The 55455-nt window shown below is 73.3% G+C and carries 54 protein-coding genes and 1 tRNA gene (1 of these 55 only partly in view); 19 read left to right on the top strand and 36 right to left on the bottom strand.

Annotation, left to right across the window (positions count from 1 at the left end):
* Positions 1-124: 124 nt before the first annotated feature.
* Positions 125-787 (bottom strand): response regulator, encoded by a 663-nt coding sequence (locus tag ABZW10_RS08000; protein ID WP_355361559.1) that lies wholly within the window; start codon positions 785-787, stop codon positions 125-127.
* A 100-nt stretch (positions 788-887) separates the two neighbouring features.
* Between ABZW10_RS08000 and ABZW10_RS08005 the strand changes: the two genes are divergently transcribed.
* Together ABZW10_RS08005 and ABZW10_RS08010 are read left to right on the top strand one after the other, a co-directional pair.
* Positions 888-961 (top strand) — tRNA-Leu (locus ABZW10_RS08005).
* A gap of 120 nt (positions 962-1081) precedes the next feature.
* A complete protein-coding gene (locus ABZW10_RS08010) occupies positions 1082-1870 on the top strand; it encodes a helix-turn-helix domain-containing protein (RefSeq protein WP_355361561.1) in 789 nt (262 codons plus the stop codon).
* 46 nt (positions 1871-1916) lie between these two features.
* Here ABZW10_RS08010 and pyk read toward each other — a convergent pair whose 3' ends face one another.
* The gene (gene pyk / locus ABZW10_RS08015) at positions 1917-3344 is read right to left on the bottom strand and encodes a pyruvate kinase (protein WP_355361563.1); all 1428 of its coding nucleotides are present in this window, start codon (positions 3342-3344) and stop codon (positions 1917-1919) included.
* Positions 3345-3627: 283 nt separating this feature from the next.
* Between pyk and ABZW10_RS08020 the strand changes: the two genes are divergently transcribed.
* The 3 genes from ABZW10_RS08020 (at position 3628) to ABZW10_RS08030 (ending at position 7296) form a co-directional block, all read left to right on the top strand.
* Positions 3628-4752, top strand: coding sequence for a substrate-binding domain-containing protein (locus ABZW10_RS08020; RefSeq protein ID WP_355361565.1), 1125 nt, complete (start codon positions 3628-3630; stop codon positions 4750-4752).
* A gap of 32 nt (positions 4753-4784) precedes the next feature.
* Positions 4785-6428, top strand: coding sequence for a substrate-binding domain-containing protein (locus tag ABZW10_RS08025; protein ID WP_355361567.1), 1644 nt, complete (start codon positions 4785-4787; stop codon positions 6426-6428).
* A 622-nt stretch (positions 6429-7050) separates the two neighbouring features.
* Positions 7051-7296, top strand: coding sequence for a hypothetical protein (locus tag ABZW10_RS08030; protein WP_355361569.1), 246 nt, complete (start codon positions 7051-7053; stop codon positions 7294-7296).
* 150 nt (positions 7297-7446) lie between these two features.
* On the opposite strand, the gene ABZW10_RS08035 is transcribed toward ABZW10_RS08030, so the two are convergent.
* Positions 7447-10566, bottom strand: a complete 3120-nt coding sequence (locus ABZW10_RS08035; RefSeq protein ID WP_355361571.1) for an AAA family ATPase — start codon at positions 10564-10566, stop codon at positions 7447-7449.
* Positions 10567-11250: 684 nt separating this feature from the next.
* Between ABZW10_RS08035 and ABZW10_RS08040 the strand changes: the two genes are divergently transcribed.
* The 3 genes from ABZW10_RS08040 (at position 11251) to ABZW10_RS08050 (ending at position 14505) form a co-directional block, all read left to right on the top strand.
* Positions 11251-11898 (top strand): response regulator transcription factor, encoded by a 648-nt coding sequence (locus ABZW10_RS08040; protein ID WP_355362087.1) that lies wholly within the window; start codon positions 11251-11253, stop codon positions 11896-11898.
* A gap of 209 nt (positions 11899-12107) precedes the next feature.
* Positions 12108-13934 carry a 5'-nucleotidase C-terminal domain-containing protein gene (locus ABZW10_RS08045; RefSeq protein WP_355361573.1) on the top strand — a complete coding sequence of 609 codons (1827 nt, stop codon included), beginning with the start codon at positions 12108-12110 and terminating at the stop codon, positions 13932-13934.
* Between the two features lie 112 nt (positions 13935-14046).
* A complete protein-coding gene (locus ABZW10_RS08050) occupies positions 14047-14505 on the top strand; it encodes a hypothetical protein (protein WP_355361575.1) in 459 nt (152 codons plus the stop codon).
* On the opposite strand, the gene ABZW10_RS08055 is transcribed toward ABZW10_RS08050, so the two are convergent.
* Both ABZW10_RS08055 and ABZW10_RS08060 read right to left on the bottom strand, forming a co-directional pair.
* Positions 14502-15473 carry a BtrH N-terminal domain-containing protein gene (locus ABZW10_RS08055; RefSeq protein WP_355361577.1) on the bottom strand — a complete coding sequence of 324 codons (972 nt, stop codon included), beginning with the start codon at positions 15471-15473 and terminating at the stop codon, positions 14502-14504. The two genes, ABZW10_RS08050 and ABZW10_RS08055, sit on opposite strands and share 4 nt — an antisense overlap.
* The gene (locus tag ABZW10_RS08060; RefSeq protein ID WP_355361579.1) at positions 15470-16309 is read right to left on the bottom strand and encodes a MerR family transcriptional regulator; all 840 of its coding nucleotides are present in this window, start codon (positions 16307-16309) and stop codon (positions 15470-15472) included. The genes ABZW10_RS08055 and ABZW10_RS08060 overlap by 4 nt, the downstream gene beginning before the upstream one ends.
* Positions 16310-16513: 204 nt before the next feature.
* Between ABZW10_RS08060 and ABZW10_RS08065 the strand changes: the two genes are divergently transcribed.
* A complete protein-coding gene (locus ABZW10_RS08065; protein ID WP_355361581.1) occupies positions 16514-17440 on the top strand; it encodes an NADP-dependent oxidoreductase in 927 nt (308 codons plus the stop codon).
* Positions 17441-17481: 41 nt separating this feature from the next.
* Positions 17482-18411 (top strand): AraC family transcriptional regulator, encoded by a 930-nt coding sequence (locus ABZW10_RS08070; protein WP_355361583.1) that lies wholly within the window; start codon positions 17482-17484, stop codon positions 18409-18411.
* 39 nt (positions 18412-18450) lie between these two features.
* On the opposite strand, the gene ABZW10_RS08075 is transcribed toward ABZW10_RS08070, so the two are convergent.
* Entirely contained in the window at positions 18451-19362 is a 912-nt protein-coding gene (locus ABZW10_RS08075; RefSeq protein ID WP_355361585.1) for an LLM class flavin-dependent oxidoreductase, read from the bottom strand.
* 90 nt (positions 19363-19452) lie between these two features.
* Positions 19453-19884 carry a MarR family transcriptional regulator gene (locus tag ABZW10_RS08080; protein WP_355362089.1) on the bottom strand — a complete coding sequence of 144 codons (432 nt, stop codon included), beginning with the start codon at positions 19882-19884 and terminating at the stop codon, positions 19453-19455.
* Positions 19885-19983: 99 nt separating this feature from the next.
* Here ABZW10_RS08080 and ABZW10_RS08085 point away from each other — a divergent pair, with 99 nt between their 5' ends.
* Entirely contained in the window at positions 19984-20553 is a 570-nt protein-coding gene (locus ABZW10_RS08085; RefSeq protein ID WP_355361587.1) for a Uma2 family endonuclease, read from the top strand.
* Here the strand turns inward: ABZW10_RS08085 and ABZW10_RS08090 are convergent.
* From ABZW10_RS08090 to ABZW10_RS08100, 3 genes are all read right to left on the bottom strand, one after another.
* Positions 20550-21404, bottom strand: a complete 855-nt coding sequence (locus tag ABZW10_RS08090; RefSeq protein ID WP_355361589.1) for an SAM-dependent methyltransferase — start codon at positions 21402-21404, stop codon at positions 20550-20552. The two genes, ABZW10_RS08085 and ABZW10_RS08090, sit on opposite strands and share 4 nt — an antisense overlap.
* 154 nt (positions 21405-21558) lie before the next feature.
* The gene (locus ABZW10_RS08095) at positions 21559-23016 is read right to left on the bottom strand and encodes an aldehyde dehydrogenase family protein (RefSeq protein WP_355361591.1); all 1458 of its coding nucleotides are present in this window, start codon (positions 23014-23016) and stop codon (positions 21559-21561) included.
* A gap of 88 nt (positions 23017-23104) precedes the next feature.
* On the bottom strand, positions 23105-23971 hold the full coding sequence (locus tag ABZW10_RS08100; RefSeq protein ID WP_355361593.1) for a helix-turn-helix transcriptional regulator: 867 nt from the start codon (positions 23969-23971) through the stop codon (positions 23105-23107).
* Positions 23972-24273: 302 nt separating this feature from the next.
* Between ABZW10_RS08100 and ABZW10_RS08105 the strand changes: the two genes are divergently transcribed.
* Positions 24274-25176, top strand: coding sequence for a hypothetical protein (locus ABZW10_RS08105; RefSeq protein ID WP_355361595.1), 903 nt, complete (start codon positions 24274-24276; stop codon positions 25174-25176).
* 144 nt (positions 25177-25320) lie between these two features.
* On the opposite strand, the gene ABZW10_RS08110 is transcribed toward ABZW10_RS08105, so the two are convergent.
* The 17 genes from ABZW10_RS08110 to hisI form a co-directional block, all read right to left on the bottom strand.
* A complete protein-coding gene (locus ABZW10_RS08110; protein WP_355361597.1) occupies positions 25321-26781 on the bottom strand; it encodes a glutamate synthase subunit beta in 1461 nt (486 codons plus the stop codon).
* On the bottom strand, positions 26774-31375 hold the full coding sequence (gene gltB, locus ABZW10_RS08115) for a glutamate synthase large subunit (RefSeq protein ID WP_355362091.1): 4602 nt from the start codon (positions 31373-31375) through the stop codon (positions 26774-26776). The genes ABZW10_RS08110 and gltB overlap by 8 nt, the downstream gene beginning before the upstream one ends.
* Positions 31376-31860: 485 nt before the next feature.
* On the bottom strand, positions 31861-32583 hold the full coding sequence (locus ABZW10_RS08120) for a VIT1/CCC1 transporter family protein (RefSeq protein WP_355362093.1): 723 nt from the start codon (positions 32581-32583) through the stop codon (positions 31861-31863).
* A gap of 170 nt (positions 32584-32753) precedes the next feature.
* Positions 32754-33734 carry a prolipoprotein diacylglyceryl transferase gene (gene lgt / locus ABZW10_RS08125; protein WP_355361599.1) on the bottom strand — a complete coding sequence of 327 codons (981 nt, stop codon included), beginning with the start codon at positions 33732-33734 and terminating at the stop codon, positions 32754-32756.
* A gap of 153 nt (positions 33735-33887) precedes the next feature.
* Complete coding sequence (locus ABZW10_RS08130) at positions 33888-34751, bottom strand: thioredoxin domain-containing protein (protein ID WP_355361601.1); 864 nt, start codon at positions 34749-34751, stop codon at positions 33888-33890.
* Positions 34752-34819: 68 nt separating this feature from the next.
* Positions 34820-35281 carry a MauE/DoxX family redox-associated membrane protein gene (locus tag ABZW10_RS08135; protein WP_355361603.1) on the bottom strand — a complete coding sequence of 154 codons (462 nt, stop codon included), beginning with the start codon at positions 35279-35281 and terminating at the stop codon, positions 34820-34822.
* Positions 35282-35401: 120 nt separating this feature from the next.
* Positions 35402-35695 (bottom strand): hypothetical protein, encoded by a 294-nt coding sequence (locus tag ABZW10_RS08140; RefSeq protein ID WP_355361605.1) that lies wholly within the window; start codon positions 35693-35695, stop codon positions 35402-35404.
* A gap of 226 nt (positions 35696-35921) precedes the next feature.
* Positions 35922-36731, bottom strand: coding sequence for a tryptophan synthase subunit alpha (gene trpA, locus ABZW10_RS08145; protein ID WP_355361607.1), 810 nt, complete (start codon positions 36729-36731; stop codon positions 35922-35924).
* Between the two features lie 2 nt (positions 36732-36733).
* Positions 36734-37993 (bottom strand): tryptophan synthase subunit beta, encoded by a 1260-nt coding sequence (trpB, locus tag ABZW10_RS08150; RefSeq protein ID WP_355361609.1) that lies wholly within the window; start codon positions 37991-37993, stop codon positions 36734-36736.
* A gap of 55 nt (positions 37994-38048) precedes the next feature.
* Positions 38049-38198: a hypothetical protein gene (locus ABZW10_RS08155; protein WP_350543990.1), complete on the bottom strand. Its 150-nt coding sequence runs from the start codon at positions 38196-38198 to the stop codon at positions 38049-38051.
* Between the two features lie 10 nt (positions 38199-38208).
* Positions 38209-39015 (bottom strand): indole-3-glycerol phosphate synthase TrpC, encoded by an 807-nt coding sequence (gene trpC, locus ABZW10_RS08160; RefSeq protein ID WP_355361611.1) that lies wholly within the window; start codon positions 39013-39015, stop codon positions 38209-38211.
* A 193-nt stretch (positions 39016-39208) separates the two neighbouring features.
* Positions 39209-39652 (bottom strand): DUF2752 domain-containing protein, encoded by a 444-nt coding sequence (locus ABZW10_RS08165; RefSeq protein WP_355361613.1) that lies wholly within the window; start codon positions 39650-39652, stop codon positions 39209-39211.
* Positions 39653-39738: 86 nt separating this feature from the next.
* A complete protein-coding gene (locus ABZW10_RS08170) occupies positions 39739-39987 on the bottom strand; it encodes an HGxxPAAW family protein (protein WP_355361615.1) in 249 nt (82 codons plus the stop codon).
* Between the two features lie 193 nt (positions 39988-40180).
* Positions 40181-40822, bottom strand: coding sequence for a TIGR02234 family membrane protein (locus tag ABZW10_RS08175; protein WP_355361617.1), 642 nt, complete (start codon positions 40820-40822; stop codon positions 40181-40183).
* A gap of 20 nt (positions 40823-40842) precedes the next feature.
* On the bottom strand, positions 40843-41289 hold the full coding sequence (locus ABZW10_RS08180) for a hypothetical protein (RefSeq protein WP_355361619.1): 447 nt from the start codon (positions 41287-41289) through the stop codon (positions 40843-40845).
* 55 nt (positions 41290-41344) lie between these two features.
* The gene (locus ABZW10_RS08185; protein ID WP_355361621.1) at positions 41345-42859 is read right to left on the bottom strand and encodes an anthranilate synthase component I; all 1515 of its coding nucleotides are present in this window, start codon (positions 42857-42859) and stop codon (positions 41345-41347) included.
* Between the two features lie 56 nt (positions 42860-42915).
* Entirely contained in the window at positions 42916-43287 is a 372-nt protein-coding gene (gene hisI / locus ABZW10_RS08190; protein ID WP_355361623.1) for a phosphoribosyl-AMP cyclohydrolase, read from the bottom strand.
* A gap of 168 nt (positions 43288-43455) precedes the next feature.
* Between hisI and ABZW10_RS08195 the strand changes: the two genes are divergently transcribed.
* From ABZW10_RS08195 to ABZW10_RS08210, 4 genes are all read left to right on the top strand, one after another.
* Positions 43456-44094 carry a hypothetical protein gene (locus ABZW10_RS08195; RefSeq protein WP_355361625.1) on the top strand — a complete coding sequence of 213 codons (639 nt, stop codon included), beginning with the start codon at positions 43456-43458 and terminating at the stop codon, positions 44092-44094.
* Positions 44095-44126: 32 nt separating this feature from the next.
* On the top strand, positions 44127-44765 hold the full coding sequence (locus ABZW10_RS08200) for a TIGR03085 family metal-binding protein (protein ID WP_355361627.1): 639 nt from the start codon (positions 44127-44129) through the stop codon (positions 44763-44765).
* 136 nt (positions 44766-44901) lie between these two features.
* A complete protein-coding gene (locus ABZW10_RS08205) occupies positions 44902-45687 on the top strand; it encodes a VOC family protein (RefSeq protein ID WP_355361629.1) in 786 nt (261 codons plus the stop codon).
* 76 nt (positions 45688-45763) lie between these two features.
* A complete protein-coding gene (locus ABZW10_RS08210; protein WP_355361631.1) occupies positions 45764-46567 on the top strand; it encodes a Crp/Fnr family transcriptional regulator in 804 nt (267 codons plus the stop codon).
* On the opposite strand, the gene hisF is transcribed toward ABZW10_RS08210, so the two are convergent.
* From hisF to hisD, 8 genes are read right to left on the bottom strand one after another with little or no spacing between them, the layout of a single operon-like run.
* Positions 46527-47297, bottom strand: coding sequence for an imidazole glycerol phosphate synthase subunit HisF (gene hisF / locus ABZW10_RS08215; protein WP_355361633.1), 771 nt, complete (start codon positions 47295-47297; stop codon positions 46527-46529). The two genes, ABZW10_RS08210 and hisF, sit on opposite strands and share 41 nt — an antisense overlap.
* Positions 47294-47734, bottom strand: coding sequence for a Rid family hydrolase (locus tag ABZW10_RS08220; protein ID WP_355361635.1), 441 nt, complete (start codon positions 47732-47734; stop codon positions 47294-47296). The genes hisF and ABZW10_RS08220 overlap by 4 nt, the downstream gene beginning before the upstream one ends.
* Positions 47731-48456, bottom strand: coding sequence for a bifunctional 1-(5-phosphoribosyl)-5-((5-phosphoribosylamino)methylideneamino)imidazole-4-carboxamide isomerase/phosphoribosylanthranilate isomerase PriA (gene priA / locus ABZW10_RS08225; protein ID WP_355361637.1), 726 nt, complete (start codon positions 48454-48456; stop codon positions 47731-47733). The genes ABZW10_RS08220 and priA overlap by 4 nt, the downstream gene beginning before the upstream one ends.
* 30 nt (positions 48457-48486) lie before the next feature.
* Positions 48487-49122: an imidazole glycerol phosphate synthase subunit HisH gene (gene hisH, locus ABZW10_RS08230; protein ID WP_355361639.1), complete on the bottom strand. Its 636-nt coding sequence runs from the start codon at positions 49120-49122 to the stop codon at positions 48487-48489.
* A gap of 33 nt (positions 49123-49155) precedes the next feature.
* Positions 49156-49308, bottom strand: coding sequence for a hypothetical protein (locus ABZW10_RS08235; RefSeq protein WP_344325680.1), 153 nt, complete (start codon positions 49306-49308; stop codon positions 49156-49158).
* Positions 49305-49898 carry an imidazoleglycerol-phosphate dehydratase HisB gene (hisB, locus tag ABZW10_RS08240; RefSeq protein WP_355361642.1) on the bottom strand — a complete coding sequence of 198 codons (594 nt, stop codon included), beginning with the start codon at positions 49896-49898 and terminating at the stop codon, positions 49305-49307. Before hisB ends, ABZW10_RS08235 begins: the two co-directional genes overlap by 4 nt.
* A 6-nt stretch (positions 49899-49904) precedes the next feature.
* Positions 49905-51005, bottom strand: coding sequence for a histidinol-phosphate transaminase (locus ABZW10_RS08245; protein ID WP_355361644.1), 1101 nt, complete (start codon positions 51003-51005; stop codon positions 49905-49907).
* On the bottom strand, positions 51002-52309 hold the full coding sequence (gene hisD / locus ABZW10_RS08250) for a histidinol dehydrogenase (protein ID WP_355361646.1): 1308 nt from the start codon (positions 52307-52309) through the stop codon (positions 51002-51004). The genes ABZW10_RS08245 and hisD overlap by 4 nt, the downstream gene beginning before the upstream one ends.
* A 102-nt stretch (positions 52310-52411) precedes the next feature.
* Between hisD and ABZW10_RS08255 the strand changes: the two genes are divergently transcribed.
* The 3 genes from ABZW10_RS08255 to ybaK all read left to right on the top strand — a co-directional run bounded on the left by ABZW10_RS08255 (position 52412) and on the right by ybaK (position 55321).
* Positions 52412-53992 carry an oxidoreductase gene (locus tag ABZW10_RS08255; RefSeq protein WP_355361648.1) on the top strand — a complete coding sequence of 527 codons (1581 nt, stop codon included), beginning with the start codon at positions 52412-52414 and terminating at the stop codon, positions 53990-53992.
* Positions 53993-54057: 65 nt separating this feature from the next.
* Positions 54058-54786: an LON peptidase substrate-binding domain-containing protein gene (locus ABZW10_RS08260; protein ID WP_355361650.1), complete on the top strand. Its 729-nt coding sequence runs from the start codon at positions 54058-54060 to the stop codon at positions 54784-54786.
* Between the two features lie 40 nt (positions 54787-54826).
* Complete coding sequence (ybaK, locus tag ABZW10_RS08265) at positions 54827-55321, top strand: Cys-tRNA(Pro) deacylase (RefSeq protein WP_355361652.1); 495 nt, start codon at positions 54827-54829, stop codon at positions 55319-55321.
* 23 nt (positions 55322-55344) lie between these two features.
* On the opposite strand, the gene ABZW10_RS08270 is transcribed toward ybaK, so the two are convergent.
* On the bottom strand, positions 55345-55455 hold the end of the coding sequence (locus ABZW10_RS08270; RefSeq protein WP_355361654.1) for a hypothetical protein. It continues 657 nt past the right edge of the window; 111 of the gene's 768 nt are visible here — the last part of the coding sequence; its start codon lies off the right edge, out of view; its stop codon occupies positions 55345-55347.

Consider the following 55455-nt stretch of genomic DNA (forward strand, 5'->3'; position numbering starts at 1 on the left):
ACACACCCCCACAACGACGAAACGCCGGTCTCCGAGACAAGTCTCGGAGACCGGCATCACTCACCGCAGGCGATCAATCACAATTCACCAACAGCATCCGCGTGTGCCGGGCCCCTCCCCATCGCTACTCCGCCGAACCCTCGGCCTCCTCGGCCTTCTTCCGGTCCTGCGCGGCGCCCTCCTCGATGACCGCCTCGGCCACCGCCGCCATCGTCATCCGGCGGTCCATCGACGTCTTCTGGATCCACCGGAACGCGGCCGGCTCGTTCAGCCCGAACTTGGTCTGCAGCACGCTCTTCGCGCGGTCCACCAGCTTCCGGGTCTCCAGCCGCTGGGTGAGATCCGCGATCTCCTCCTCCAGCGTCCGCATCTCCGTGTACCGGGACACCGCCATCTCGATCGCGGGCACCAGGTCGCTCTTGGAGAACGGCTTGACGATGTACGCCATCGCCCCCGCGTCCCGCGCCCGGTCCACCAGCTCCCGCTGCGAGAACGCGGTCAGCATCAGCACCGGCGCCAGGTGCTGCTCATGGATCTGCTCGGCCGCGGACAACCCGTCCAGCACCGGCATCTTCACGTCCAGGATCGCCAGATCCGGCTTCAGCTCCTGCACCAACCGGACCGCCGTGGCTCCGTCCCCGGCCTCCCCGACGACGGTGTACCCCTCCTCCTCCAGCATCTCCTTCAGATCGAGACGGATCAGCGCCTCGTCCTCGGCGATCACAATCCGGGTGATCTGGGGCGAATCGGTCTCAAGCGGCTCGGCCTGCTCGTCGGCGGTGCTCACGGGGCTCCTCGTTCCGGCGGGGTACTGCATGCACGAGGGTACCCAGACACGGTATGTTTGAGTTCAAGCAGGGTCGGGGGCAACCTTCGAATCTGTGGATGCCCCGGTAGCCCAGAGGTTAGAGGCAATGGTCTCAAACACCATCCAGCGTGGGTTCGAATCCCACCCGGGGTACTTTTCCTTCGATTCGAAAGCCACTTAGGGCAACCTAATAGTTGGCGATCTTCATTCGTTCGAGTGGAAACCATTCCGTTCGCCCGCACGTTCGGCTCAGGGGATTCGAAGATCACCCGTATGGCCGTTCGATCCACTCGCGAAGAAGCCGTCCACCTTCTGCGCCAGGGCATCCGCAACTGCGAAGTCGCCCGCCGCCTCGGAGTCCCCTCGGGCACCGTCGGAGCCTGGAAGCACCATGATCTCGCCAGGCGCGGCAAGCTCCCCGGCCGCAAGCGCTCCGCCTGCGTGCACTGCCACGGCGACCGGCTGGACCGCCCCGCCTACGCCTATCTCCTGGGCCTCTACCTCGGGGACGGCTACATCCTCCTGCCCAGCGAATGCCGCAGCACCCAGAGTCTTCAGATCACGTGCGACGAGAAGTGGCCGGGCATCATCGACTCCGTCGAGCAGGCCATGCGCCAGGTGCTCCCGAACAACACGCCCTGCCGGGTCCGACGCACCGGCTGCCGCGACGTCAAGGTCTACTCGAATCACCTGACCTGCTACTTCCCCCAGCACGGCCCCGGCAGGAAGCACGAGCGCACCATAGCCCTGGAGCCCTGGCAGCAGGAGATCGTCGACGCCCACCCCTGGGAGTTCCTGCGCGGCCTGATCCACTCCGACGGCTGCCGGATCACCAACTGGACGACCCGCACCGTCGGCGGCGTCCAGAAGCGCTACGAGTACCCGCGCTACTTCTTCACCAACACCTCGACCGACATCATCCGCCTCTTCACCGACACGCTCGACGCCGTCGGCGTGCAGTGGAAGGCCTCGGTCCCCCGGCCGACCGGCCAGGTCAACATCTCCGTCGCCCGCAAGGAGTCCGTGGCGTTGATGGACGCCCACATCGGCCCCAAGTACTGACGCCGCCGCGACCCCCGTGCACGAGGGCCGCGGCGGGTGGGGTGGATCAGTCCAGGGTGCCGACGTGGTGGACGCGGACGAGGTTGGTGGAGCCGGCGAGGCCGGGCGGGGAGCCGGCGGTGATGACGACGATGTCGCCCTTGCGGCAGCGGCCGAGGGAGAGCAGGGCGGCGTCGACCTGCTCGACCATCTCGTCGGTGGTGGGGGCGAAGGGGCCGAGGAAGGTCTCCACGCCCCAGGTGAGGGCGAGTTGGCTGCGGACGGCCGGTTCGTAGGTGAAGGCGAGGACGGGGATCGGCGAGCGGTAGCGGGCCAGCCGGCGGGCGGTGTCGCCGGACTGGGTGAAGGCGACCAGGTACTTGGCGTGCAGGAAGTCACCGATCTCCGCGGCCGCCCGGGCGACGGCGCCGCCCTGGGTGCGGGGCTTGTTGCTCGGGGTGAGCGGGGACAGCCCGTCGGCGAGGATGTCCTGCTCGGCGGCCTCGATGATCCGCCCCATCGTGCGGACCGTCTCGGACGGGTACTTCCCGACCGAGGTCTCGCCGGAGAGCATCACCGCGTCGGTGCCGTCGAGGACGGCGTTGGCGACGTCGGAGGCCTCGGCGCGGGTGGGGCGGGAGGAGTTGATCATCGAGTCGAGCATCTGGGTCGCCACGATGACCGGCTTGGCGTTCCGCCGGGCGAGCGCGACGGCCCGCTTCTGGACCATCGGCACCTCCTCCAGCGGCATCTCGACGCCCAGGTCGCCGCGGGCCACCATGATGCCGTCGAAGCGGTCGACGATGGAGTCGAGGTTCTGCACCGCCTGCGGCTTCTCGATCTTGGCGATGACCGGGACCCGGCGCCCCTCCTCGTCCATCACCCGGTGGACGTCCTCGACGTCCCGCCCGGTGCGGACGAAGGAGAGCGCGACCAGGTCGACCCCGGCCCGCAGGGCCCAGCGCAGGTCGGCGACGTCCTTCTCGCTGAGCGCGGGCACCGAGACGGCGACCCCGGGGAGGTTGAGGCCCTTGTGGTCGGAGACCAGGCCGCCCTCGACGACGACGCAGCGGACCCGCGGTCCGGCCACCTCGACGACCTCCAGGGTGACCCGCCCGTCGTCGACGAGGATCAGCTCGCCGACGGTGACGTCCCCGGCGAGGCCGGGGTAGGTGGTGCCGCAGCCGTTCTGGTCTCCGTCGACGCCGTTGTCGGTGGAGATGGTGAACTCGTCGCCGCGTTCGAGAAGTACCGGACCCTCGGCGAAGGTGCCGAGGCGGATCTTCGGGCCTTGAAGGTCGGCCAGCACGCCGACGCTGCGGCCGGTCTCGTCCGCGACCTTGCGGACCCGGCGGTAGCGCTCCTCGTGCTCGGTGTGGGAGCCGTGGCTCAGATTCAATCGGGCGATGTCCATCCCGGCATCGACCAGGGACTTGATCTGGTCGTAGGTGTCGGTGGCGGGCCCGAGGGTACAGACGATTTTTGCTCGGCGCATACTGCTGAGAGTAGGCATTACCGGCGCGTAACGACGATGCGGGTCCGGACAACGGGATGGCCGTTGCCGTAAGGAGAGTTGAACAATCTGACACAACGTCGGACCGACGTGCGAGAGGTTCCCCGGAGTCGTCCGCGCCCGTTCCCTGATGCCAACCCGTGAAGGTGTGTTCACCTCTGGTTCATCGTCACTTCCGCCGCCGCACGTGGCGCGGCGGGACGCTCTTCACCCCGGTACGATGCCGGGCTCCGGAAGTGGTTCCAACGAGGGGGAAGCGTCCGGTATGAGGCGTGGTGCGTGGTTCGGGGCCGCGATGGCGCTGCTGGTGGTCGGCGGCCTGGTGTTCACGGTCCTGCAAATGCTCAAGCCCGACAACGACGATCCGCCGCCCATCGCCAAGATCACCGGCGTGGTCGGGTCGGAGAAGACCGCGTTCTTCCAGGACCCCGAGGTCAAGGCCGCGCTGGCCAAGCAGGGGCTGGACGTCAGCGTGGCCAGCGCGGGCTCCTGGCAGATGACCGACGTCAAGAAGGGGTCGGCGGACTTCGTCTTCCCCGCCAGCCAGCTGCCGGCCGACGAGATCGCGCAGAAGAACGGGGTGTCCGGGACCCTGGCCCGGCCGTTCTACTCGCCGCTGGTGATCGTCACGCACGCGGACGTCGCCAACGTCCTCAAGGAGAACAAGCTGGCGCAGCAGGATCCGAAGTCCAACGTCTGGACGTTCTCGATGGCGGAGTTCCTCAAGGCGGTCGGCGCCGGGCAGAGGTGGGACCAGCTCAACGCGGCCAACCGGCCCGGTTCCCTCAGTGGGGACATCTTCCTGGCCACCACGAATCCCGAGACCTCCTCGTCCGGCACGCTCTACATCGCGATGGTCGCCTACCTGCTGAACAACGAGCACGTGGTGACGGACGACGCGACCGTGGCCGCCATCGGGCCGGCGCTGAGGAACGCGATCAACAAGCAGGGGAGCATGAAGAACTCCACGGAGGAGCCGTTCAACGACTTCGTCTCCAACACCGGCCATCCGCTGGTGCTCGCGTACGAGTCCCAGGCGCTCGACCTGACCCTGAACCACGGCGCGCCGCCGGACATGGTGATGCTCTACCCCGACACCACCATCTTCTCGGACCACACGCTCGTCTGGTTCACCGACAACGGGCAGCGGCTCGGCAAGGTCCTGACCGATGACCCGAAGCTGCGGGAGCTGGAGGTCAAGTACGGGTTCCGGCCCTCGGGCGGCGTGGCCGGCACGGAGGAGTTCGCGGCGAAGGTGCGCGGTCTCGGCACCACGCAGGGCAACCCCCGGTTCGCGTTCGCGCCGGATCTGGGGGCGGCGCAGATCCATCCGGCCCGCGTGCCGACGCCGGAGGTCATGAAGAGCCTGGTCCAGGCCGCGAAGAAGTGATGACGGGGGACATGGGGACGGGAGCAGGGACGATGCGCAAGAGCGGTGTTCGGGGCCTGGCCGTCGGGCTGGCCCTGCTGGTGGCGACGGTGACGGCGTGCACGTCCGGGCCCGGGTCGACGACGACCCCGACGGGGCCGAGCAACCCGCCGGCGCCGAGCGCGCAGCCGGGGGTGCTGCGGGTGCTCGCCGGCAGTGAGCTGCAGGACATGGCGCCGGTGCTGGAGGAGGCCCAGAAGGCCACCGGGGTGAATGTGCAGTTCGCCTGGACGGGTTCGCTGGACGGCGCGGACGCGGTGTCCTCGGGCAAGGCGGACGGCAAGTACGACGCGATCTGGTTCCCGTCGAACCAGTATCTGCACCTGGACGAGGGGAGCAGGTCGAAGCTGCTCTCCGAGACTCCGGTCATGGTCTCCCCGGTCGCCTTCGGCATCCGTTCCTCGGTGCTCAACGACCTGTCGTGGGGCGACGGTTCGAAGGTGACCTGGGGCAACCTGGCGGAGGCCGCGGCGTCGGGGAAGCTGTCGTACGGGATGGCGGACCCGTCGCGGTCCAACTCGGGCTTCTCCGCGCTGGTCTCGGTCGCCTCGGCGTTCTCGGGGGCGACGTCCGCGCTGACCGAGGCGGATGTGCAGAAGGCGGCGCCGCAGCTGAAGCAGTTCTTCGCCGGGCAGAAGCTCACCTCGGGTTCGTCCGGCTGGCTGGCCCAGGCGTACAGCCGGGTGGAGCAGGGGTCGGTCGGGGCGCTGGTGAACTACGAGTCGGTGCTGCTGTCGCTGAACAAGCAGTTGCCCGCCCCGCAGCAGCTCACCGTGGTCCGCCCGACGGACGGCGTGATCTCGGCGAACTATCCGTTGACCCTGCTGAGTTCGGCGCAGCAGCGGGAGCGGGAGTCGTTCCAGCGGCTCACCGCCTACCTGCTGAAGGAGGACGTGCAGAAGCGGATCTCGGAGCTGACGCTGCGCCGGCCGGTCGCGCCCGGGACGACCCCGGCGGCGGGCCTGCCGACGGAGCGGTTGCACGAGCTGCCGTTCCCGGGCACCCGGGCGGTGGCGGACGGGTTGCTGTCCTCGTACCAGAACGAGCTGCGGCGGCCGTCGCGGACGGTGTACGTGCTGGACACCTCGGGGTCGATGGACGGGGCCCGGCTGGCGTCGCTGAAGTCGGCGATGGGCCGGCTGACGGGTGCCGACGACACCCGGGGGGTGCGGCGGTTCCGGGACCGCGAGGAGGTCACGCTGATCTCGTTCGCGGGGAAGGTGAAGTCGACGAAGACGCACTCGGTGCCGCCCGGATCGGACTCCCAGAAGGAGTTGAAGGCGATCGACGGGGACGTCCAGGCGCTGTCGGCGAGCGGTGGTACGGCGGTGTACTCGTCGTTGGAGGCGGCGTACCAGGTGATCGAGCGCCAGCAGTCGGCGGCCAAGGACGACCGCTTCACGTCGATCGTGCTGATGACGGACGGGGAGAGCAACGAGGGGGCGACGGACCAGGAGTTCCGGACCTACTACGGCGGGCTCTCGCCGGCGCAGCGGTCGGTGCCGGTGTTCCCGATCCTGTTCGGCGACGCGGCGAAGGGCCAGTTGCAGGGGATCGCGGACCTGACCGGCGGCAAGTTGTTCGACGGGACGGGTTCGCTGGACGGGGCGTTCGAGGAGATTCGTGGCTACCAGTAACGGTGGTGGCGTGAGCGGTGGGACCGGCGGGCCTGGTGGGCCCGCCGGTTCCGGCGGTTCCGGTGGGCCCGGCGGTTCCGGTGGGCCCGGTGGTTCCGGCGGCCGGGTCCGGACGTACCTGAACTCCACCCGCTACTCCGTCGCCGGTGGAGCGGGTGTGGCCACGGGGACGGCCGCCTACTTCCTGCAGGCTCCGCCGGCGATGTGGCTGCTGATAGCGGCGGGGTCGTACCTCGCGACGGTGTTCCTGTGGCCGAAGGATCCCGGCGACGACCGGTCCGCGCGGCGCGGGGGCGGGGGCGGTGGGGACGGGAACGGCTCCGCGGGCGGCTCGGACACGGACACGGGCTCGCAGGCCGGCTCGGACCGCGGGTCCGGGGGCGGGTCCGGGCCGGGCCCGAGGCTCGGCACCTCCCCGTCGCCGTCCGAGCCCGACCGGCGCGGCCTCGGTCCCGCGCTGTCGTCGGAGGTGGCGGGGCACTCCGTCGCGGCGAGTCCGCCGGGTCACCTGCACGGTCGCTCCGCGCCGCTGAGGGCCCCGGCCGCGGCGGCGTCGGAGGCTCCGTCGACGGCTCGGGCGGCGGCCCCGCCTGCGCCGCGGATCTGGCCGCAGTTGGAGGAGTTGGCGGCGTTCGTCGGCTCGGCGCCGCTGCCGCCGGCGGCGAACGTGCCGGGTCTGCTGGTGCGCTTGCGCACGGCCGGGCCGGGGCCGACCACGGAGCCGATCGTCCGCCGTCGGCTGCCGCTGGCGGTGGACGGCTACCTGCGGGCGCTCACCTGGCAGCCGTGGGTGCCGGACGGGGCGGACCCGGCGGCCGAACTGGCCCGCGCGGTGGACGAGATGGCCGCCCTGGTCCCGGCGTCCTGACCAGAGCCCCACGGCCGGCCCCGGCCCGCACGCCCCGGGGCCGGCCGCCCGCGTGACGGCCGCCCGCGTTCCGGCCGCCGTCGGCCCCCTGGCCCCACCGGCACCGCCCCGTGCCGCCGCCGACGCTCCCCTGTCAGGCCTCCAGGGCGGTCAGGCCTCCAGGGCGCCGGACAGTTCGAGGCGGCGGCGCACGCCCAGTTTGCGGAAGCTGTTGGTGAGGTGGGTCTCGACCGTGCGGACCGCCAGGTGGAGCATGGCGGCGATCTCGGCGTTGGAGTGCCCGGCGGCGGCGAGGCGGCAGATGCGCAGTTCGCTGTCGGTGAGCGCCTCCGCGCCGGCGTGGTCGGCGCGGCCGATGCGGGCGCCGGAGGCGCGCAGCGACTCCAGGGCGGCGGCGCGGTGGCGGACGGCGCCGAGGCGTTCGGCGCGGCCGGCGGCCTCGCGCAGGGCGCGGCGGGCGGCGCCGCGCCGTCCGCCGTCGCCGAGCAGGCGGCCGTGGGTGATGAGGGCGGGGATGAGTTCGGTGTCGATCTCGGCCTCGCGCAGCAGGTGGACGGCTTCGGTGGCGAGGTCGAGACCGTGGCGTCCGCCGGTGGCGGCGGCGAGGGAGCGCAGGGCGCGGCCGACGACGCGGGGGGTGCCCCAGACGCGGGCGAGCCGCAGTTCGTCCTCGGCGAGGGCGACGGCGGGTCCGGGTTCGCCGAGTTGGAGGTGGCATTCGGCGGCGACGGAGCGCCAGGGGGTGACGATGGGGCTGTGGACCTGGCGTTCGCTTTGGCGGCGGCCGCATTCGAGCAGGTCGGCGAGGGCTTCGGCGGGTTCGCCGGAGGCCAGCCGGAGCAGGCCGCGGGCGTAGAGGTACTCGTTCCATTCCCAGGAGTCCTGGGCGCGGTCGGCGGCGACGGCGCGGGCGAGGCCATGGGCCTGCCAGAGGCGGCCGGTCTCGACGAGGGCGATGACGCTCTGGGCGACGAGGTGGGCGTTCTGCTGGCCGAGGAGTTCGGCGTAGCGGCCGGGGGTGGTGTCCTCGGTGGCGGGGTGGGGTGCGGGGGCCCACCAGGAGGGGCCGGGGGCGGCGTCGGGGAGGCCGGGGGCGTCCCAGGGGCGCGGCCGGGGCAGTCCGGACGGTCCCCAGGGGGTGGCCTGGCGGAGTGCGGGGACGGGTGCCGCGACGGAGGCCGCGGGGGTGGAGCCGGGGGCGGTGAGGGCGTAGTCGTCGAGCAGGGCCTGGTACTCGCCGCGCATGATCCTGGTCTCGGCGCGGACGCTGAGCAGGCACTGGTAGCCGGGGTCGAGGGGGCCGCCGCGGTAGCAGGCGAAGCCGCGGGCGACGATCTCGTCGGCCTGGTCGAGGAGGTCGGCCCACTGGGAGAGGGTGGCGAGGGAGACCAGCAGGTAGGAGCGGCAGAGCGGGTCGACGGGGGCGGCGTCGAGTTCCTGGATGCGTGCGGCGACCTCGGTGGCGGAGAGCAGGCCGCTGGTGGCGTCGAACTCGGTGAGCAGGGCGAAGGCGGGTGGGGCGAGGCGTTGGGGGGTGCGGGTGGCGAGGCGCTGGACGCCTTCGACGACCTGGAGCCAGCTGCGGCCGTCGTGGGCGGCGATCTGGGCGGTGGCGGCCTGGACGGCGTGGAGGACGTCCTCCTGGTCGACGAAGCGGTGGGCGAGTTCGTCCATGAGTTCGAGGGCGGCGGCGGTGTCGCCGCGGGTGGCGAGGACGGCGCCGAGGGTGTTGGCGGCGCGGAAGACGCCTTCGTCGGTCTGCTGGAGGTGGACGGCCTCGGCGAGGTGGCGCAGGCCGACGGTGCGTTCGGCGGGGCCGAGGGTGACTTCGAGGCTGCCGAGTTCGGTGAGCAGCAGGCCGCGCTGGCGGTCGCTGAGGGGTTCGGCGAGGACGCGGCGCAGCAGGGCGGCGGCGTCGGCGGGGTGGTCGGCCTCGGCGGCCTTGCGGGCGGCGCGGCGCAGGGTGTCGGCGGCCCAGCGGGGGGTGGGGGCGGGGGTGAGCAGCAGGTGGCCGGCGACGGTTTCGTCGGGGGCGCCGGTGCGGTGGAGGTGTTCGGCGGCGGCGAGGTGGACTTCGGCGCGGTGGCCGGGGGCGTGTCCGGTGAGGACGGCGTCGGCGAGCAGGGGGTGGGCGAAGCGGGGCCAGTGGCCGGGGCCGGGGGTTTCGAGGTGGCGGTGGAGGGTGAGGTGGGCGAGCCAGCCGGCGAGTCGGCCGGGGTCGGCGGCGGTGAGTTCGGCGATCAGCGGGACGGGGTCGAGGTGCGGGGTTCCGGGGGCGGGGGTGGTGTCGGCGGCGGGGTGTTCGCGCATCCGGGCGAGGACGCGGGCGGCGGTGACGGCCTGGGGGCCGGCGCCGTGCAGCCAGGTGTCGACGGCTTCGGCGAAGGCGCCGCCGGGCAGGGCGCCGCAGCGTTCGGGCAGGGCGGCGGGCAGGACGGCGGGCAGGACGGCGTCGCCGTCGCCGTCGGCCGGGTCCGCCGGGTCCGCCTCGCCCGCCGCGAGGTCGGTGAGCAGCGCGGTGAGCAGCAGCGGGTTGCCGCCGCTGGCGCGGGCGCAGTCGGCGGCGAGCCCGGGGGGCGTGCCGGGTCCGAGGCGCTGCCGGGCGATCCGGACGGCGGCGGGGGTGCCGAGCGGGGCGAGCCGCAGGGTGGTGGCGAGGTCGGGGGTGAGGTCGCGGGCGAAGCGGTCGGGCGGGGTGTCGAGGGTGGCCTGCCGGTGTTCGGTGACGATCAGCAGGGCGGGGAGCCGGTCGATGCGGCGGGCGACCTGGCGCAGCCAGCGGCGGGAGGGCTCGTCGGCGAGGTGGATGTCGTCGACGGCGAGCACCAGCGGGTGGTGGCTGCCGTGCAGGCGGAGCAGGGACCAGAGGGTGGCCTCGGCGGTTTCGGCGTCGCCGTCGGCGCCGGCGGGCGTGAACGCGCGCGCGGGCGTGAACGCGGGCGCGGGCGCGGGCGCGGGCCCGGACCGCGGCGCGCTCCGGGCGGTGTGGTCGTAGGGGCCGGTGGGCGTGGGGCCGGTGTCGAAGAGCTGGCGGGCGGCCGCGTAGGGGGTGGCGGTCTCCTCGACGGAGCAGCGGGCGCGCAGCACGGCGGTGCCGTCGACGGCGGCGCGGCGGGCGGCCTCGGTGAGCAGCGCGGTGCGGCCGGTGCCGGTGGCGCCGGTGATCAGCAGCAGGTGGCCGGTGCCGCGGCGGGCGGCCTCGGCCCGGTCCGCGATCAGCCTGAGCTGTGGTTCGCGTTCCGCGAGGTGGGTGGACGTGATGGCACTCATCCCCGGTTGCTCCTCTCTCGCCTTCTGCCCTTCCCGGCCTTCCGCCGGTGACCGGACGGGCAGCATCCGCCGTTGTACCGGGAAAACGGCTTGACGTGCTAACCACGCGTTACCGGTGAGTCCGGTTCTCACCGTGAGGCGGCGGATCCGCCCGACCGGCCGCCGAGCCGCACAACGGCCCGGAGGGACACCCTCCACTTGCCGTGCGGGCACCGCCGCCGTCCCTCTGACCACCGCCGGAGCCCGAACCGTTGCCCCCGCCGATCGGCGGGGACTGCCCGGCGGGCCCGATCTCGTGGTGGACCACGATGGCCGGGAGGCTGCCCCGGCGGGAAGCATGGTGGCAGTTTCCGGGGCACGGGCAGCGCTCCCGGATCGCCGTCGAAACGGCCGGCCGTCCCGGGTGGGGCGCAACGTCCCGACGTTCGGGGTCTACCGGGTGGCCGGGCCGGCTTCTCCAGGAGGGGGCCAGATTTGACTGTTCTGCACACCGAGTACGACCGCCGTGGTCCGGCGGTGCGGGCTTCGGCGTCCGCCACGCGTACGGTGCCGCCGCAGCGCCCGGTGGCGTCCCGCGGGGTCGCCGTGGCCGGGCACGCGTCGGGTGCGACCGCGGTGGCGGCCACCTCTTCCCAGGCGTCCGCCGCCGGGCCGGTCCGCGCTCCGGCGGGGGCGGCCCGGCCGGTGGCCGGCGCGGCGGCCCGTACCTCGACGGTGCCGGTCGCCGTCCAGGCCGCCGATCCGCTCTCCCGGGCGGGGGCGGAGGCGCAGCTGCGCCGCTTCCCCGGGGTCGCGGTGGTGGACCCGTCGGGGACCGCCGCGCCGGGCACGGTCACCGTGCTGGTCGCCGAGTCGGCCGACGCGGCCGCCACGGCGGCCCTGCGGCGGCTGGTGCGCGGGGCCGGCCAGCGGGTGGTGCTGGTGGTCGAGCGGCTGCGCGAGACCGAGTTGATGGAGGCCGTCGAGTGCGGGGTGGCGGCGATCCTGTGGCGCCGGGAGGCGACGCCGGAGCGGCTGGGCCGGGCGGTGCTGGCCGCCGCCCGGGGCGACGGCGACCTGCCGGCGGATCTGCAGGGCCGGCTGATCGCCCAGGTGGGCCGGCTGCAGCGGTCCGTGCAGGGCATGCCGGGGCAGGCTCCGGCGGGTCTGTCGGAGCGTGAGTCGGACGTGCTGCGGCTGGTCGCGGAGGGGTGGGACACCGGGGAGATCGCGGCCCGGCTGTCGTACTCGGAACGGACCGTCAAGAACGTGCTGCACGGTCTGACCACCCGCCTGCAGTTGCGCAACCGGGCGCACGCGGTCGCCCACGCGGTCCGCGAGGGCTACATCTAGATCGGCCCCTTTCGGGCCACGTCGGGCGGGCAGGTGCGGCATGCGGCACCTGCCCGCCCGCGTCATGAACGAGTCGCCAAGATCTCACCTGTTGGAAAGGTCCGGGGGCTATCCATCGGCCTGGCCGCACGGCACACTGCTACGCGCGTACTTCTACGCGCGTCACTGTTGACGGTCCGTTCGCAGTCCCCACCCGGGAGAGTCGTCCAATGTCCTTGAACCGCCGTGACTTCGTCACCCGGTCCGCCGCCACCGCCGCCGGCGCCGCCCTCGCGAGCAGCGCCGCCCTCGCCGCCGCCACCCCCGCCGCGGCGGCCGGACCGGACGAGGCCCGCGCCAAGGGCCGGACCAAGCGCCAGGCCTTCACCGTGATGGGCACCACCGACCTGCACGGCCGGGTGCTCAACTGGGACTACTTCACCGACGCGGTCTACGCCGACAAGGCGCACAACGAGGTCGGCCTCGCCAAGATCTCCACGCTCGCCAAGCAGGTGCGCGAGGAGAAGGGCTGGGACCGCTGCCTGCTCATCGACGCCGGTGACACCATCCAGGGCACCCAGCTGACGTACTACTACGCCCGGATCGAGCCGATCGCCACCGAGGCCGACACCGCGCCCGAGCACCCGATGGCGCTCGCCATGAACACCATGGAGTACACCGCCGCCGCGCTCGGCAACCACGAGTTCAACTACGGCATCGACACCCTGCGCGCCTACGAGGAGCAGCTGGACTTCCCGCTGCTGGGCGCCAACGCGCTGAACGCCCGCAACGACAAGCCGGCCTTCCCGCCGTACGTGATCCGCAAGCTGAAGCTGGACAACGGCCCGGCCCTGAAGGTCGGCATCGTCGGCCTGACCAACCCGGGCATCGCGATCTGGGACAAGGCCAACGTCGCCGGCAGGATGACCTTCCCGGGCATCGTCGAGACCGCGAAGACCTGGGTGCCCAAGGTCCGGGCCGCCGGCGCGGACGTCGTCGTGGTCGCCTGCCACTCCGGCATGGACGAGGCCACCTCCTACGGCGACCAGCTGCCCTGGGCGGAGAACGCCTCGGTGGCGCTGGCCGAGCAGGTGCCGGGCATCGACGCCGTCCTGGTGGGCCACGCGCACAAGGAGATCGCGCAGCGCCTGGTCGTCAACAAGCAGACCGGCAGGACGGTCGTGCTCTCCGAGCCGCTCTGCTGGGGCCAGCGCCTGACCTGCTTCGACTTCGAGGTCGAGTTCGACAAGGGCGCGTGGAAGGTCGTCTCGCTCTCCTCCCGGGTGCTGAACTCCAACACCGTCCCGGAGGACCCGGAGATCGTCGGCCTGATGACCGAGCAGCACAAGAAGGTCGTCGCCTACGTCAACCAGGTCATCGGCACCTCCAGGATCGAGCTGTCCATCGCCGACGCCCCGTTCAAGGACACCCCGATCATCGACCTCATCGGCAGGGTCCAGGCCGACGTGGTGCGCGCCGCGCTGGCCGGCGGCCAGTACGCCAAGCTGCCGGTGCTCGCCCAGGCCGCGCCGTTCAACCGCACCGCGGTGATCCCGTCCGGCCAGGTCAAGCTGCGCGACGCGGCCGGCCTGTACATCTACGAGAACACCCTGGAGGCCCGCATCCTGACGGGTGCCCAGATCAAGGACTACCTGGAGTTCTCGGCGAAGTACTACGCCCAGCTCGCCCCGGACGCGCCGGTCGACCGGGCCACCCTGACCAACGCGCAGAACACCCCGGACTACAACTACGACGCGGTGTACGGCGTCTCGTACGACATCGACATCGCCCAGCCGGTCGGCTCGCGGATCGTCAACCTCTCCTTCGAGGGCAAGCCGATCGACCCGAACGCCCAGTTCGTCCTCGCGGTCAACAACTACCGCGCCAACGGCGGCGGCAACTTCCCGCACATCGCGGCCGCGCAGAAGCTGTGGGCCAACTCGGACGAGATCCGCAACGCGATGATCGCCTGGGTGAAGGAGAAGGGCGTCATCGACCCGGCGGACTTCTTCAGCGAGTCCTGGCGCCTGGTCCGGGCCGGCCGGCCGGTCTTCTGACCGAACCGCCCCTCAGCGGCATCGGCCGGCCCCGGGGTCCACGCCCCGGGGCCGGTCCCCTTCCCGTCCCCTTCCGGCTCTCTTCCGGCTCTCTTCCGGCTAGCCTGACGGCATGCGGACCATCGCCGCCTGGCCCCTGGACGGAACTCCCCCGCCGGACGTGCCGGCCGAGTTCCACGACGCCTGCGCCCGGGTCGGCCGGGACCTGCGGCACCTGCCCGCCGGCGACCGGCTCCCGGCCGGCGTCCGCTGGGAGCTCTCCGAGGACCACTACAGCGGCTTCCTGCTCGGCCTGGGGTCCGACCGGGGCATGCTGTTCACCCAGGACACAGATCCCTACCTCCCGCCCGGCCCGCTCACCGCGTACGTCGCCGAGCGGGTGCAGGACCACCTGACCGGCCACGAGTTCGTCCAGTGGCCCGCCTGCCCCGGCCACACCCACCCGCTGGTGGCCGCCGCGGCCGGGGCGCAGGCCTGGTGGCACTGCCGACGCTCCGGAGACCCCCTCGTCCGGATCGGCGAGCTGGCCACCGGCTGCCGAGACCCCCGGGGCGTGTCGGGAACCGCCTAGCGCAGGGCGGCCAGCTCCCCCATCGCCTCGCGTTCGATCCGCGCCAGGTCCTCCAGCAGCCGCCCGGCCCGCTCCAGCGGCGCCGTGTCCCCGGACTCCCCGGCCGCGGCGACCAGTGCGGCCACCTCGGTCCAGCCCGCCGCGGCCTCGGCGTACCGCTCGTGGGCGGTCCGCACCCGGGTGCCCCCGAGCAGTTCGGCGCACTCGCCGAGGAAGTCCCGGTAGAGGTTGCGGAACAGCGCGCCGCCGGTCCCGGCCAGCTCCATCATCAGCGCGGCCTGCGGCAGTTGGCGCGCGGGCTGCTCGGCCCGGGCCAGCCAGCCCGGCACGGCGGCGGCGGCCTTCGCGATGCCGCGGTGCCCGAGGTTGGCGATCGGCGGGTGCAGGAACGCCCTCGCGCAGTCGGCCATCGCCGGGGCCAGCAGGCCCCGCAGGTCCGGGAGTTCGCCGCGCGGGGCGAGCGTGAAGGAGCGGTGGCGGGCGGTCATCGGGCCGCGTTCGGCGCGCGCCGCCGCGAGCGAGGCCAGGCTGGTGGTGACCGAGCCGCCCTGCTGCGCGGTGTCCACCAGGTGCGCGCGGTCGGCGTCGTAGCCCTCCATCGCGACGATGTGCCCGCCGAAGTGCACCCGGGAGGTGAAGTACTCCAGGTGGTAGCTGTCCAGCTGGAGCCCGACCGGGTGACCGGCGTCCAGCTCGACGGCCACGTTCTGCCAGGCCCGGCGGGCCGACCCGGTCTCCCGGACCTCCAGCTCCAGCCCGAGCCTGGCCGCCAGGGCGCGGGTCAGCTCGAAGGGCTTGACCCGGCCGCCGAGGAACGGGAAGTCCAGGCCCTTGCCGTCCCAGTAGACGAACGACAGCCCGGCCCCGAGCCCGAACAGCATCGGCTCGGACAGTTCGACGCCCTGGTGGCTCAGCAGCACGTCCAGCGTCGTCGTCTCGCAGTGCTCGCCCGCCCGCGGCCTCGTCACGCCGTCTCCTCCGTCCGCTCCTCGACCCGGACCACCAGCCGGGTCGTCCACTCCTCCGCCGGGGCCTCCCCCGGCCCGACCAGGTACGCCTCCCGCACCGGCGCCAGCGGCCGCAGCCCGCGCTCGTGCACGGCGGCCATCAACGCGTGGTAGGCGAGCGGAAGTTGGGTGTACGGGCCGTGGTGGACCGTCTCGACCGTCGGCCCGCCGGGCAGCACCTCCCGCTCCAGCCCGTCCGGCAGCGCGTCCGCCTCCTCCGCGCTCTGCGCGCCGACCGCGATCCGCATGCCGTCCGCGAGGTCCAGCGGGAACAGCCCCCACAGCGGGGGCCGCCACGGCGTGCCGTCCAGCGCCGCCAGGAGCCGGCCGACACTCCCGTCGATCCGTTCCGCCAGCTCGCCCGGCCCGGCCACCGCCCGGACGACGGCCAGCCGGCGCCGCGGCTCCCGCCCGAGGGTGATCTCGTACCCGGGCAGTCCGCCGCCGTCGGCGAGGCGTTCCAGCAGCTCCAGGCGGGCACGGTCACGGGTGATCCGCTCGGCGACCCGGTCGCGTTCGGCCCTCAGCAGCCGGGCCCGCTCCGGTTCGGCGGACGCCAGGGTCGCGGCGATCACCGGGAGCGGCACGTCGAGTTCGCGCAGCAGGGCGACGGTGAGCGCGTCGCGGGCCTGCCCGGGGGCGTAGTAGCGGTAGCCGGTGGCGGGGTCGACCCGGGCCGGTGGCAGCAGGCCGGTGTCGTCGTAGTGGCGGAGCTGTTTGACGCTCAGCCGGCAGAGGCGGGCGAAGCGCCCGATGGTGAGGAGGCCGTCCCGCAGGACGTCGTCTGGGTCTCGCACGGGCCCATCGTGGACCCTCCCGCCGTGGGAGGGTCCATTCCGGTCGGGGCGTCCGGCACGGTCCGGGCATCCGGGACGGCCGGCGGGCGAGACGTTGGGACATCTTCCCGAGACAGCGGGATATTCAGCCGCGCGCGGGGCCTGCCTACCGTTGATCACGTCACCGAGAGTCCCCCTTGTGAAGTTCCGAGAAGGAGCAGTCCCATGCGCGCAGTCGTCCAGCAGACCGTCGGCGGCCCGGAGGTCCTGGAGGTCGTCGAGACCGACCGGCCCGCCCCGCTCAGCGCCGAGGTGCTCGTCCGCGTCCACGCCGCCGGCGTCAACCCGGTGGACGCGGCGGTCCGTTCCGGGATGTACCCGCTGCTCGGCGAGCCGCCGTTCGGGGTCGGCTGGGACATCTCGGGCGTGGTCGAGGAGGCCGCGCCGGGCGCCCGCTTCAAGGTCGGCGACGAGGTGTTCGGGATGCCGTTCTTCCCGCGCGCCGCCACCGGCTACGCCGAGTACATCGCCGTGCCCTCCCGCCAGGTGGCCCGCAAGCCCGCCTCGCTGGACCACGTGCAGGCCGCTGCCCTGCCGCTGGCCGCGCTGACCGCCTGGCAGGGCCTGGTGGACGCGGCGGGTCTGGCCGAGGGGCAGCGGGTGCTGATCCACCGGGCGGCGGGCGGCGTCGGCCACCTGGCCGTGCAGATCGCCAAGGCGCGCGGCGCGCACGTGATCGCCCTGGCGAGCGAGCCGAAGCACGAGTTCGTGCGCTCGCTGGGCGCCGACGAGGTGCTCGACTACCGCGAGGAGGGGTTCCTGGAGCGGGTCGGCCGGGTGGACGTGGTGTTCGACTCCTCCTCGCAGGGCACCGCCTCGCTGGCGGTGCTGCCCGAGGGCGGTGTGCTGGTCTCGATCATGGAGCACTGGAACACCGCGCTGGCCGCCGAGGTCGAGGCCGCCGGGCGGCGGTTCGCGGGCGTCTCGGTGGAGCCGGACTACGCCTCGCTGGAGGCCATCGCCCGGCTGGTGGACGAGGGCCGGATCCGTCCGCACATCGCCGAGACCTTCCCGCTGGAGGAGGCCGGCAAGGCGCACGAGCTGATCGCCACCGGCCGCACCCAGGGCAAGATCGTGCTGACCGTCGGCTGAGTAGGGTTTCCCGGGGACGGCGTGGCGACCAGGGAGGGCGCGTGGACATCCTGACCGAGGCACTGAGCTCGATGCGTACGGGGCAGCCCACCTCCGTCCGCACCGAGGGGCAGGCCCCGTGGGGGCTTCGGCTGCCCCCGGTCGCCGGCGCCGGGTTCCACGTGGTGCTGTACGGAACGTGCTGGCTGGTGCCGCTGGAGGAGGAGGCCGCGCCGATCGCGCTCAGCCCGGGGGACGTGGTGTTCCTGCGCGACGGCCGCGGCCACATCCTCACCGACCGGCCCGGTACCCCCATCACCCCCGCGCAGGCCTCGGACTACCGGCCGTCCCTGCCGATCGGCACCGTGTCGATCGGCGGGGACGGGCCGCGCACCAGCCTGCTGTGCGGCAACTACCACCTCGACCAGGCCCGCCCGCACCCGCTGGTGCGCCAACTGCCGGCGATCGTCCACCTGCAGACCCGGCACGGCCGGCACCCGGAGCTGAGCGCGGCCGTCCAGCTGCTCGGCGCCGAGCTGGAGAACCCGCGGATCGGGTCGACCGGCATCGTCCCGGCGCTGATCGACTCGCTGCTGCTGTACATCCTGCGGGCGTGGTTCGAGGAGCAGCCGCCCGCCACCGCGGCCGGCTGGGCGGCGGCGCTCGGCGACTCGGCGGTGGCTCCGGCGCTCACCGCGATCCACGAGGCGCCGTCCACGGCCTGGACGGTGGAGTCGCTCGCCGCCCGGGCCGGGCTCTCCCGGGCGGCGTTCGCCCGGCGGTTCACCACGCTGGTCGGCGAGCCGCCGATGGCGTACCTGACCCGCTGGCGGATGACCACGGCGGCGCGGCTGCTGCGCGAGTCGGAGGCTCCGCTCACCACCGTCGCCGCACGGACCGGCTACGGCTCGGAGTACGCCTTCGCCAAGGCGTTCAAGCGGGAGTTCGGCCTCGCCCCCGGCGGCTACCGCCGCGAGTCCCGGGCCGCCTGAGCACCCGCCGCGTCCGCACGTGCTCCGGCGCGCCCGGTGCTACCCCTCGGCGACGGCCTCGCGGACCGCCGGGGCGATCTCGTTCGCCCAGCGGCCGAGGGTCAGCGGGTCCGGCGAGCCGTGGTCGGCGGCGAAGAGGGTGAAGCCGGACGCCCCGTGCTCCAGCACCGCGCCGGTCAGCTCGGCCACCCACTGCTCCACCGAGCCGCCGAGCCAGGTCCGTTCGCCGTTCCGGGTCGCCGCCAGCGGGCGGTCGGTGATCCGGCCCGGGAGGTTGTAGACGGTGCGGATCTCGCGCGGGTCGCGCCCGACGGCGGCGGCGGCCTCGTCGACGACCGGTCGCGAGGTGCGGTAGCGCTCGCTGAGCCAGTCCGCGGCGTGACCGGGGATCCAGCCGTCGGCGACCCGGCCGGTGACGGCCAGCGACTTGCGGCCGTTGGAGCCCGTCCACACCGGCGGCGCCGCCACCGGCGCGGGCTCGATCCGCCGCACGCGGTAGTGCCGGCCCTCGTGGGTGACCGGCTCGCCGCCGCCCGACAGCCGCTTGACCAGCAGGATCGCCTCCTCGAAGGCCTCCACCGCCTCTCCCGGGGTGAGCCGCTCCACCCCCAGGTCGGCGATCCGGTCCCAGAGCCCGCCGGCGCCCATGCCCAGCACCACCCGCCCGCCGGAGAGCGCGGACAGCGAGGTGACCGCCCGGGCCAGCAGCGGCGCGGGCCGGCTCGGCAGGTTGGTGACGTTGGCGAAGCCGCTGATCCGCTCGGTGCGCCCGAGCAGGAACCCGAGCGCGGCGTAGGCGTCCACCCGCCCGCCGAGGTAGGGGTGGTCGGACAGCGAGAAGTGGTCCAGCCCGTCCCGGTCGGCCTGCTGGACGACGCTCAGCAGCTGACCGGTGTCGGCGAGGTCACCCGGCGCGCCGAATCCGAAGACGACGCTCTTGCTACGACTCATGTTTCTCTTGCCCCCAAAGCAGAAAAGAGCTGCAGTTCGTATCACGAACCTATTGGTTCGCGGCACGAACTGCAACCCCCACCGAGGGGATCAGCCCGGCTCCCCGAAGACCGGCGGCGCCTCGTTGTCCAGCACGACCCGCCCGAGCAGCCCGGCCAGCACCTCCCGCTCCGCCGCGGAGAGCCCGGCCGGCAGCCCGTCGATCCGCCGACAGGTCTCCGCGTGGAACCGCTCCGCCAGCACCGCCCCCTCCGCCGTCAGCGCGACCCGCACCGCCCGCGCGTCCGCCTCACAACTCTCCCGTCGCACGAGCCCGTTGCGCTCACTGCGGTCGACCAGCCCGGTCAGGCTCGACTTGGCCAGCCGCAGCAGCCCCCCGAGCTCCCCCATCACGTACGACCGCCCCATCAGCACGCACAGCAACTGCCCCTGCTGCGGAGTCAGCCCGTGCTCGCGCGCCGCCTCGGCGTACACCGCGTCCACCAGGAACGCCGCCCGCACCAGTGCCCCGACAACCCCGATCCCACCATCCGCACTCTTGTCCACCAGCCCAGCCTAACAGTCATGATTCGCGACACGAACTACTGATTCGACGGTCGGCGCCAGGTGCGAGAATGGCCCATGACCGGATTCCGGATCCCCGAACGGCATGCGCAGTTGCCGGCCTACGCCCAGAGCCTCACCCCGCCGTCAGGCTGGAAGGTCGAGGTGTCGGGCGACCAGATCATCATGACGGCGAGCCCATCAGTGATCCACCAGCGCAACCTGATGATCGTCCGAGAGCAGTTCGATGCCCACCGCCCGGCCGAGCTGATGCCCAGCGAGAACACCGACCTCGCCTCACCCCACACCGGCAAGCTCCGCAACCCGGACCTCACCTACATCCCGCTCGACACCGTCGAGCTCGGCGGCAGCCAGGTGCCCGCCGAGCTGGCCGCGATCGCGGTCGAGATCGTCTCCCCCTCGAACCCGGAGAACGACCTGGTCGGCAAGGTCCGCGACTACCCGCAGATGGCGATCCCGCTCTACCTGGTGATCGACCCGCGCGAGGGCACGCTCACCCTCCACTCCGAACCCGGCGGCGGCACCTACCACCGGCGGTGGACCGGGGCGTTCGGGGACGGCGTGCCGGTCCCGGAGCCGTTCGCCTTCGAGCTCGCCACCGCCGAACTGCTCCGGTACCCCCGCTAGGGCTTCTCGGCGACGGCGGCCCAGATGGCCACCTGGGAGTCGGTCGGCTGCTCGGGGGTGTCGGGGCGCCAGAGGGGGGCGGTGACCAGGCCGGGCTCGGTGAGGTCGAGGCCCTCGAAGAAGCGCAGCACCTGCTCGCGGGTGCGCATGGTCAGCTGGGCGGAGGCGTTGCGGTAGACGGCGGGGCCGCGGCCGGCGTCGGCGGTCGGGGTGAAGTCCAGGGTGCCGTGGGAGAGGACGAGGCGGCTGCCGGACGGCAGGGCGTCCACCAGGGTGCGCACGATGCCGTACGGGTCGTCCTGCTCGTCGATGAAGTGCAGGACGGCGACGAGCAGCAGCGCCACCGGCTCACCGGAGTCCAGCGCCCGCCGGACCTCGGGGAGGGCCAGGATCGCGGCCGGATCGCGCAGGTCGGCCTGGACCACCGAGGTGCTCTCCGGGGTGGTGCCGCTCAGCAGGGCGCGGCCGTGCACCAGCACGATCGGGTCGTTGTCGAGGTAGACCACCCGGGCGTCCGGCCGCACCTGCTGGGCGACCTCGTGGGTGTTCCCGGCGCTGGGGATGCCGGTGCCGATGTCGACGAAGTGCCGGATGCCCTCGCCGGCGAGGTGGCGCACCGCGCGGCCGAGGAAGGCCCGGTTGGCCAGCGCGCTGATCCGCACCATCGGGCTGATGCCGAGCACCCGTTCCGCGGCCTCGCGGTCGGCCGGGAAGTTGTCCTTGCCGCCGATGTAGTAGTCGTACATCCGGGCGGGGTGCGGGATCTCGGGGCGCAGGTCGGCGGGCGGCCGTACCTCGTCGCCCTCGTCACCGACGAGCCACTCCCGGCCGATCTCCTGAAACTCGGTCACCCCTGCCACCCCTTAGGTCCGTTCCGATCACACACGGTCGAACTCAGTCCCCACTGGTCCCCATGCGATCCGACAGGCGCAGCATAGGGCAGCCCCGGCCGGCAAGCGGAACCCGGCCGTCCCCGCCGGAGCCGGGGGACGGCCGGACCCCGGGTCAGAACGGGAAGCGGCTGCGCCCGTGCTGGATCGAGATCCACTTCACGGTGGTGAACGCGTCGACCGTGGACTCGCCGTTCAGCCGGCCCACGCCCGAGCTCTTCTCGCCGCCGAAGGGCACCACCGGCTCGTCCGCGATGGTCCCGTCGTTGACGTGGATCATGCCGGTCTCGATCCGCTGCGCGACCCGCACGCCGCGCTCCACGTCGGCCGTGTGCACCGCGCCGCTGAGGCCGAACGGCGTGTCGTTGGCGATCCGCACCGCCTCGTCCTCGCCGTCGAACGGCACGACCAGCACGACCGGCCCGAACAGCTCGCGCCGCAGGATCGGCGCGTCGGCCGGCAGGTCGCCGAGCACCACGGGCTCCATCAGGCTGCCGGTGGTGGTGCCGCGCAGCAGCGCGGTGGCACCGGCGGCGACCGCCTGGTCGACCTGCGCGGTGAGGGCGTCGGCCTGGACGGGGTTGATCAGCGGGCCGATGTGGGTGGCCGGGTCCCGGGGGTCGCCGACCTTGAGGGTGGCGACCTTGGCGACGAACTTGCGGGTGAACTCCTCGGCCACGGCGCGGTCGACCAGCACGCGGTTGGCGGCCATGCAGACCTGCCCCTGGTGCACGAAGCGGCTGAACACGGCCGCGTCCACCGCGTAGTCGACGTCGGCGTCGTCCAGCACGATCAGCGCGCTGTTGCCGCCCAGCTCCAGGACGGTCCGCTTGAAGTGCGAGGCGGCGACGGTGGCGACGTGCCGGCCGACCTTGTCGGAGCCGGTGAAGGAGATCACCTTGGGGATCGGGTGCTCGATGAACGCGTCGCCGATCTCGGCGATGTCGGTGATCACGACGTTCAGCAGGCCGGCCGGCAGGCCCGCCTCCTCGAAGATCTTGGCGATCAGGGTGCCGCCGACCACCGGGGTCTCCTGGTGCGGCTTGAGCACCACGCCGTTGCCGAGCGCCAGCGCCGGGGCGACCGCCTTCATCGACAGGAACAGCGGGAAGTTGAACGGGCTGATCACCCCGACGACGCCGACCGGCAGCCGGTAGAGCCGGTTCTCCTTGCCGTCCACCGGGGAGGGCAGCAGCCGGCCCTCGGCGCGCAGTGACAGCTGCATCGCCTCGCGCAGCATGTCCTTGGTGAGCGAGAGTTCGAACCAGGCCTTGACGGCGGTGCCGCCGAGCTCGGCCATGATGTCCCGGGTGATCTCCTGCTCGCGGTCCTCCAGGATCCGCAGCGCGCGCTCGAAGACCAGCCGGCGGGCGTAGGGGTTGGTGGCCGCCCACTCCTTCTGCGCCAGCGCCGCGGCCCGGTAGGCCTGGTCGACCTCCTCGACGGTGGCGACGGTGATGGCGGCGATCTTCTCACCGGTGAAGGGGTCGACGTCGACGATGTCCCAGGAGCCGCTGCCCTCGCGCCACTCACCGTCGATGAACTGCAGCGCCAACTCGGAAAGGTACGACATCTGATCCCTCTCATGCCTACGGGAACGCACGAACATCGTTCGCGGTCGTTCGCGATCAGATCTGATCGGGGCTCATCGTACTTATCTGTCAGAGCTCTTGGCGTACCGAGCGAAGAAGTTCTCGTGTCCGCTCGGGAGAGAGACTGTCCGCCACCAGACCGTCCATCGCCCCCGCGTACTCGGCGACCTCCGCCGGCTTGTCCAGGTACAGCGCGGTGGTGAACTGCTCCAGGTACACGATGTCCGGCAGCTCCTGCTCGTCGAAGGCCAGCACCGAGAACGCCCCGCCCTCCGCGCGCAGCCCGCCGAAGCCCAGCGGCATCACCTGGAACTCGACGTTCGGCAGTTCGGTCAGCTCCAGCAGCCGGTCGACCTGCGCCCGCATCAGCTCCGGCCCGCCCCAGGGCCGGCGCAGCACGGCCTCGTCCAGCACCGCGACCAGCCGCGGCGCCCGCTCGGCGCTCAGCACCTCCTGGCGCTTGAGCCGCACCTCCACCCGCCGCTCGATCTCGGCCGGCTCGGTGACGTGCCCGCCGTGGGTGATCACGGCCCGGGCGTAGTCGGCGGTCTGCAGCAGCCCGTGGACGAACTGCACCTCGTAGCTGCGGATCTCGGTGGCGGCCTCCTCCAGGCCCAGGTAGTTCTGGAACCAGCCCGGCAGCACGTCCCCGTACCCGTGCCACCAGGACGTCGCGTTGGCCGCCCGCACCAGCCCCAGCACCGAGGCCCGCTCCGGCTCCGCGTCGACCCCGTACAGCGTCAGCAGGTCGGCGACGTCGCGCTCCTTGAAGCCGACCCGGCCGAGTTCCATCCGGCTGATCTTCGACTCGGAGGCCCGGATCGAGTACCCGGCCTCCTCCCGGCTGACGCCCCGGGCCTCCCGGAGCCTTCGCAGCTGCGACCCCAGCAGCAGACGCCGCACGGTGGCACCACCACCCGCCTGAGTCGCACCCATCGCCTCAACCCTCCGCACCTCGGCAGCCCCCCGGCCGTCGGCCGCAGTCTTCCATCAGGGACCGACAAACAACAGTCCTCGGAACGCCCTCGACGGAGCCGTCGACCGCCGCCGTGACCGCCCGGACGACCACCGTCCGGATACGCGCGGTAGCCGACTCGTAGCTCCCCGGAACGCACTCTAGTCCCCCGCCGTCGCCATGCACATCCCCAGCCCCCCGGAGTGCCCCCGGGAGCCGCAACTCGGCCGGAATCGACAACCGTTGACGCAACCCGACCGCGCCGCCGGGCGTCCCCGACCATGTGCTGAGACGACTTCGCACCGCCGCGCTCCCGATCATCGCGCTCGCCGTACTCACCGTGCTCGCCGTGCCCGGTGACACCGCCCCCGCCCCGGCCGCCGCCCCGGACCAGAGCGACGTCCCGGTCCCCGGCGGGGCCCTGGAACGGGCCCGCCAGGTGGCGGAGGCCTGGCCCGGATCCGCGATGGGCCAGAGCTGGCAGAGCGGCTACTTCCCGCAGCGGGAGGGTCAGTTCTGGCTGCCGAAGGACTTCTCCCAGAACGACGGCGCGTTCGCGGCCTTCCTCGGCGGCCGGATCGCTCTGGAGACCGGGCTCCCGCCGGCCTCCGGCACCGGGACGGTCTCCTTCGCGGACGGGACGTCCATCGCCCTGCCGCTGACCGACCCCCGCGCCGCCTACGGGGAACTCGTCCGTTACCGCGACAACCCCTGCACCAGGGAACCCTGCGACACCCGGCTCACCGTCACCGCCGTCCGGCCCGGGACCCGGCCCCAGCTCACCAGCCGCGGAACCGCGACGGTCCCGGTCTGGGAGTTCCGGTTCGCCGGCCTCGACGAGCCCTACGCCGTCGCCGCCGTGGAGGTGGAGTCGGCACAGAAGTCCGCCCGCTACACCGTGCCGGGCGAGGACCTCCCCACGGGGATCGCGGACGTCCTCCTCGCGTTCCACGACGAGAAGGGGCTGGAGGGCGTGATGTACCCCCACGACTGCGCCGACGCGCTCCCGGGCGCTGTGTACGAGACCGCCGACGTCCTGGTCCTGATCGGCCGCACCACCGGCCGCCCGACCGACTGCGAACCGAACGGCGCCGGACGGAGCACCCTGTTCCGGTTCACCCGGCCCCTGGGCGACCGCGTGGTCCTCAACCTCGCCGGCCGCCCCATCTACTTCCCCGAGGACTGACCCGCCCCCGGGAACGCGAAAGGCGCCTGCCCCCAAACTGGTCGGGGATGTGGGCAGGCGCCAGGGACCGCGGTGGCCCGGCGACGCTGACGGGGTGCGGCTCGGTACGACCCGGCAGTGCGGCGCCGGGCTACCTGGACCGGATCAGACCACCAGCGGGCGGTCCGTCGGCCGGATCGGGGCGGGCAGCGGGGTCTTGCCGCCCAGGTAGGTGTCGACCGCCGCGGCGGCCGAACGGCCCTCCGCGATGGCCCAGACGATCAGGGACTGGCCCCGTCCCGCGTCACCGCAGACGTAGACGCCATCGACATTGGTGGCGAAGCGGCCGTCCCGGGCCACATTACCGCGTGCGTCGAGGTCCACGCCCAGCTGCTCGACCAGACCGTTCTTCACGTCCGTCCCGGTGAAGCCCATCGCCAGGGTGACCAGCTGCGCCGGGACGGCCCGCTCGGTGCCCGGCACCTGCTCGAACCGCCCGTCCTTGAACTCCACCTCGACGAGGTGCAGCTGCTGGACGTTGCCCTCCTCGTCGCCACTGAAGTGGGTGGTGGAGACGGAGTAGATCCGCTCGCCGCCCTCCTCGTGCGCCGAGGTGACCTTGTAGGTCATCGGCATGGTCGGCCACGGCTGGTGGGCCGGCCGGTCCTCGCCGGGCCGCGGCATGATCTCCAGCTGGGTGACGGAGGCCGCCCCCTGCCGGTGCGCGGTGCCGACACAGTCCGCGCCGGTGTCGCCGCCGCCGATCACCACGACGTGCTTGCCCTTGGCGCTGATCGGCGACTCCACGAAGTCGCCCTCCTGCACCTTGTTGGCCAGCGGCAGGTACTCCATGGCCTGGTGGACGCCCTTGAGCTCGCGCCCGGGCACCGGCAGGTCGCGGGCGGTGGTGGCGCCGGCGGCGACGACCACCGCGTCGAAGCGCTCGCGCAGCTGCTGCCCGGTGATGTCCTCGCCCACGTGCACGCCGGTGCGGAACCGGGTGCCCTCCGCGCGCATCTGCTCGATGCGGCGGTTGATGTGGCGCTTCTCCATCTTGAACTCGGGGATGCCGTACCGCAGCAGACCGCCGATCCGGTCGGCCCGCTCGTACACCACCACGGTGTGCCCGGCCCGGGTGAGCTGCTGGGCGGCGGCCAGCCCGGCCGGCCCGGAGCCGACCACGGCGACCGTCTTGCCGGACAGCCGCTCCGGCACCTGCGGGGTGACCCCGCCGCGGTCCCAGGCCTTGTCGATGATGGTGACCTCGACGTTCTTGATGGTCACCGCGTCCTGGTTGATGCCGAGCACGCAGGCCGACTCGCAGGGCGCCGGGCAGAGCCGCCCGGTGAACTCCGGGAAGTTGTTGGTCGCGTGCAGCCGCTCGATCGCGCCCTTCCAGTCGTCCCGGTAGGCGAGGTCGTTCCACTCGGGGACGAGGTTCCCGAGCGGGCACCCGTTGTGGCAGAACGGGATGCCGCAGTCCATGCAGCGCCCGGCCTGCTTGGTGATGATCGGGAGCAGGCTGCGCTCGACGTAGACCTCGTTCCAGTCGCGCAGGCGCACGTCCACCGGACGCCGCTCGGCCAGCTGCTTGGGCGTGGTCAGGAAGCCCTTGGGGTCAGCCACGTGCCGCCTCCATCATCTTGCGAGTGGTCTCGGCCTCGGAGAGGCCATCGCGCTCAGCGGCGTCCTTGGCGGCGAGCACTGCCTTGTAGTCGGTCGGCATGATCGTGGAGAAGCGGGAGACCCCGCTGCCCCAGTCCGCCAGGAGCTCGGCCGCCACGGTGGAGCCGGTCTCCTCGTAGTGCTGCTGCACGGTCTCGCGCAGCCATTCGCGGGCGGCGGCGTCGGGGGCCTCGATGCCCACCATGCCGCTGTTGACGTTTGCCGGGCGCAGGTCCAGCACGTAGGCGATGCCGCCGGACATGCCGGCCGCCAGGTTGCGCCCGGTCTCGCCGAGGACGACGACCCGGCCGCCGGTCATGTACTCCAGGCCGTGGTCGCCCACGCCCTCGACCACCAGGGTGGCCCCGGAGTTGCGGACGGCGAACCGCTCGCCGGCCTTGCCGCGCAGGTGGATCCGGCCGCCGGTGGCGCCGTAGCCGATGGTGTTGCCGGCGATGACGTGGTTCTGCGCGTCGTTGCCGATCGCCGCCGCGTCGCGGGCCGGGCGGACCACGATCACGCCGCCGGACAGGCCCTTGCCGACGTAGTCGTTGGCGTCGCCCTCCAGGCGCAGCGTGATGCCGCGCGGCACGAAGGCGCCGAAGGACTGGCCGGCCGAGCCGGTGAAGGTGACGTCGATGGTCCCCTCCGGCAGGCCCTCGCCGCGGTACCGCTTGGTCACCTGGTGGCCGAGCATGGTGCCGACGGTCCGGTTGACGTTGCGGATCGGCAGCTGGATGCGGACGGCGTCGCCGTTCTCCAGGGCGTCCTGGGCCAGGTCGATCAGCTGGTTGTCCAGGGCCTTGTCCAGCGCGTGGTCCTGCGTGGTGGTGCGGTGCAGGGCCGCGCCCTCGGGCAGCTCGGGCACGTGGAACAGCGGGGCGAGGTCGAGCCCGGCGGCCTTCCAGTGGTCGACCGCGGCCTCGGCGTCGATGTGCTCGGCGTGGCCGACGGCCTCCTCGATCGAGCGGAAGCCCAGCGAGGCCAGGAGCTCCCGGACCTCCTCGGCGATGAACTCGAAGAAGTTGACCACGAACTCCGGCTTGCCGGAGAACCGCTCGCGCAGCACCGGGTTCTGGGTGGCGACGCCGACCGGGCAGGTGTCGAGGTGGCAGACGCGCATCATGATGCAGCCGGAGACCACCAGCGGGGCGGTCGCGAAGCCGAACTCCTCGGCGCCCAGCAGGGCGGCGATGACGACGTCGCGGCCGGTCTTCAGCTGGCCGTCGGTCTGCACCACGATCCGGTCGCGCAGGCCGTTGAGCAGCAGGGTCTGCTGGGTTTCGGCGAGGCCGAGCTCCCAGGGGCCGCCCGCGTGCTTGAGCGAGGTGAGCGGCGAGGCGCCGGTGCCGCCGTCGTGGCCGGAGACCAGCACGACGTCCGCGTGCGCCTTGGAGACGCCGGCCGCGACCGTGCCGACGCCGACCTCGGAGACCAGCTTCACGTGGATGCGGGCCTCGGGGTTGGCGTTCTTGAGGTCGTGGATCAGCTGCGCCAGGTCCTCGATCGAGTAGATGTCGTGGTGCGGCGGCGGCGAGATCAGGCCGACACCCGGGGTGGAGTGCCGGGTCCTGGCGACCCACGGGTACACCTTGTGGCCGGGCAGCTGGCCGCCCTCGCCGGGCTTGGCGCCCTGGGCCATCTTGATCTGGATGTCGTCCGCGTTGACCAGGTACTCGGAGGTGACGCCGAACCGGCCGGAGGCGACCTGCTTGATCGCCGAGCGGCGCTCCGGGTCGTACAGGCGGTCCGGGTCCTCGCCGCCCTCACCGGTGTTGGACTTGCCGCCGAGGCGGTTCATCGCGATCGCCAGGGTCTCGTGCGCCTCGAGGGAGATCGAGCCGTACGACATGGCGCCGGTGGAGAAGCGCTTGACGATCTCGGAGACCGGCTCGACCTCCTCGACGGGCACCGGGGTGCGGCCGAGCGCGTCGAGCTTGAACAGGCCGCGCAGCGTCATCAGCCGCTCGGACTGCTCGTTCACCCGGTCCGTGTACTGCTTGAAGACGTCGTAGCGGCGGTTGCGGGTGGAGTGCTGCAGCCGGAAGACGGTGTCCGGGTCGAACAGGTGGGGCTCGCCCTCGCGGCGCCACTGGTACTCCCCGCCGATCTCCAGCGCGCGGTGCGCGGCCGGGATGCCGGAGGCCGGGTAGGCCTTGGCGTGCCGGGCGGCGGTCTCCTTCGCGATCTCGTCCAGGCCGATGCCGCCGAGCTTGGTGGTGGTGCCGGCGAAGTAGGCGTCCACCAGCTCCCGGGAGAGGCCGATGGCCTCGAAGACCTGCGCGCCGCGGTAGGAGGCGACGGTGGAGATGCCCATCTTGGACATCACCTTGAGCACGCCCTTGCCGAGCGCCTTGATCAGGTTCCTGATCGCCTTCTCGGGCTCGATCGCGGTCAGGAAGGTGCCCTGGGCGACGAGGTCCTCGACCGACTCCATGGCCAGGTACGGGTTGACCGCGCCGGCGCCGTAGCCGATCAGCAGCGCGACGTGGTGCACCTCGCGGACGTCACCGGCCTCGACCAGCAGCGACACCCGGGTGCGCTGCTTGGTGCGGATGAGGTGGTGGTGGATCGCCGAGGTGAGCAGCAGCGAGGGGATCGGGGCGTGCTCGGCGTCCGAGTGCCGGTCGGAGAGCACGATGATCCGGGTGCCGTCGGCGATCGCCGCGTCGGCCTCGGCGGCGATCGCGGCGAGCCGGGCGGCCAGCGCCTCGCCGCCGCCGGCGACCTTGTACAGGCCGGACAGCGTGACGGCCTTGAGGCCGGGCTGGTCGCCGTCCGCGTTGACGTGGACCAGCTTGGCCAGCTCGTCGTTGTCGATCACCGGGAAGGTGATGCCGACGGAGCGGCAGGCGGCGGCCTCGGCGGCCAGCAGGTTGCCCTCGGGGCCGAGGTTGGACAGCAGCGAGGTGACCAGTTCCTCGCGGATCGCGTCCAGCGGCGGGTTGGTGACCTGGGCGAACAGCTGCACGAAGTAGTCGAACAGCAGTCGCGGCTTCTCGCTCAGCGCGGCGATCGGCGAGTCGGTGCCCATCGAGCCGAGCGCCTCGGCGCCGGTCTTGGCCATCGGCGCCAGGATGACCCGCAGCTCCTCCTCGGTGTAGCCGAAGGTCTGCTGGCGGCGGGTGACCGAGGCGTGGGTGTGCGCGATGTGCTCGCGCTCGGGGAGCTTGGCGAGCTGGATCTGCCCGGCCTCCACCCACTCCTCGTAGGGGTGCTCGGCGGCCAGCGCCGACTTGATCTCCTCGTCCTCGACGATGCGGTGCTCCGCGGTGTCGACGAGGAACATCCGGCCGGGCTGCAGCCGGCCCTTCTTGACCACCCGGGTCTGCTCGATGTCGAGCACGCCGACCTCGGAGGAGAGGACGACCAGGCCGTCCTCGGTGATCCAGTAGCGGGCCGGGCGCAGGCCGTTGCGGTCCAGCACGGCGCCGATCTGCGTGCCGTCGGTGAAGGTGACGCAGGCCGGGCCGTCCCAGGGCTCCATCAGGTTGGAGTGGTACCGGTAGAACGCGCGGCGGGACGGGTCCATCGTGGCGTGGTTCTCCCACGCCTCCGGGATCATCATCAGCACGGCGTGCGGCAGCGAGCGGCCGCCGAGGTGGAGCAGCTCCAGGACCTCGTCGAAGGAGGCCGAGTCGGAGTGGTCGGGGGTGCAGATCGGGAAGATCCGCTCCAGCCCCTGCCCGTTGCGGTTGGCGGGGATGAGGTCGGTGGCGAGCTGGGACTCCCGGGCGGTCATCCAGTTCCGGTTGCCCTTGACCGTGTTGATCTCGCCGTTGTGCGCGACGAACCGGTACGGGTGGGCGAGCGGCCAGCTCGGGAAGGTGTTGGTGGAGAAGCGCGAGTGCACCAGACCGAGCGCGGAGGCGTAGAGCCGGTCCGACAGGTCGGGGAAGAAGGGCTCCAGCTGGCCGGTGGTCAGCATGCCCTTGTAGACGATGGTGCGCGCGGAGAGCGAGGGGAAGTAGACCCCGGCCTCGCGCTCGGAGCGCTTGCGGACCACGAAGGCGACCCGGTCCAGCGCCAGGCCGGCCTTGCCCTCGCCGGCCAGGAAGAGCTGGCGGAAGCGCGGCATGACGCCGCGGGCGGTGGCGCCCAGCAGGTCGGGGGTGACCGGGACGTCGCGCCAGCCGAGGACGGTCAGGCCCTCCTCGTCCGCGATCGCCTCGATCCGGGCGACGGCGGCGGCGTCCTCGTCGTCGGCGTCGGGCAGGAAGGCGATGCCCACCGCGTAGCCGCCGGCCGCCGGGAGGTCGAAGGCCACCTGGGCTCGCAGGAAGGCGTCCGGGATCTGGGTGAGGATGCCCGCGCCGTCACCGGAGTCCGGCTCGGCGCCGGTGGCGCCGCGGTGCTCCAGGTTGCGCAGGACGGTCAGCGCCTGCTCGACGACGGTGTGGTCGGCGGTGCCGGTCAGCGTGGCGACGAATCCGACGCCGCAGGCGTCGTGCTCGTGTCGCGGGTCGTACAGGCCCTGAGCAGCAGGTCGCGCATCCGGAACGAGCGCGTACGGCGGGCGGGCGGCGCCGGCCTGGGGCTCGTTGGCGGAGTGCATGGATGCAGACAGCATCGGCTCTCCCGTCGTCGTCTTTCGAAATTGGTGCAGTAGGGACGACGCTGGCCCTGATGCGATGGAGGCACGCACGTTACATGATGCCGAAGACCCCGGGAAGCGGAAAAAAGCGTCCACATCGCGGACGGATCCGCAGGTCACGGGGGTGATGAGGGAACGTGCCACACCGCACGTCCCGACGATTGTGCCCGGCGCTCCACGGGCTGAAACAGGGGCCACATCCCTCGGCCACCGAAGTCGATCAATGCGGCCTGCGATTCCAGCCCGGAAATCGATCCATGGATGCGATTCCTCGGCAAATGGGCCCACATGGCGAGACAAGGACAGGTCCGGCCGGGCGACCGTGTGTGCAACCTCACCCGTTCGGGCGCATAACAATGCAACGGCACAGTGCCCGGCCGACCCGGCCCGTCAGTCCCTCCGGCCCCTCGGCCGCCCGCCCGGTCGCCCCCTCGACCCGTCCGGCGTCAGCCGACCTGCCCGCCGATCAGCACGCCCAGCAGGTAGGTCACCGCGGCCGCGACACCGCCCAGCGCCAGCTGCCGCAGACCGCTGTACCACCAGCTGCGCGCCGTCACCCGGGCCACCACCGCACCGCAGACGAACAGCCCGGCCGCCGCGACCAGCAGCGCCGGCAGCAGCGAGGTCGCGCCCAGCAGGTACGGCAGCAGCGGCAGCAGCGCGCCCACCGCGAAGCAGACGAAGGAGGAACCGGCCGCCACCCACGGCGAGGGCAGGTCGTTGGGATCGATGCCGAGCTCCTCGCGGGCGTGGATCTCCAGCGTCTGCTCCGGGTCGGCGGACAGCTGCCGCGCCACCTCGTGGGCCAGCTCGGGATCCACCCCGCGCTCGACGTACAGCTGGGCCAGCTCGGCCAGCTCGCCGTGCGGGTTGCGGCGCAGCTCCAGCCGCTCGGCCTCGATCTCGGCCTGCACGAGCTCCCGCTGGGAGGCCACCGAGGTGTACTCGCCCGCCGCCATCGAGCAGGCGCCGGCCGCCAGCCCGGCGAGGCCGGTGAGCACCACGGTGCTGGTGGAGACCGCGCCGCCGACGACGCCGGTCATCAGCGCGAAGTTGGAGACCAGGCCGTCCATCGCACCGAACACCGCCGGCCGCAGCCAGCCGCCGTTGACGTCCCGGTGGTGCCCCGCGGCGGGTATCCGGGGCTGGTGCCCGGCCTCGTGTTCCAGGGCGGTCGCAGTCACGGCCGTTCCCCTCCGTTCCTTGGTCAGATCGCCTTACTGATTGACCGTAACCCTCTTGAGCTGGGCACTTCCAGCAAAGTTAGGCTGTCCGAACACGGCTTCGGCCGCCTCCGCACGGGGTGCGGAGACGGCCGGGAGCAAGGGGTCGGCGCAGGTCAGGCCGGGTTCTTGGCGCCCTTCTCCAGCTTGTCGCGCTTGGCGCCGGACTCCGCGGCGCCGGCGGGCTCCGCGTCCCGCTCCGCCTTCGGCAGGTCACCCGGCTCGTCGGACGGCGCGTCGGAGGGCTCCCCGGCCTGCGCCTCGGCGTTCGCCATCGGATCGATGCTCGCCGGGTCCTCCCGGCCGGGCCGCTTCTTCCCGACGACCACGAAGTACGCCACGGCCCCGAGGAAGACCAGGATCGCCACCCAGTCGTTCAGCCGCAGGCCCAGGATGTGGTGCGCCTCGTCGACCCGCAGCCACTCGGTCCAGAACCGGCCCGCCGTGTACCCGGCCACGTACAGCGCGAAGGCCCGCCCGTGGCCCAGGGTGAACCGCTTGTCCGCCCAGATCACCAGCAGCGCGACGCCCACGCACCAGAGCGACTCGTAGAGGAAGGTCGGGTGGTGGATCGTGGTGACGACCTCGCCGTTGGGCAGCGTCTTGGTGATCTCCAGGCCCCACGGCAGGGTGGTCTCCCGGCCGTACAGCTCCTGGTTGAACCAGTTGCCCCAGCGGCCGAGCGCCTGGGCGAGCACGATGCCCGGGGCGATGGCGTCCGCGTAGGCGGGCAGCGGGACGCCGCGGCGGCGGGCGCCGATCCAGGCGCCGACCGCGCCCAGCGCGATCGCGCCCCAGATGCCGAGGCCGCCCTCCCAGATCTTGAGGGCGTTCCAGGGGTTCTTCCCCTCGCCGAAGTACAGCTGGTTGTCGGTGATCACGTGGTACAGCCGGCCGCCGACCAGGCCGAACGGCACGGCCCAGACGGCGATGTCACCCACGGTGTGCCGGCCACCGCCCCGGGCGACCCAGCGCTTGCTGCCGAGCCAGACGGCGACGACGACACCGAGGATGATGCAGAAGGCGTAGGCGCGCAGCGGGATCGGTCCGAGGTACAGGACACCCCGCGACGGGCTGGGAATGTAGGCGATATCCATGGCAGCTCCGACGCTACAGGGTCGACGGCCCGTCCAGGACACCCCGGCGGTCACAGTCGGGCACAGATCGGGGCGCCGGCCCGGAGCACGGCCCGCCGCCACCCCCTCCGGACGGGGAGGGGGCGGCGGCCACCCCGCAGCGTACGCGCCCGCTCAGCCGGCGTTCGGCGAGGGGTTGTTGGCCTCCGACGTGGTGCTGGTGGGCGCCGGGGACTGGCCGTGGGCGCCGGGGGTGCCCAGCTGCTTGCCCTGGTTGGCCGCGTCCACCCACTTCACCAGGTTGGCCGGGGTGATCTCCTCGTTGTTGAACTTCGGGTAGATCGGCTGCCCGTTGAGCAGCACGGTCGGCGTGGACTTGAAGCCGGACTTGTCGAAGTCCTGCTGCACGGCGGACACCCATCCGCTGAACTTCACGTCGTTGACGCAGGCCTCGAAGGTCGGTGTGACCAGGCCGTCGACCTGCTTGGCGAGGTTGATCAGGGTGGCCTTGTTCCCGAAGGCGTCGTTGGTCTCGTCCGGCTGGTTGCGGTACAGCACGTCGTGGTAGTCGCGGAAGTGCCCGGCGTCCTGGGCGCAGCCGAGCGCGTTGGCGGCGTACTTGGAGCCCTTGCCCTGCACGGCCCGGTCGATGAACGAGACGATGTGGTAGTTGGTGAAGATCTTGCCCGCGTCCTCCAGCTGGCTGATGGTGGACGAGAACTCCCGCTCGAAGATGCCGCAGGCGGGGCAGCGCGGGTCCTCGTAGACGGTGAGGACGGACGGCGCGTTGTCCGAGCCCACCGGGACGACCAGGTTCTTGTCCCCGATGGTGCCGGCCGGGACGGCGGTGGGGGTCTCCGGGGTGGAGCGCTGGTCCTGCACCACCACGCCGGTGACCACCGCGGCGGCGATCACCGCGAGCGCCACGCCGCCGATGATCAGCTTCTTCCTCCGCCGGCCGCGGGCCTCGTCCTCGGCCCGCTCCGCCAGCATCCGCTCACGGGCGGTGCGCTTGCCTTCTCGGTTCTTCTCGCTCATCAGCCTTGGAATTCCAGGTTCGGGGGGTGGGGGTGCGGTGGGTGGGACGGGGACGGCGGAGCCGGCACTCAGCCGGCCAGCCAGCCGTCCACGGAGAACTTCGTGCGGGGCCGCCAGACCAGCCAGCCGGCCAGCAGCAGGAACCCGGTGTCGCGCAGGATCTCCTGCAGGTACTCGGTCTGCGAGGCGTCGACCGCCCCGCCGCCGCCGAAGCAGCCGCAGTCGATCGAGATGCCGCGCGCCCACGCGGAGGTGATCCCGCCGATGAAGGCGAGCAGCAGCACCGCCGAGACGGCCGCGACCAGGCGCGTGCCCAGGCCGATCACCAGCAGCAGGGCGAGCGCCAGTTCCAGGAAGGGCAGCCCGTGGCCCACCGGTTTGACCAGGGACTCGGGCAGGATCTCGTACGCGCGCACCGCCTGGGCGGCCTCCGCCGGGTCGGCGATCTTCGCCAGCCCGGCCCAGCCCCAGACCACGGCCAGGCCGAGCCGGGCGGCCGTGCCGATCCACTCAGTCGCCGGCCCGGCCATCCGGACAACCCCCTCGGGAAACACCGTCACGCCCCTATGAACCGCTGATGGGGACGCCGGGTTCCTCCGGATTTCCGAGTTAAGCCAAAAGAGTGAAGGTTAATACGCCTTGAGGTGATTTCACCCTAACGGGTGGTCGGGGTCGCAGCCGGGCGGCCACCCCAGGTCGCGGCGGACGGCGGCGGAGCGGTCCTGGGCGGCGAGCTCCGGCCGGCCCTGGGCGGCCGAGCGGCCGGCCCGGGCCGCCGCCTCCAGCCGGACCGCCTCGGCGCACACCTGGGCGTCCCGCTCGGCCCGCTCCGTCCCCCGCCTGGCCAGTGCCGGCCCGACCGCGCACTGCGCCCCGAGCGCGGCGCCGAGCGCCAGCGCGGCCGCGGCCGCCCGCAGCAGCACGGCTCGCTGAAGACCGGGCATCGGCCGACCCCTTCCGCTCGCTCGCCCCCGGGCACCGGGCACGTGGCAGGTGCACTCGTCCCTCCACTCAACGCGGCCCAACCGCCGCTGGTGCGCGTGCCCGCCACTGTTCACCCGTTCGGGTCGGCGGGTTGACCGGACGTGGGTCGAACGGGTCCGGGAACGACGGCGGCCCGCCACCCCGGGAAGGGGTGACGGGCCGCCGGACGAGCCGTGGCGGGCGGTCCTACCGCCGGCGCACGCCCTGCGCCAGCTCGCCGGCCAGCGAACGCACCGCCGCCAGCGCGGCCTCCTCGTCCCCGTCGGCGTCCAGGATGCGCTGCACGAACGCCGAGCCGACGATCACGCCGTCCGCGAACCCGGCCACCTGCGCGGCCTGCTCACGGGTCGACACCCCGAGGCCGACGCAGACCGGCAGCTCGGTGGTGGCCCTGGTCCGGGCGACCAGGTCCTCGGCGAGGTCGCCGACCTGCGCCCGGCTGCCGGTCACACCCATCACCGCGGCCGCGTACACGAAGCCGCTGCCGGCCGCCGTGACCTCGGCCAGCCGCTTGTCCTTGCTGCTCGGCGCGACCACGAACACGGTGTCCAGACCGTGCTCCCCGGCCGCCTTGCGCCACTCCTCGGACTCCTCCACCGGCAGGTCCGGCAGGATGCACCCCGCCCCGCCGGCCGCGGCCAGGTCGGCGGCGAACCGCGCGACGCCGTACCGGTCCACCGGGTTCCAGTAGGTCATCACCAGCACCGCCGCGGCGGGGTGCGCGGCGGCGACCTCCTGGACGGTGCGCAGCACGTCCTTGATCCGCACGCCGGCCCGCAGCGCGATGTCGTCGGCGGTCTGGATGGTCGGGCCGTCCAGCACCGGGTCGGAGTGCGGCAGGCCGACCTCGACGACGTCGCAGCCGCCCTCGATCAGCGCGTTGACCGCCCGCACGCCGCCGTCCACGGACGGGAAGCCGGCCGGCAGGTAGCCGATCAGCGCGGCGCGGTCCTCCGCCTCGGCGGCGGCCAGGATGCCACTGAGCTTCGAAGCCATGGTCACTTACCCCCGTGGGCGGAGCCGGCGCCCGGCTCGTCGTAGAGGCCGAAGTACTCGGCGGCGGTGTGCATGTCCTTGTCGCCGCGCCCGGACAGCGAGACCAGGATGGTGGCCTCGGGTCCGAGCTCGCGGCCCAGCTCCAGGGCGCCGGCCAGCGCGTGCGCGCTCTCGATGGCCGGGATGATGCCCTCGGTGCGGGACAGCAGCCGCAGCGCCTGCATGGCGGCGTCGTCGGTGACCGGGCGGTACTCGGCCCGGCCGGTGTCCTTCAGCCAGGCGTGCTCCGGGCCGACGCCCGGGTAGTCCAGGCCGGCCGAGATCGAGTGCGACTCGATGGTCTGGCCGTCCTCGTCCTGCAGGACGTAGGTGCGCGAGCCGTGCAGCACGCCCGGGTCGCCCTTGGTGAGGGTGGCCGCGTGCCGCGGGGTCTCGGCGCCCTCGCCGGCCGCCTCGCAGCCGATCAGCCGCACCCCGGCGTCCGGGATGAACTCGTGGAAGATGCCCATCGCGTTGGAGCCGCCGCCGACGCAGGCGACCACGGCGTCGGGCAGCCGCCCGGTGCGCTCCAGCACCTGCTCGCGCGCCTCCACGCCGATGACCCGGTGGAAGTCGCGGACCATCATCGGGAAGGGGTGCGGTCCGGCCACGGTGCCGAACAGGTAGTGGGTGGAGTCCACGTTGGCGACCCAGTCGCGGAACGCCTCGTTGATGGCGTCCTTGAGCGTGCGGCTGCCGGACTTCACGGCGATGACCTCGGCGCCGAGCATCCGCATCCGGGCGACGTTCAGCGCCTGGCGCTGGGTGTCGACCTCGCCCATGTAGATGGTGCAGTCGAAGCCGAACAGGGCGCAGGCGGTGGCGGTGGCCACGCCGTGCTGGCCGGCTCCGGTCTCGGCGATGATCCGGGTCTTGCCCATCCGCCGGGTGAGCAGCGCCTGGCCCAGCACGTTGTTGATCTTGTGCGAGCCGGTGTGGTTGAGGTCCTCGCGCTTGAGCAGGATGCGCGCGCCGCCCGCCTCGGCGGAGAACCGCCGCACATCGGTGAGCGGGCTGGGGCGGCCGGTGTAGTCCTTGAGCAGCGCGTCGAGCTCGGCGGTGAAGGCCGGGTCGGCCTTGGCCTTCTCGTACTCCTCGGCGACCTGCTCCACGGCGGCGACCAGCGCCTCCGGGATGAAGCGGCCGCCGTACGCGCCGAAGTAGCCGCGCGCGTCCGGCACCTCGGCGCCGGGCAGGTAGTCCTTGTCGGACCGTTCGGACATGGTGAAGTCCCTCGGGAAGATGACGACGGTTGACGTTGACGTCTGTCGGCTGCGGTCAGCCGGACGTCGCGCGCCATCGCCGCCCCGGCACCTGCCCGGGCTCGCAGCCGATGACGTACCGCACCCGCCGCCCCAGCACCCGGCGTGCGGGCGCGCGGCAGCCGCGCGGGCGGCAGCCGGGAGCGAGTCGGGTGGCGATCTTCATGGCGGCGGGATCAGTCCTTGTGCCGGATCGCCGGGTGGGCACCGGCGGCGACCAGGTCGGCCACCGCGGCCCGCGGGTCCTTGCCGGTCACCAGCGACTCGCCGACCAGCACCGCGTCCGCGCCCAGGTTGGCGTAGGAGATCACGTCGAGCGGGCCGCGCACCCCGGACTCGGCGACCTTGACGATGCCGTCCGGGATCGCGTGGACGACGTTGCCGAAGGTGTTGCGGTCCACCTCGAGGGTCTTGAGGTTGCGGGCGTTGACGCCGATGATCCGCGCGCCGGCGTCCACCGCGCGCTTGATCTCCTCCTCGTCGTGCACCTCGACCAGCGGGGTGAGGCCGATCGACTCGGCCCGCTCGATCAGCGACACCAGGGCCGGCTGCTCGAGGGCCGCGACGATCAGCAGCGCGAGGTCCGCGCCGTGCGCCCGGGCCTCCCACAGCTGGTAGGCGGTGACGATGAAGTCCTTGCGCAGCAGCGGGGTGTCCACGGCGGCCCGGACGGCGTCCAGGTCCGCCAGCGACCCGCCGAAGCGGCGCTGTTCGGTCAGCACGCTGATCGCGGCGGCACCGCCGGCCGCGTAGTCGATCGCCAGCGACGCCGGGTCCGCGATCGCGGCCAGCGCGCCCTTGGACGGGCTGGAGCGCTTGACCTCGCAGATCACCCGGACACCGTCGCCGCGCAGGGCGGCCACGCCGTCCTTGGCGTCCGGCGCCTTGGCGGCGAGCTCCTTGAGCTCGTCCAGCGAGACCCGGGCCTGCCGCTCGGCGAGATCCTCCCGGACCCCTTCGACGATCGAGTCGAGCACACTCACTCGGGCGCCCCCATCATGTCTGCCAGTCGTGGTCCTGCTGGCGAGGAGCCGGACGGCCTAGCGGACCTCCGGCCCTTCGATGGTATCGGCACGGGGGAGCGCACGGCGCACCCGCCCGGCGCGCGTCTCACGGAACGGACCCCCGGCGACCGCCGCGAACTGCGGCTTCACATCGCCCCCACCACCGGAACAGTCAGACCGGGGGCGGCGCCAGGCCCGCGCCGACCGGCAGGTTGCGGACCACCGTGAAGACCAGGACGAGCAGCCCGACCAGTACCCAGCGGCGGGCCCCCAGGGCGAGCCTGGGGCCGGGCAGGGCCCGCAGCGCGGCCCAGAGCCAGCGCACCCAGAGCACCCCCAGCACGGCGAACAGCAGCACCGCGACCGCGTTGTCGTGCAGCGCTCCGCTGAGGTCCCCGTGGGTCAGCGCGTGCACGCAGCGCAGCCCGCCGCAGCCGGGGCACCACCAGCCGGTGGCCGCCAGGAAGGGACAGTCGGGGTAGTGCCCGGGGACGTTCGGGTCCACCGTGGCGACGTACCCGGTGGGAATGGCCACGGCGGCCACTGCGGACAGCGGCGGCACCAGCCGGCGCGGCGCGGAGGGCCGGGCGGCGGTGGGGGCGGGGGCGGCGTTCACGCCCATGATTGTGCCCGCCCGGGCGCCCGGGCGGGAGAAGCGAAACGGCGGCCCGCGGGCCGCCGTTCACGCGAGGTGCCGTTGAATCAGGCGGAGGCGGCGGCCAGCGCGGCCTGCTCCTCGGGGGTGTAGACCATGGTGCTGGGCTGCTTGCCCATGCCCGCCATCGACATGGCCTTGCCGACCACGCCGCCGAGCAGGACGACCGCCAGGCCGGCGCAGGTCAGCAGCACCGACGGGAGGATCATCGCAACGCCGGCGATGCCGAAGCCGAGGAACGAGATGGTCACGCCGGTCCAGGCGGCGGGGTTGTGGCCGTGTGCTGCTGCTGCCATCGGATGGTGCTCCTACGCTCTCGGGGCCCGACCGGGCCTGCTCGGCCCCTCACGGGTTGACGTGTCCCACTTGACGTCTCCATTGTGCCGGGCCACACAAGCACGCCCCAAAGGGGGTGCCGGGTCTATCGCGTCACAGTCGGGTCCGCCGGGCCGCCGTGCGGCGCGGCGGACCGCAGGGTGGTCCGGCCGGTCAGCCCGCCGTCGGGTCCTCGCCGCGGTCCAGCGCCTTCCACAGGTCCGCCGGGCTCTCCGCGGCGGCGGTCCGCCGCTTCGCCGGCGCCGCCTTGCCGGTCGGCGCCTCGTAGCGGCTGCCCATGGCCGGCCAGCCGCGCCCGTAGCGGGCGGTCAGCAGCCCGGCCAGCGCCAGCAGCAGCCCGCCCAGCAGGGCCACCCACGGCCAGGCGGTGTGCGAGACCCCGGTCGCCGCCGAGCCGGTCAGCGCCAGCTTGCGGGCCGCCTCGGTGTCCAGCGCGGCGGTGTCCCCGGCACCCGCCGCCGCGGCGGCCGCCGCGCCCAGCCCGGCCAGCACGGTCAGCGCCCCCACCGCGAGCCGGCCGGCGCCGCGCACCGCGAACACCGCCACCGCCGCCGCCAGCGCCACCAGCGCCAGCCCGGCGGGCAGTTCGGAGATCTTCCCGCCGGTGACGGAGACCTCCAGGGTCCCCGCCGTGCCCTCGGCCCAGACCCGGCCGGCGGCGGTCAGGACCAGCACCGCGCCCAGCGCGGTGAGCAGCAGCATCACCCCCAGCGTGCGCCGTCCGGCCCGCGCGGCGGGCGCGGGAGCGGCGGCGGGGGCGGCGGGTACGGCGTCGGTAGGGGCTTCAGCGCTCACCGCACCAGTGTCCCCCGCCCTCACCCCGCCACCGCACCCGGGGTGGGCGGCTCGACCGGGAAATCGCCCGTCTCCAGCACCAGGGTGCGCTCCCCCAGCGGCAGGAAGAGATCGTTCCCGAAGGGCACCCGCTCCGCCTCCCGGTACCCGGCGCCGGGCAGCGGACGGCTGTGCACCGTGCAGACGCCCTCCCGCGGGTCCACCACGACGTACAGCGGGACGCCCGCGGCGGCGTGGAACCGGTGGCGCCCGGCCGGCTCCGGCGCCGGGAGCACGTCCAGCACCACCAGCGCGTCCCCGGCCCGGTAGTGCCCGGCGGGGTCCGGCACCGCCCCCGGGACGAGCAGCACCAGCGCGGCCGGCTGCCCGTCCAGCCGCACGTCCGCGAGGACGCCGCCATGGCCGCCCGGCTGCCGCACCAACTGCTCCCTGGCGGAGGTCACGATCCGCCGCTGCGCCTCCGGCATCCTGCTGTCCCTTCCGCTGCGGCGGCCCCCGCGACCCGCGCGGGGACCGGCGGTCCTACGGCCTACGCAGCGTATTCGCGGTGGCCACCGCGCGCAGGACGGCGGCGGCCTTGTTGCGGCATTCGGTGTCCTCGCCGTGCGGGTCGGAGTCGGCCACCACACCGGCGCCGGCCTGCACGTACGCGGTGCCGTCGCGCAGCACGGCGGTGCGGATGGCGATCGCGGTGTCGGAGTCCCCGGCGAAGTCCAGGTAGCCGACGCAGCCGCCGTACAGGCCGCGGCGGGTGGGCTCCAGCTCCTCGATGATCCGCATCGCCCGCGGCTTGGGCGCGCCGGAGAGGGTGCCGGCCGGGAAGCACGCGGTCAGCACGTCGAAGGCGGTCCGCCCCTCGGCGACCTTGCCGGTCACCGTGGAGACGATGTGCATGACGTGGCTGTACCGCTCGATCTGCATGAAGTCGACGACCTCGACGCTGCCCGGCTCGCAGACCCGCCCGAGGTCGTTGCGCCCGAGGTCGACCAGCATCAGGTGCTCGGCCCGCTCCTTGGGGTCGGCGAGCAGCTCGGCGGCCAGCTCGGCGTCCTCGTGCGGGGTGGCGCCGCGGTGCCGGGTGCCGGCGATCGGGTGCAGCATCGCCGCGCCGTCGGTGACCTTGACCAGCGCCTCCGGGCTGGAGCCGACCACGTCGAAGCCGCCCTCGGCGCCGCCGTCCGGGCCGGGGAAGCGGAACAGGTACATGTACGGGCTCGGGTTGGTGGTGCGCAGCACCCGGTAGACGTCGAGCGCGGAGGCCGGGCAGGGCGCCTCGAACCGCTGCGAGGGCACCACCTGGAACGCCTCGCCGGCCCGGATCCGCTCCTTGATCTCCTCCACCGCGGCCCGGTACGGCTCCCCGCCGAACGGCGAGCGGACCTCGCCGGGGCCGCTCGGGGTGAAGGTGGCCAGGCCCGGGTCGACCGGCTTGAGCAGGTCGGCCTCCATCGCGTCGAGCCGGGCGACGGCGTCCCTGTAGGCCTCGTCCACCCCGCTGGCCAGGTCGTTGTGGTTGACCGCGTTGGCGATCAGCAGCACGGTGCCGTCGGCGTGGTCGAGCACGGCGAGGTCGGTGGCGAGCAGCAGGGTCAGCTCGGGCAGCTTCAGGTCGTCCGGGTTGAGGTCGGGCAGCTTCTCCAGCCGGCGGACCACGTCGTAGCCGAGGTAGCCGACCAGGCCGCCGGTGAGCGGCGGCAGGCCGTCGTCGGGGTGGCGCGGGGTGTGCAGGGCCCGCAGCGCGGCGCGCAGCACCTCCAGCGGGTCGCCGTCGGTGGGGATGCCGACCGGCGGGGCGCCGAGCCAGCGGGCGCCGCCGTCCGGGGCCGCGGTCAGGGTGGCGGCGCTGCGCACGCCGACGAAGGAGTAGCGCGACCAGCTGCGGCCCTGCTCGGCGGACTCCAGCAGGAAGGTGCCGGGGCGCTCGTCGGCGAGGCTGCGGTAGAGGCCGATCGGGGTGAGGCCGTCCGCGAGGAGCCTGCGGGTGACCGGGATGACCCGGGTGTCGACGGCGAGCTTGCGGAAGGCTTCGAGGTCCATGGCGTGCGGCACCTTTCGACGGAGGGGCGGAAGGGGGTGGTCGGCCGGGCGGTCGGTCAGCCGAGCGGGAGCACGTCGGCGTCGAAGCAGGTGCGGTCGCCGGTGTGGCAGGCCGCGCCGGTCTGGTCGACCTTGACCAGCAGGGTGTCGCCGTCGCAGTCCAGCGCGACCGACTTGACCTGCTGCACGTGGCCGGAGGTGTCGCCCTTCACCCAGTACTCGCGGCGGCTGCGGCTCCAGTAGGTGCAACGGCCCGTGGTGAGGGTGCGGTGCAGCGCTTCGTCGTCCATCCAGCCCAGCATCAGCACCTCGCCGGTGTCGTACTGCTGCGCGATCGCCGGCAGGAGGCCGTCCTCGGTGCGCTTGAGGCGGGCGGCGATCTCGGCGGCCAGGGCGGTGGAACCGGGGGCGGCGGGTGTGGTGGACATGGGGCCATTCTGTCAGCCCGGTCCGTGCGGCCGGGGCCGCCGTCCGGATCCCGGCCGCGGCCGTGAACAGCGGCGGACGCCCCCCGGGGACGCCGGACCGACCATCCGATCGAACGAGTTGTGCCAACCGCCTGCCGGGCGGCCCCGTTCTGCGCCATTCTCATGGTCATGACCTCCGAGCAGCGCGCCGCCGACCCCGCCGAGCCGCCGGGCGACGACGACCGCCCCCGCCCGGGGGGCACCTCCGACGCCCGGCCGTCCCGGGGCCTGCTGATCGCCGTCGCGGCGGTGCTGGCGGTCCTGCTCGCGGTGGTCGCGACGGTCCTGCTGTGGCCCGCGGACGACCCGGCGCCCAAGCCGCCGCCGCCCGCCCCGACCACGGCCTCGCCGACGCCCACCCCGACCCCCACGCCGACTCCCACCCCGACGCCGACCCCCACGCCGAGCAAGGCGGTGCCGTACAGCTTCTTCACCGTCGGCGCCTGCCTGGACCACCCGCAGCTGAGCAAGACGGTCACCAAGCCGGAGGCCCGCCCCTGCGAGGATCAGCACGACGGCGAGGCCGTCGCCGACCAGCTGCTGCCGGAGGGGCTGTCCGGCGACTACCAGATCGGCAACGCGATGCGGGACGGCTGCAAGGAGGCGCAGGCCGCCGCCGAGGCCCGGCAGGGCGGCGGCGGGCCGTACTACAGCTACCCGGTGGGCCCGAGCTACCCCTTCTACCAGCAGGGCTGGCGCGACTACACCTGCATCCTGACCGCGAGCAACCGGCCGGGCTCCACCAAGCTCACCGGGCAGTTGCGCTGAACCCCCGTCAGCGGGGCGCCTAGGCTGAGGGCATGTCGAACCACGCCCTCGCCGAGCGCCACCGCCTGGCCGAACTGCTGGCCGCCGCCGGACCGGACGCGCCCACCCTCTGCGCCGGGTGGTCCACCCGGGACCTCGCCGCCCACCTGGTGATCCGCGAGCGGCGACCGGACGCCGCCGCGGGCATCCGGGTCGGCCCGCTGGCCGGCTGGACCCACCGGGTGCAGGAGTCGTACGCCGACCGGCCCTACGAGGAGCTGGTCCGGATGTTCCGCTCCGGCCCGCCGGTGCTCTCGCTGTTCTCGCTGCCCGGCGCGGACGAGGCGGCCAACACCGTCGAGTACTACGTGCACGCCGAGGACGTCGCCCGCGCCGGTGAAGGCCCCGGGCCGCGGCCCGTACCGCCCGGCCGGGCCGAGGCGCTCTGGCGCCGGCTGCCACTGATCGCCCGGCTGGAGGCAGGCCGCCGCTCCCCCGTGCGGCTGGAGCTGATCCGCCCGGACGGCCGGAGCCTGACCGTCGGCCCGGCCGGCATGCCGACCGTGCGGATCACCGGCGAGCCGGGCGAGCTGGTGCTCTTCGCCTTCGGCCGCGGCGCCCGCGCCGAGCTGACGGTGGACGGCCCCGAGGACGCCGTCGAGGCCCTGCGCCACGCCCTGCCGATCCCGTAGCCGGGGGCGGTCCCGGCTGCGGATGTCACCGGTGGGGTGCAGACTCGCAGATGGCGGATGGCAGAGGCCGGGGCGGGCCGCCGCCCGGCCCCCGCCCGTCGTTTCCGTCTCCCTCTCCCCGAAGGGACGCGACACCATGCTCACCACCGACTTCCCCGCCGGCTCCCCCTGCTGGATCGACCTCGGCAGCCCGGACCCGGCCGCCGCCGCCACCTTCTACGGGACGGTCTTCGGCTGGACCTTCCGGTCCGCCGGCCCGGAGGCCGGCGGTTACGGCTTCCTCCAGCTGAACGGGAAGACGGCCGCGGCCGTCGGCCCGCTCACCGAGGAGGGCGCGCACTCGGCCTGGACGACGTACTTCCGCACGCCCGACGCCGAGGCCACCGGCAAGGCCGTCGCGCAGGCCGGCGGCACCGTCCGGGTCCCGGCCTTCGACGTGATGGACGCCGGGCGGATGGCCCAGCTGACCGACCCGCAGGGCGCCGACTTCGCGGTCTGGCAGCCCGGCACGGTGACCGGCCTGGACGTCGTCTCCGAGGACGGCGCGCTGATCTGGGCCGAACTGCACACCAGTGACGTCGACGCGGGCTTCGCCTTCTACCGGAAGGTCTTCGGCTGGCGCTCCGAGGACTTCCCCGCCCCCGGCATGACGTACAAGGTGCTCTCCCCCGCCGAGGGCGACCTGCGGGGCACCGCGTTCGGCGGCCTCGCCCCGGTGATGGGCGAGGCCCAGCCGCCGAGCTGGACGCCGTACTTCGGTGCCGCCGACGTGGACGGCGTGGTCGCCCGGGCCACCGGTGCCGGCGCCACCGTGCTGATGGGTCCGGAGAGCGTCCCGGACGTCGGCCGGATCGCCTGGCTCGCCGACCCGTTCGGCGCCCCGTTCGCCCTGATCAAGGGCGAGCCGCCGAAGGAGTCCTGACCGCCTTCCGGCGCTTCCGCCCCCGCACCCCCTGCGCTAGCCTCGCGAGCGGGCGAGCAGCGCAGGGGGTGCGGCCGTGCAGCGAACGCAACCGGACGGGGGCTGGCCCGAGGGCACCCTGCTGGCCGAGCTGCGCCGTGACGGCTCCCCCGCCGCGCTCGCCGCCGAGCGGGCCGTCCTGCGGCTGGGCACCCGGCGCGCGCACGGCCACGGCGAGACCCTGATCCTGGACCGGGACCTCGGCGGCTTCGTCCTGCTGCTGCTCACCGGCTTCGCCAAGGCCACCGTCGAGGACACCGCGGGCGCGACCGCCCTGCTGGACGTCCGGGCGTTCGGCGACGTGGTCGGCGAGGCCGCCGCCCTCGACGGGCAGCCCCGCTCAGCGACCGTGACCGCGGCCGGACCGGTCACCGCGCGCCGGATCTCCCAGCCCGACTGGCTGCACTGGCTCGGCGGCCACGCCCCGGCCGGCCTCGCGCTGAGCCGCTGCCTGGTGCACCGCGGCCGGACCACCACCCGCCGGCTGGTCGGCCTCGCCTCCGAGCCGGTGCTGCACCGGCTCGCCCGCCATCTCGCCGACCTGGCCCGGCGCTACGGCACCGTCGGCCCGCGCGGCGTCGGCATCACCGTCCGCCCCCGGCTGACCCAGGCGGAGCTGGCCGCCCTGACCGGCGCCGGCGAGCGCCGGGTCCACCACGCCCTGCACGAGCTGGCCGATCGCGGCCTGATCCGGCTGGGCCGGCGCAGCACCGTCGTCCTGTCGCTGCCCGGCCTGCTGGAGCTGGCCGACGGACGGGCGGGCGTCGGCGCGGGCCTCGGCCCGGACGTCGGCCCGGACCTCAGCGGACCGGGTGCCCGGCCTCCCGCAGCGCGTTCTTGACCTCGCCGATCCGCAGGTCGCCGAAGTGGAAGACGCTGGCGGCCAGCACCGCGTCCGCGCCCGCCTCCACCGCCGGGGCGAAGTCGGCGAGCTTCCCGGCCCCGCCGGAGGCGATCACCGGCACCGACACGGTCTTGCGCACGGCCCGGATCAGCTCCAGGTCGTAGCCGTCCTTGGTGCCGTCGGCGTCCATCGAGTTGAGCAGGATCTCGCCCGCGCCCAGCTCGGCGGCGCGCCCGGCCCACTCGACGGCGTCCAGCCCGGTGCCCTGGCGGCCGCCGTGCGTGGTGACCTCGAAGCCCGAGGCGGTCTCGGTGCCCTCGGGGCAGCGCCGGGCGTCGACCGAGAGCACCAGCACCTGGCGGCCGAACCGCTGGGCGATCTCCCGGACCAGCTCGGGGCGGGCGATGGCGGCGGTGTTGACGCCGATCTTGTCGGCGCCGGCCCGCAGCAGCTTGTCGACGTCCTCGACGGCGCGGATGCCGCCGCCGACGGTGAGCGGGATGAAGACCTGCTCGGCGGTGCGGCGGACCACGTCGTAGGTGGTCTCGCGGTCGCCGGAGGAGGCCGTGATGTCGAGGAAGGTCAGCTCGTCGGCGCCCTCGGCGTCGTAGAGCTTGGCCATCTCGACCGGGTCCCCGGCGTCGCGGAGGTTCTGGAAGTTGACGCCCTTGACCACGCGGCCGGCGTCGACGTCCAGGCAGGGGATGACACGTACTGCGAGGGTCACGGCTGATTGCCTTCCAGAGCTTCCAGGGTTGCGGCGAGTCCGGCGCGGTGGGCGTCGAGTTCGACCTCGGCGAGCATCCGCGAGTCGACCAGGCTCTGCACCACCACGACGGCGGCCGCCGGGCGCACCGCGCCGAAGAGCTCCTGGTGGGCGCGGCCCGCCGCGTCGATGTCGCGGGCGTGGGTGAGGTACACCCGGGTGCGGACCACGTCGTCCGCCGTCAGACCGTACGCGGCCAGGGCCTCCAGCGCGTTGCCGAAGGCGGTCCGGGCCTGCTCGTAGGGGTCGCCCTCACCGTGCAGCACGCCGTCCACCAGCGGCCGGGCGCCGGCGACGTGCACATGGTCCCCGGCGGCGACCGCCTGCGACGCGCCGAAGGTCTCCTCCCAGACGGAGAAGCCGCCGAGCCGGCCGCGCACGATCCGACGTTCCGTCATCCCGAAACCGCCTCCAACGCCTCTCCGAGGGTGAACTTCTGCTCGTAGAGTGCCTTGCCCACGATGGCGCCCTCGACTCCCTCGCCGACCAGGCCGGCGATGGCCCGCAGGTCGTCCAGCGAGGAGACGCCGCCGGAGGCGACCACCGGCTTGTCGGTGGCGGCGCACACGTCGCGCAGCAGCTGCAGGTTGGGGCCGGTCAGGGTGCCGTCCCGGTTGACGTCGGTGACCACGTAGCGGGCGCAGCCCTCGGCGTCCAGGCGGGCCAGCACGTCGAACAGCTGGCCGCCGTCGCTGGTCCAGCCGCGGCCGCGCAGGGTGGTGCCGACCACGTCCAGGCCGACGGCGATCCTGTCACCGTGCTCGGCGATGACCTTGGCGACCCACTCGGGGCTCTCCAGGGCGGCGGTGCCGAGGTTGACCCGGGTGCAGCCGGTGGCCAGCGCGGCGGCCAGCGAGGCGTCGTCGCGGATGCCGCCGGACAGCTCGACCTTGATGTCCAGGCTGCCGGTGATCTCGCGCACCAGGTCCCGGTTGGAGCCGGTGCCGAAGGCGGCGTCGAGGTCGACCAGGTGCAGCCACTCGGCGCCGGCGTCCTGCCAGGCGAGGGCGGCGGCGAGCGGCTCGCCGAAGGAGGTCTCGGTGCCGGAGGCGCCCTTGACCAGGCGGACGGCCTGGCCGTCCCGGACGTCGACGGCGGGCAGCAGTTCAAGGCGACTCATGGTGTTACAACTCTTCCGTCGTCGAAGGGTTCAGAGGGTGCTGACCCAGTTGGTCAGCAGCGCGGCGCCGGCGTCGCCGGACTTCTCGGGGTGGAACTGGGTGGCCCACAGCGGACCGTTCTCGACGGCCGCGACGAACGGCTGCCCGTGGGTGGCCCAGGTGACCAGCGGCGGGTTGATCCGCGCGCTGTGCGCCTCCAGCTCCCAGCTGCGCACCCCGTAGGAGTGGACGAAGTAGAAGCGGGTGTCCGCGTCCAGGCCGGCGAACATCCGGCTGCCCTCGGGGGCGTCCACGGTGTTCCAGCCCATGTGCGGCACGACCGGCGCCTCCAGCGGCTCCACGGTGCCCGGCCACTCGTCGCAGCCGGCGCTCTCCACGCCGTGCTCGACGCCCTTCTCGAAGAGGATCTGCATGCCCACGCAGATGCCCATGACCGGCCGGCCGCCGGCCAGCCGGCGCCCGATGATCCAGTCCCCGCGGACCGACCTCAGCCCGCGCATGCAGGCCTCGAAGGCGCCGACGCCGGGCACCAGCAGGCCGTCGGCGTCCATCGCGGCCTGGTAGTCGGAGGTGACGGTGACGTTCGCCCCGGTCCGCTCCAGGGCGCGCTGCGCCGAGCGGAGGTTGCCCGAGCCGTAGTCGAGCACCACGACGTTCTTGCCCATGTTCAGGTGTCCAGTCTTTCGTTCGCTCGACGGTTACAGGCGCATGAGGCCCGAGCCCAGGCACATCAGCGAGCCCAGGGCGAGCACGAGGATGACGCCCTTGGAGTGCTTCTGCTTCCAGAACGAGATGACGCCGCCGGCCAGGAAGAGCCCGACGAAGATGAGGATCATCGCGGAGTTGCTCACAGCGCACCCTTGGTCGACGGGAGGATGCCGGCCGCGCGCGGGTCGCGCTCGGCGGCGTAGCGCAGGGCCCGGGCCAGCGCCTTGAACTGGCACTCCACGATGTGGTGCGCGTTGCGACCGTACGGCACGTGGACGTGCAGGGCGATCTGGGCCTGGGCCACGAAGGACTCCAGGATGTGCCGGGTCATGGTGGTGTCGTAGGTGCCGATCATCGGCGCCATCTTCTCCGGCTCGGTGTGCACCAGGTAGGGGCGGCCGGAGAGGTCGACGGTCACCTGGGCGAGCGACTCGTCCAGCGGCACGGTGCAGTTGCCGAACCGGTAGATGCCGACCTTGTCGCCGAGCGCCTGCCGGAAGGCGGCGCCGAGCGCGAGGGCGGTGTCCTCGATGGTGTGGTGGGTGTCGATGTGCAGGTCGCCGTCGGTCTTCACGGTGAGGTCGAAGAGGCCGTGGCGCCCGAGCTGGTCGAGCATGTGGTCGTAGAAGCCGACGCCCGTGGAGATGTCGGTCTTGCCGGTGCCGTCCAGGTCTATCTCGACCAGGACGGAGGTCTCCTTGGTGGTGCGCTCGACGCGTCCGATGCGGGTCATTCGGGGTTACAGCTCCTTGATCACAAGTCGGACGGCGTCCAGGAAGGCGTCGTTCTCAGCGGGGGTGCCGGCGGTGACGCGCAGCCATCCGGGGACGCCGTTGTCACGGACCAGGACGCCGTGGTCGAGGATGGCCCGCCAGACGGCGTGGGTGTCGGCGAAGCGGCCGAACTGGACGAAGTTGGCGTCCGAGTCGGTCACCTCCAGACCGAGCCCGCGCAGCGCCTCGACCAGCCGGTCGCGCTCGGCCTTGAGCCGGCCGACGTAGCCGAGCAGGGTGTCGGTGTGCTCCAGGCAGGCCAGCGCGGTGGCCTGGGTGACGGCCGACAGGTGGTACGGCAGCCGGACCAGCTGCACCGCGTCCACCACCGCCGGGTCGGCGGCCAGGTAGCCCAGGCGCAGCCCGGCCGCGCCGAAGGCCTTGGACATGGTGCGGGAGACGACCAGGTTGGGGCGGCCCTCGATCAGCGGCAGCAGCGAGTCGCGGTACGAGAACTCGACGTACGCCTCGTCGACCACCACCAGGCTGGGCCGGGCGGCCTGCGCGGCCTCGTACAGCCGCAGCACGGTGTCGGCGTCGACGGCGGTGCCGGTCGGGTTGTTCGGCGAGCAGACGAACACCACGTGCGGGCGGTGCTCGGCGATCGCCGCGACGGCGGCGTCCAGGTCGATGGTGAAGTCGGCGTTGCGCGGGCCGGAGATCCAGCCGGTGCCGGTGCCCCGGGAGATCAGCGCGTGCATCGAGTACGAGGGCTCGAAGCCGAGCGCGGTGCGGCCGGGGCCGCCGAAGGTCTGCAGCAGCTGCTGGAGCACCTCGTTGGAGCCGTTGGCGGCCCAGACGTTCTCCCGGGCGACGGCGTGGCCGGTGGTGCGGGTGAGGTACGCCGCCAGGCCCTCGCGCAGCTCGACCGCGTCGCGGTCGGGGTAGCGGTTGAGGTTCCGGGCGGCCTCGGCGACCCGCTCGGCGATCCGGGCGACCAGCTCCTCGGGGAGCGGGTACGGGTTCTCGTTGGTGTTCAGCTGGACCGGGACGTCGAGCTGCGGGGCGCCGTAGGGCGACTGGCCGCGCAGCTCGTCCCGGACGGGAAGGTCGTCGATCGTGGTCACGTGCCGGGAACCGTCCACTCGAATCGGGCCTTGATCGCGTCGCCGTGACCGGGCAGGTCCTCGGCGTTCGCCAGGTTGACGACGTGCTCGGCGATGCCGGCCAGCGCCTCGCGGTCGTACTCGACGACCTGCACGCCGCGCAGGAAGGTCTGCACGGACAGGCCCGAGGAGTGGCAGGCGCAGCCGCCGGTGGGCAGCACGTGGTTGGAGCCGGCCGCGTAGTCGCCCAGCGAGACCGGGGTGAACCGGCCGAGGAAGATCGCGCCCGCGTTGCGCACCTTCGCCGCGACCGCGTGCGGGTCGCGGGTCTGGATCTCCAGGTGCTCGGCCGCGTAGGCGTTGACCACGGCCAGGCCCTGCTCCAGGTCGTCGACCAGGATGATGCCGGACTGCCGGCCGCCCAGCGCCTCGGCCACCCGCTCGCTGTGCCGGGTGCGGGCGACCTGGGTCTTCAGCTCGGCCTCGACCGCCTCGGCGAGCGCCACCGAGTCGGTGACCAGCACCGAGCCCGAGGTCGGGCCGTGCTCGGCCTGGCTGATCAGGTCGGCGGCGACGTCCACCGGGTCGGCGCTGTCGTCGGCGAGGACGGCGATCTCGGTCGGGCCGGCCTCGGAGTCGATGCCGATCCGCCCGGCGAAGTAGCGCTTCGCGGCGGCCACGTAGATGTTGCCGGGGCCGGTGACCACGTTCACCGGCTCGCACTCCTCGGTGCCCAGCGCGAACATGGCGACCGCCTGGGCACCGCCGACCGCGTACACCTCGGTGACGCCGAGCAGCGCGCAGGCCGCCAGGATGGCCGGGTGCACCCGGCCGCCGAAGGCCTTCTGCGGCGGCGAGGTCACCGCGATGCCGCGCACGCCCGCCTCCTGGGCCGGCACCACGTTCATCACAACGGAGGACGGGTAGACCGCCAGCCCGCCGGGCACGTAGAGCCCGACCCGGTCCACCGGCACCCAGCGCTGGGTCACCGTGCCGCCCGGCACCACCTGGGTGGTGTGCCCCTCGCGGCGCTGGTCCGCGTGCACGATGCGGGCGCGGCGGATCGACTCCTCCAGCGCGGCGCGCACCTTCGGGTCCAGCTCCTCCAGCGCCTGCGAGATCTGCTCGGCCGGGACCCGGGTGGACTCCAGCCGCACGCCGTCGAAGCGTTCGGTGATCTCGATCAGCGCCGCGACTCCGCGATGATGCACGTCCTCGGCGATCGGACGCACCTTCTCCAGGGCGGCCGCGACGTCGAAGTCGGCACGGGGCAGCAGGTGGCGCGGGTCGTCGAGCGAGCCGCGCAGATCGATTCGAGAGATCACGCCACCCAGTGTAAGGAGTGGCCGGAACCGCCGGTCCCGCATTTCAGTCCGTGATACGAAGAGCGAGACGGCCGGGGGAGGCCGGGGAATCGGGGGGCAACCGTGACGGATCGGGCACCGGACGACTGGACGGCCGCCGAACAGGCACTCTGGCAGGCGTTCCGGCTCGGCCGGATCCACGACCTGCGCAGCGGCGAGGCCGCCGAGGACGACCCGTTCGGCGAGGCCGTCTGGGGCCCGGAGCGGACGGTCCGCGCCCGGGTGCTCGCCCGGCTGCTGCTGGACGGGCCTGCCGCGGTCCCCGGCCGGGTCGCCTCGCTCAAGCTGACCGGCGTCCTGGTCACCGGTCCGCTCGACCTGGCCGGCGGCACCATCGGCCACTACGTCGAGCTGCACGACTGCCGCTTCGACCAGAAGATCCTGATCTCCGAGGCCGAGGCCGGCACCCTGCGCTTCATCAACTGCCTCATCCCCCGGCTGGAGGCCTCCCGGCTGGCGACCTCCGGGGACCTGCACCTGGCCCGCTGCCGGATCCGCCAGGGCGTACGGCTCACCGACGCCCGGATCGGCACCGACCTGCTGATCAACCAGGCCACTCTGGGCGGCGACCGGTTCGGCCGGGCGCTGTCCGCCGACGGCATCGCGGTCAGCCAGGACTGCGAGGCCGACCGGCTGGAGACCCACGGCGAGGTCAGCCTGCGCACCGCCCGGATCGGCGGCCGGCTCTCGCTGCGCGGCGCCCAGCTGCGCGCCGTACCGGGCAACCGCAACGCCCTCAACGCGGTGCGGCTCACCGTCGGCCACACCCTGTACCTGAGCGGCTCGGCCGACGGCGGCTGGTACGGGTCCCAGACCTACTACGGCTCCGGGTACGGCGAGGTCCCGCCGCCGGACGCGCCGAGCACGCCGTTCCGCGCCTTCGGCCAGGTCCGGCTCTCCGACGGCCGCTTCGAGAACGCCTGCCTGCTCTCCGACGCCGAGTTCCACCTGGTCGACGGCGACGAGGTGACCCTGCGCCGGATCCAGACCCCGGAACTGCGCTTCACCTGCCGCTTCCCGGACGGCGGCGCCGTCTCGCTGTCCCGGGCCCGGATCGGCAACCTGGTCGACGCCCCCGGCTCCTGGCCGCAGGAGGGATCGGTCGGGCTCACCGGGTTCACCTACGAGTGCCTGCGCCCGGCCGTGCCGTTCCCCGTCCGGCAGCGCATCGGCTGGCTGGAACGTTCCTCCGTGGAGTTCCAGCCCGAGTCCTACGAGCAGCTCGCCGCCGCGCTGCGCCGCGACGGCGCCGACGACGACGCCCGCGAGGTGCTCTACGCCAAGCAGCGCCGCCGCCGGCAGACCCTGCCGCTACCGGCCCGGATCTGGGGCCGGGTCCAGGACGTCACCGTCGGCTACGGCTTCCGCCCCGGCCGCGCCGCGCTCTGGCTGCTGCTCGCCTGGGCGCTCGGCAGCCTCTACTTCGCCACCCACGCGCTCCAGCCGCTCAAGGCCGACGAGCGCCCGCACTGGAACCCGGTGCTGTACGCGCTCGGCCAGCTGCTGCCGGTCGTCGACCTCGGCCAGGCCGGCTGGAACCCCGGCGGCACCGCCCAGTGGGTCTCCTCCGGCCTGGTCGTGGTCGGCTGGGTGCTCGCCACCACGGTCGCCGCCGGCGCCAGCCGGATGCTCCAGCGCGGGTGAGCCGGCGAGGGCCCGCCGCCAGGGCCGTGACGGCCCGGCGGGTCCGGGGAACTACGCTGTCCGCCGTGACAGAACGGCTTCCGCTCTTCCCGCTGAACACCGTGCTCTACCCGGGCCTGGTGATGCCCCTGAACGTCTTCGAGGAGCGCTACCGCCGTCTGGTCGCCGACCTGCTGGAGCAACCCGAGGAACAGCCGCGCCGTTTCGGCGTGCTCGCCATCAAGGACGGCCGCGAGGTCGCCCCGGTCCGCCCCGAGGACGGCCCGGCCGGCCCGCTGGACGGCCTCGGCACCGCCACCGGCGACCCCTTGGAGGCGCTCCACCACATCGGCTGCGTCGCCGACGTCACCTCCGTCCAGCCGCAGCCGGACGGCCGGTACGAGCTGCTGGTCACCGGGACCACCCGGTTCTGGCTCCGGTCCGTCGACGTCGGCGGCCCGTACCTCGTCGGCGAGCTCGAACCCATCGAGGAACGCGCCGGCGAGGGCTCCGGCGCGCTGGCCGCCGAGGTCGAACGGATCTTCCGCACCTACCAGCGCCGGCTCGCCGGGGCCCGCGAGGCCAGCACCGTCGGCCGCCAGGAACTGCCCGACGACCCGCAGGTGCTGTCCTACCTGGTCGCCGCGGCCGCCGTCCTGGAGGTCCCGCTCAAGCAGCAGCTGCTCGCCTGCCCCGACAACGCCCAGCGGCTGCGCACCGAGCTCGAACTGCTGCGCCGCGAGACGGCGGTGCTCAGCTGGCTGCCCTCGCTGCCCGCCGTCAACCTCACCCGCCAGTCCTTCAGCCCCAACTGACCGGGCCCACCGCTTGCCCCCCACCGATTGAGGAGCCCCCGTGGCCAAGAAGCCGAAGAAGGGCGGCCAGGGCACACCCGCGACGGTCGCCCTGGAGGCCGCCGCCGTGCCGTTCACCGTGCACTCCTACGAGCACGACCCGGCCGCCGCCTCCTACGGCGGCGAGGCCGCCGGGGCGCTCGGCGTGCCGGCCGAGCGGGTCTTCAAGACCCTGGTCGCCGACGTCGACGGTGTCCTCACCGTCGGCGTCGTCCCGGTCGCCGGCCGGCTCGACCTCAAGGCGCTGGCCGCGGCGGTCGGCGGCAAGCGCGCCGCGATGGCCGACCCGGCCGCCGCCGAACGCAGCAGCGGCTACGTCCTCGGCGGCATCTCCCCGCTCGGCCAGCGCCGCCCGCTGCGCACCGTCGTCGACGCCAGCGCGCTCACCCACCCCACCGTGTACGTCTCCGCCGGCCGCCGCGGCCTGGAGGTCGAGCTCTCCCCCACCCACCTCGTCGCCCTCACCGACGCCCGCACCGCCCCCATCGCCCACTGACCCGAGGCCGCGGGCGGCACGCCTCAGCCCTCCCGCCGCTCCTCCGCCGACGGAACCCCCGCGTCCACGGCCGCAGGCCCCGGCACCCAGTACGGCGGCGGGTCCTCCTCGCGCTTCCCGAACGCCGCCGACAG

This window comes from Kitasatospora sp. NPDC004723 (assembly GCF_040609255.1).
Lineage (GTDB): Bacteria > Actinomycetota > Actinomycetes > Streptomycetales > Streptomycetaceae > Kitasatospora.

Excerpts from the sequence above, each read along its gene's own strand:
- ABZW10_RS08095 (WP_355361591.1), bottom strand. The coding sequence starts at position 23,016 with ATGTCGTACCTTTCCGAGTTGGCGCTGCAGTTCATCGACGGTGAGTGG.
- priA (WP_355361637.1), bottom strand. The coding sequence starts at position 48,456 with ATGAGTCGCCTTGAACTGCTGCCCGCCGTCGACGTCCGGGACGGCCAG.
- ABZW10_RS08100 (WP_355361593.1), bottom strand. The coding sequence starts at position 23,971 with ATGGGTGCGACTCAGGCGGGTGGTGGTGCCACCGTGCGGCGTCTGCTG.
- trpB (WP_355361609.1), bottom strand. The coding sequence starts at position 37,993 with ATGTCCGAACGGTCCGACAAGGACTACCTGCCCGGCGCCGAGGTGCCG.
- ABZW10_RS08195 (WP_355361625.1), top strand. The coding sequence starts at position 43,456 with ATGACCTCCGAGCAGCGCGCCGCCGACCCCGCCGAGCCGCCGGGCGAC.
- hisB (WP_355361642.1), bottom strand. The coding sequence starts at position 49,898 with ATGACCCGCATCGGACGCGTCGAGCGCACCACCAAGGAGACCTCCGTC.
- ABZW10_RS08065 (WP_355361581.1), top strand. The coding sequence starts at position 16,514 with ATGCGCGCAGTCGTCCAGCAGACCGTCGGCGGCCCGGAGGTCCTGGAG.
- ABZW10_RS08020 (WP_355361565.1), top strand. The coding sequence starts at position 3,628 with ATGAGGCGTGGTGCGTGGTTCGGGGCCGCGATGGCGCTGCTGGTGGTC.
- ABZW10_RS08010 (WP_355361561.1), top strand. The coding sequence starts at position 1,082 with ATGGCCGTTCGATCCACTCGCGAAGAAGCCGTCCACCTTCTGCGCCAG.
- ABZW10_RS08170 (WP_355361615.1), bottom strand. The coding sequence starts at position 39,987 with ATGGCAGCAGCAGCACACGGCCACAACCCCGCCGCCTGGACCGGCGTG.
- hisI (WP_355361623.1), bottom strand. The coding sequence starts at position 43,287 with ATGTCCACCACACCCGCCGCCCCCGGTTCCACCGCCCTGGCCGCCGAG.
- ABZW10_RS08130 (WP_355361601.1), bottom strand. The coding sequence starts at position 34,751 with ATGAGCGAGAAGAACCGAGAAGGCAAGCGCACCGCCCGTGAGCGGATG.
- ABZW10_RS08180 (WP_355361619.1), bottom strand. The coding sequence starts at position 41,289 with ATGCCGGAGGCGCAGCGGCGGATCGTGACCTCCGCCAGGGAGCAGTTG.
- trpA (WP_355361607.1), bottom strand. The coding sequence starts at position 36,731 with ATGGCTTCGAAGCTCAGTGGCATCCTGGCCGCCGCCGAGGCGGAGGAC.
- ABZW10_RS08135 (WP_355361603.1), bottom strand. The coding sequence starts at position 35,281 with ATGGCCGGGCCGGCGACTGAGTGGATCGGCACGGCCGCCCGGCTCGGC.
- ABZW10_RS08220 (WP_355361635.1), bottom strand. The coding sequence starts at position 47,734 with ATGACGGAACGTCGGATCGTGCGCGGCCGGCTCGGCGGCTTCTCCGTC.
- pyk (WP_355361563.1), bottom strand. The coding sequence starts at position 3,344 with ATGCGCCGAGCAAAAATCGTCTGTACCCTCGGGCCCGCCACCGACACC.
- ABZW10_RS08140 (WP_355361605.1), bottom strand. The coding sequence starts at position 35,695 with ATGCCCGGTCTTCAGCGAGCCGTGCTGCTGCGGGCGGCCGCGGCCGCG.
- hisH (WP_355361639.1), bottom strand. The coding sequence starts at position 49,122 with ATGGGCAAGAACGTCGTGGTGCTCGACTACGGCTCGGGCAACCTCCGC.
- ABZW10_RS08085 (WP_355361587.1), top strand. The coding sequence starts at position 19,984 with ATGACCGGATTCCGGATCCCCGAACGGCATGCGCAGTTGCCGGCCTAC.
- ABZW10_RS08035 (WP_355361571.1), bottom strand. The coding sequence starts at position 10,566 with ATGAGTGCCATCACGTCCACCCACCTCGCGGAACGCGAACCACAGCTC.
- ABZW10_RS08185 (WP_355361621.1), bottom strand. The coding sequence starts at position 42,859 with ATGGACCTCGAAGCCTTCCGCAAGCTCGCCGTCGACACCCGGGTCATC.
- ABZW10_RS08075 (WP_355361585.1), bottom strand. The coding sequence starts at position 19,362 with ATGAGTCGTAGCAAGAGCGTCGTCTTCGGATTCGGCGCGCCGGGTGAC.
- ABZW10_RS08200 (WP_355361627.1), top strand. The coding sequence starts at position 44,127 with ATGTCGAACCACGCCCTCGCCGAGCGCCACCGCCTGGCCGAACTGCTG.
- ABZW10_RS08050 (WP_355361575.1), top strand. The coding sequence starts at position 14,047 with ATGCGGACCATCGCCGCCTGGCCCCTGGACGGAACTCCCCCGCCGGAC.
- ABZW10_RS08155 (WP_350543990.1), bottom strand. The coding sequence starts at position 38,198 with ATGAAGATCGCCACCCGACTCGCTCCCGGCTGCCGCCCGCGCGGCTGC.
- lgt (WP_355361599.1), bottom strand. The coding sequence starts at position 33,734 with ATGGATATCGCCTACATTCCCAGCCCGTCGCGGGGTGTCCTGTACCTC.
- ABZW10_RS08205 (WP_355361629.1), top strand. The coding sequence starts at position 44,902 with ATGCTCACCACCGACTTCCCCGCCGGCTCCCCCTGCTGGATCGACCTC.
- gltB (WP_355362091.1), bottom strand. The coding sequence starts at position 31,375 with ATGCACTCCGCCAACGAGCCCCAGGCCGGCGCCGCCCGCCCGCCGTAC.
- ABZW10_RS08045 (WP_355361573.1), top strand. The coding sequence starts at position 12,108 with ATGTCCTTGAACCGCCGTGACTTCGTCACCCGGTCCGCCGCCACCGCC.
- ABZW10_RS08025 (WP_355361567.1), top strand. The coding sequence starts at position 4,785 with ATGCGCAAGAGCGGTGTTCGGGGCCTGGCCGTCGGGCTGGCCCTGCTG.